This is a genomic window from Polyangium fumosum, assembly GCF_005144585.1.
GTDB lineage: Bacteria > Myxococcota_A > Polyangia > Polyangiales > Polyangiaceae > Polyangium > Polyangium fumosum.
On the sequence record NZ_SSMQ01000029.1, the window covers coordinates 1 to 57671 of the forward strand.

Here is a 57671-nt window from a genome sequence, read left to right on the forward strand (position 1 = left end):
CCATCGATCACGCCACCCACACGGCAAGCGCCCAGCGCGGCGGCGAACTCATGACCTCGCAGGCCAGCGCGAACTCGTGATCGCTGTCGAGATCGAGGATTTCTGCGGATCGGGATGGTTGTCTACACCTGCAGGACGAAGCCGAGGAGGCCCAGCGGTCTCCGGGCCGTCGCGGGCCCCCGAGACGCGAGCGGGGCAGGAGGTAGGGGAAATCCCCCCTGTCGTCGACGACATGCTTCGTTCCGACGGCGGCCAGCCTCTCGACGCAGCGACACGCTCCTTTTTCGAGCCAAGGTTCAAGAGCAATTTTGAAGGTGTGCGTATCCATGCCGATGCGCGGGCAGCCCAGTCCGCCCGTCGTATCGGCGCCGTCGCATACACCCACGGCGAGCACGTCGTGCTTGATACGGGCGCCTGCGGGCCGCACGGCCCGGGGCGCTGGTCGGTTCTCGCCCACGAGCTCACGCATGTCATCCAGCAGCGCGGCCCCAAGAGGGACGAGCCGGCCTCAGGAGCTCACGAACGCGAAGCTGAACATATCTCGAGGAGCCTCCTGTCCGGCAGGCCCATCGAGCGTCCGAACGTGCGGACGGGTCCAACGATCGCGCGGCAGGCAGCCCCTCCTGCCAATCTGCCCATCGAAGAATGGCCAGCTTGGTTCAAGGAGCAGGCGAAGGAGAAGAAAGAGGTGGAGGAGATCGAGCAGTTGAAGCGCGACTATCCATGGCTCACATGGCCCGTCCCGAGCACCGCCGAGGCGATCAAGGAGCCCGAGCTCGACCTCTATCCAAACGGCGTGATATTCGATGGATTGCGTCTCTTCCTGCGTCGTGAAGGGAAGACCCTGGTCTCGACGGCGGCATACTCCGGCCATGCAAACATCAGTGACGAAACAGTCAAGAATGAAGGTCCGATTCCCGATGGAGCGTATACGCTGAGCCCCAACATCGTGATGCCGACGGTCCGCGCCTTCCAAAATGGCGGCGTGCAGGGTGCATTGGGCATCGACAAGGGCTTCCAGCGCATCGAGGAACCCAAAGTGCAGGTGGTATGGGGAAGCAAGCGGATTGCCATCGAGGGCGTCAAGTATTTCAAGGGCAAAGCCCCCCGGTCGGGCTTCTTCATCCATGGTGGCACGACCGGCAACACCACGAGTGGATGTATCAAGATCCAGAGCGAGCCGTTCTGGACCGAGCTTCTCAAGTTCGGAGGCCCGGTCTCGCTGATCGTCAAGAAGGTGAATAGACCCGCCGCGCCTTGACCTGCCCTCTTTGGCCAGGCAACCTCACGCCCACCCTGCGATCTCCGCGACGAGCGCCGGCTTCTCCAGCTTGAGGCATTCGGCGCTCGCCGCGCGGCGCAGGTGCTCCATCCGCACGGGATCGCCAGCATCCGCCGCCAGGAAGGCCGCGTTCACCGCGATGTTCCGGATGTTTCCCCCGGTCACGCTGAGGCGCGCGAGCTTTTGCCAGTCCAGCCCCTCGGTGGGCGTCTTCCGCGGGAAGACCCGTCGCCATATCTCCGCGCGTTGCTGCGCGTCGGGAAATGGAAACGTCACGACGAACCGGAGCCGCCGCAGAAACGCGGTGTCCAGCGCGTTCTTCATGTTCGTGGTGAGGATGGCGAGCCCCTGATACGCTTCCATGCGCTGGAGCAAGTAGCTCACCTCGATGTTGGCATACCGATCGTGGCTGTCCTTGACCTCGCTCCGCTTGCCGAAGAGCGCGTCGGCCTCATCGAAGAGGAGGAGCGCGCCGCCCTCGCCAGCCGCGTCGAAGATGCGGCTCAAGTTCTTCTCCGTCTCGCCGATGTATTTGCTCACCACCTGGCTCAGATCGACCCGGACGAGGTCGAGCCCGAGCTCGCGTGAGAGGATCTCCGCGGCCATGGTTTTCCCGGTACCGCTCACGCCGGCGAACAGCACGCCGATGCCGAGGCCGCGGGCGCTCTTTTCACCGAACCCCCAGCTCTCGTAGACCCGATAACGCTGACGGGCCTGCGCCGCGAGGGTGCGGAGTGTATCGAGCTCGTCGTGCGCGAGCACGAGGTCGTCCCATCCTGCGGTGGACGGGATGCGTTGCGCGAGATCATCGAGGCGCGGACGTGCGCGCGCCCGACACGATTCCCATAGCCGCACCGCCAGGCCTTCGGCGCCCTCGCTCTCGAAATGCGCCGATACCTGGTGCCCGAGCGTCTGGATGCTGCCCGCGCCGAGGTTGAAGCTCGCGACCAAGGTGTCGAGATGACCCTCGAGCACCTTCGCGGCAGGACCAAGCGCCTCGCGCCAGACGAGCCGTTGCTCCGTCGCGCGGAGCTTGCTCACTTCGAACGAGGTGACCGCGCGGCGCTCCAGCCGAGCAGGAAATCGGCTCGCGAGAAAAACGGCCCCCCAGCATCGATCCGCGAAGGAGTGCGCAACCCGAAGGGCGCCCGGCGCCTCCATCTCCTCACAATCGAGGAAAAGCGCGCTGGGCGAGAGGCGTGCCTCGCGCTCCCACAGACGCAGGAGCTCGTCCCGCTCGGCATGCGACGACGGCAAATCCGCCGCGTGGAGGACATGGAGGGTGAGTCCCTGCGCGGCGGCAGCGCTGGTCGCGACGCCGAGCTTTTCATACCTCTCGTCCCCGGAAAGCGCTACCACAGGCCATGACGAAGGCGCGGCTCTCGACCAGAGCTGCACGATATCGGCTGCGAGCGCGTGATGGGTCGGCGCAAGCGCTCGGGGACCGAGCTCCGGCGCGAGCAGCAGCCCGAGGCGCTCGTCGAGCTGATCGATGCCCACGAGCGAATGCAGGATTCGCTCGCTGACGCAAAGGGGACTCGCCGTCAGGGTCGGGCCGGCCATGATCTCGATGAGCCGATACCTGCGGAGGGGCCGCTCCGGGGTGAGCGCACTCCAGTGCGAATCGGGGAGCGCGGACAACGCGACCTCGAAGGTGGGGCGGACGCGGCTGCGATCGCCCTGGAGCAGCGCACAATACCCCGCGAGCCCGGGATCGAGTTCGACACCGACGCAAAGCAAGAGGATGTCGCGCTCGAACGAGGAGAGCTCGAACGCTGCCGCGATTCGCTCGATCGCCGCCGGCGCCGAGAGCTCGTTCCGGGCCTGTTCACGCGCACGTTCGAGCAAATCGAGCGATCCGCCGTCCGCCGCAGGCGTGCTCGGCGCGCCCGCGCGCTCGGCGAAGAGCCTGAGCCGCTCGCGAACGACCGCCACCGATGCCATGAGATGACGCCGGTTGGCTTCGGACCAATCGGCATCCGCCGCCCCCGTCATAGGATCGTCACCTCGAGGGACGGATCGAAGGAGGGCGGGGGGCCGCCGAGCACGATCGGGCTGTCGACGCCATCGACGCGGAGCCGGAGGTAAAATGTGCCCGGCGACGTGGCGGCGAACGTGATGGAGTCCGTTTGCGCGGTGATTGCAGGCGGCGTGATCCCTTGGGTCCCGAGGAGCAAAAGGACGGACTGCCCGGGCCGGACGTCGGGGCTCACGGTCAGCGGCAGCAATGCGATCCCCTCGGAATCGCGGCTGACGGGGCTCGACGGGACCGACGAAATCCTGGGGGCCAACGCGAGAGGAAGCCCATTCGTGATCCGCGTCGGCTGGCTCGGATGGGTGACCACGATGGAGACCGTGTACAAGCCCGCAGGCCACGCAGCGGGGGCATCGGGAAGCGTGACCGTGGCTTCGGTCGCACTGACGGCATCGACGGGCAGATCGACGGGTGTCGTCCAAAGTCGATGCGAAAAGCGCACCAAAACCGTGCTGGCCGGGTCGTCGGCGAGGTGATGGCCCGTGAGCGTGAGGATGTCGCCGAGAAGGGCATATCCGCGCGGCGTCGCCGGTGCGATCGTCGCGAGGGTGGGGTAGGGGGGCAGGAGATCGGCCTGCACGCCACCGCCCGATCCGATCGAGAGGACCGGGAGGGGAGCCTTGATGGGCTTTTCGCTGTCGAGCAGCACGACGGATACCTCGTACGCGGCGGAGACGCGGTAGCTCGTCTGAAATGCGCTCCAGAGCTTGTACATCTCCTCCGTCGTGAGGGGCTGCGCGGTGATACGAACCCGCTCCACCTGGAGATCGAGGTCGCTCTTGGGTTCCGCCGTCTTGAGCTCGGCCGGGCTGAGAAGCGGCTGATCATGGAGCGCGGCCATGCCCACGGCGAGCATACGGTGGGCGAGGACGTCGTCGCCCTCGGGGCCGAAGGCGCTGACGACGTAATGCAGGGTCAGCCCCAGGGGTGGGTATCCGGTCTCCCCGGGCTTGACCTGCTGCGGCGTGGTCTGGTTACGCCACGACGCGGCAGGAACCACGTGGTAGAGGAATAAATTGAGCCGGCTTGCCTCATCGTCGACGTTGGCCCTGTCCGGCGGGAGCGTCGAGACGGCTGTGCCGGCGAGGTCGGTGTGCTTCTGGAGCGCGTTGAAGAGCCTGTTCCGAAGCGCAGCGGTGACGTTGGCGATCGCGAAGGTATTGCTCATCGGGCACCGGGAACGTGTAAGATTTCAGTACCGCGGACCTGCGGCGCAAGCCGAGACAAGATCGCACGCCGCGTCTCCAAATGCAATCCTCATGTTGCCTATGCGCACCGGATCGGATTCCCCACGAAGCGCCCCTGCACCGCGGCTCATCCTGTGGCTCGCGCGGCTCCTGCTCCCACCACGCAATCCGCGAGTCCCCCAAGCTGGAGCGGGTCTGGGTCGACGGTGCGTACCACGGGAAAGTAAACGAGGGTATCCGAGCGAATACGACGCTTGCGCTCGAAGTCGTCAAGCGCCCAGATGATCTGCGGGGCTTCGTTACATTGATAAAAGCAGCCTCTGAGAATCGAGAAACGCCTGGATGCGCTGACCGCAGGCAGACGCACTCGACCCGTTTGGCCACACCTCTCCGAAGGTGTATCGTGGCTCGCATGACGTCCGCCATCACGACCCTCTACCGTCCGGTTGGCCAAGCCGAGCTCGACCTCATCGCGGCGAGCGGCTCCCGCCGCTTTCCACCCCGCCTGCCGGATCAGCCGATCTTCTACCCCGTCTGCAACGAGGCGTATGCCGTCCAGATCGCGAGCCGATGGAACACGGCGCAAGGCGCAGTCGGATACGTGACGAGGTTCGAGGTCCGGTCGGACTTCCTCGCGAAGTACGACGTCCACGTGGTCGGCTCGAAGATCCACGCTGAATACTGGATCCCCGCGGAGGAACTCGAAGCCTTCAACGACGCCATCGTCGGGACGATCGAAGTCGTCAGCGAGCATCGTGCCGAGGGGCAGGGGAAGAGCGAGACATGAGCATCGAAACGCTCGCGGACACGGGCCTGCCGTTCAATCGAAAAGAGCGGTATTTCACGGGGACCGTCCTCCCGATGCTCGTCTGCGCGCACGACTTCGCGCACTTCGGACGGCTCACCGAGCTCGCGGGGCTCGGGCGCGTGGAGGTCGACGGGAGCCCCCGCGGGGCGAACATCCAGTTTTTTACGGAATATGGCTTCGTGGAATCGCTGCTCGGTGAAGAGGCCGAACGTCGATTCCCCGATGCACCGACGACCCGCGACACTCCTGACGTCCTCGTCTACGTGGACGGCCCGCGCCGCGTACTGCTCGCCATCGAGGCGAAGATGTACGATCAGCCTTCAGCCGCGGACCTCGAAGAGCAGCTCCGCGCGCAAGCGGGGATTGTGGCGTATCTCCGGGACAAGCTCGGCGTCGCGCAGGAGAACGTCGCCCATGTCGCGTTGCTCCCCGAGGGGCTCGCGCGGCGGGTGGGGGGATTGTCGGTCCGAACGATCACGTGGGAAACATTGCTCGATGTCTACGCGGACGTGGGCGCACCGTACTTCGTCGAGGTGCTGCGGGTGGCGCTGGCGCGCTACCCAGCCCTCCTGGCCAAACGCGACATGGTGTTCGGCGCGAATGCGGAAGCCAGGTGGACAGGCGAAGAGATCGTGCGGCAATACCAGGCAGGGACGCTCACGCACCCGTGGATGGGACGACGCAATGGCCTCGCGGGTGCAGAGCTCCGGGAGGACATCACGTCGGGCGCATGGCGGACGGTCCGGTACGAATGCAGCTCGAAGGGGGTCGACAACCGGAACTGGTTCGCCGTGGCCGAGTTCGTCGCCAGGGTGCAGCCGGCGGTCGCGCCCGGGAGCGGCTGATACCTCTTCACGCGGAGCAGGAAACGAGCGTGGTATCCGAGCACGCGTCGGGTAGGCCGGGGAAGGGGTTGCCTCCGCCGGTCTACCCGACGAACCTCCCCACGCGCCTCCTCGAACGGCGCCTCGCTTCACGTCCCCGTGCGTCCCCGCACTCCGTCTCGGGCCCGCACGAGCAGCGCGCATCCGCATTCTGGCCGACCCCCGAGACGTGTGCCGCGGTACCCGCATCATCTTCCATCTTCCCTTGGTCTGCCCCGTTCGACTAGGATGCGACCGTGAGCTCAGATCTGCCTGCATCGCGCGAGGGGCGCCGAGCGGCGTTCGTTGGGTTCTCTGCTGCGACGCTCGTCGTGCTGGGCATCTACGTCGGCAGCCGCAGGTTCAAGGACTTCGACACCGCGCTCGTGCCCTACGCGGCCGCGGCCGCGTTTGCCGCTTGCGCGCTCGGGTACCGATACGCCATGTGGCTCGGGCGTCCTCCGACGTACCGCTACTTCCGACAGACCCTCTCGCTCCTCTTCACGCCGGGAAAGATCCTTTCTCGGTGGACCGCCCTCCTTCGGGGCGCTTTCCGGACGGCCGGCTCGCAGCGCTTCGTCTACCGCCGTTCCCCGCTCCGCTGGGCCTCGCACCTCTGCCTCATGTGGGGGTGCCTCCTCTCGTTCGCGATCACGTTCCCGCTCTCTTTTGGCTGGATTCGGTTCGAGACGGCACGGAACTCCCAGGATGTGTACGAGGCGTTCGTCTTCGGCGTGCGCGTCTTCCGGACGAGCCTCGACAGCCCTCTCGCGTCGCTCTTGTTCAACGCGCTCGTCGGCTCGGCAGGGCTCGTGATCGTCGGAGTCATGCTCGCGCTCTATCGGCGCGGGCGCGACCGTGGTGTGCTCGCCCTCCAGGACGGCGCGGCGGATCTCGTGCCGCTCGTCCTGCTCTTCGCGGTCTCCGCGACGGGGCTGCTCCTCACCGTTTCGACGCAGTTCATGAACGGCTACAAGTACGATTCGCTCTCGCAGGTGCACGCCGTGACCGTCGTGCTTCTGCTCCTGTACGTGCCCTTCGGCAAGCTGTTTCATCTCGTGCAGCGGCCGACGCAGCTCGGCATTCACGTGTATCGCGAGGTCGCGGCGGCGGGGGAGCAGGCCACGTGCGTGCGTTGCGGGGAGCCGTTCGCCTCCGCGATGCAGATCGCGGATCTGAAGCGAGTGCAGGCGGAGGTGGGGATTCGGTACGCGCTCCGCGCGGGCAAGCATTACCAGGACGTCTGTCCGCCGTGTCGCAGGAAAAACCTCGCCTTGCTCCAGGACGGGCTCTGGCGAGACGCGCGGCGCCCGAACGCCCGCGAGGAGGCTTGATGGCGAAGCTGCCGATCGTAAGGGAGCGGCTCATCGACGAGTTCGGCCCGCACCCGTACAGCCTGCCGCCCGGCGGTTTCTCCGCGGTGGGCGAGCCGGATCGTGTCGTCGAGACACACTGCTGCTTCTGCGGGCAGCAATGCGGGATCAAGCTCAAGGTCAAGGACGAGAAGATCGTCGGCTTCGAGCCCTGGGAAGAGTTTCCATTCAATCAAGGAAAACTCTGCCCCAAGGGCGTCAAGCGATACATGCAGGACGAGCACCCGGATCGGCTGAAGACACCCCTCGTGCGCGCGGAGGGCCGGGGCTTCTCGCCGATCGGGTGGAGCGAGGCGTTCGACCGCGTCGCCCAGGCCCTCCGGCGCGTGCAAGAGGCGCATGGCCCGGATTCGGTTGCCGTGCTCGGAGGCGCGTCGCTGACGAACGAAAAGGCGTACCTCGTCGGCAAGTTCGCGCGTGTGGTGCTGGGCACGGCAAATGTCGATTACAACGGCCGGCTCTGCATGGTCTCCGCGGCGGCGGCGTCGAAAAAGGTCCTCGGCATCGATCGCGCGGCGAACCCCTGGAGCGACATTCCCAAGGCCGAGGTCATCCTCATCGCCGGGGCGAACGTCGCCGAGTGCGCGCCCATCACGACGGATTACCTCTGGCGGGCGCGGGAGAACGGCGCGAAGATCATCGTGCTCGACCCGCGGATGACGCCCATCGCGCGCACGGCCGATCTTTACATCCCCGTCCGGTCGGGCGGCGACATCGGCGTCTTCAACGGGATGCTCCACGTGATGCTCGAGCGCGGGTGGATCGACCGATCGTTCATCGCCGAGCACACGACCGGGTTTTCCGAACTCGAACGGGTCCTCGCGAAGTACACGCCCGAGTACGCCGGGAAGATCGCGGGGATCCCTCCCAAGCTCATCATCCGCGCGGCGGAGCTCTGGGGACCGGCGAAGTCGAGTTTTTTGCTCCACGCGCGCGGCATCGAGCACCACTCCAAGGGCGTCGACAATTGCATCGCGGCGATCCACCTCTGCGTGGCCACGGGCAGGATCGGCAAGGAGGGCTCGGGGTACGCGATGATCACGGGCCAAGGCAATGGCCAGGGCGGGCGGGAGCAAGGGCAGAAATGTGATCAGCTCCCGGGTGCGCGCGACATCGAGAACCCCGAGCACCGCAAGCACATCGCATCCGTATGGGGCATCGACGAAAAGACCTTGCCGGGCAAGGGCATCTCCGCGATGGAGATCTTCGAGGCCATCCACGCCGGCAAGATCAAGGGCCTCTTCTCGCTCTGCTTCAACCCCATGGTCTCCCTGCCGAACCAGGGGTTCATCCGCGAAGCATTGGAAAAGCTCGAGTTCTTCGGCGCGGTCGATTTCTTCATGTCCGAGACCACGCGCCACGCCGACATCCTCTTGCCGGGCTCGCTCATGGAGGAGGACACGGGCACGACGACGAACGTCGAGGGGCGCGTCATCCTGCACAAGAAGGTCGTTGATCCGCCGGGCGAGGCGCGGCAGGACTGGCGGATCCTCTGCGGCCTGGCCGAGCGCCTCGGGCAAGGCGAGAAGTTCCGATATGGTTCGCCGCAGGAGATCTTCGAGGAGCTCCGCGTCGCTTCGAAGGGCGGCATTGCCGATTACGCTGGCATCACGTACGAAAAAATCGAGAAGAACCACGGCGTGTTCTGGCCGTGCCCGTCGGAGGACCACCCCGGCACACCGAGGCTCTACGAGGGCGGCATCTTCGGGCACGCGGACAAGAAGGCGCATTTCCAGCCCGTCGAATGGAGGCCCGCGGCCGAGGAGCCGGACGAGGAGTACCCGATCGTGCTCACGACGGGCCGGGTCGTCGCCCATTACCTTTCCGGCAACCAGACGCGGCGGATCGGCGGCCTCGTTCGGCAGACCCCCGACCCGTATTGCGAGATGCACCCGCGGCTCGCGCAGAAGCTCGGCGTCTCGGACGGCGAGCCAGTCGAGGTCGAGAGCCGGCGCGGATCGCTCGTCGTGCGCGCCATGATCGTGAACACCATCCGACCCGATACGGTGTTCGTTCCTTATCACTGGCCGGACGAGCGCGCGGCGAACAGGTGCACGATCCCTGCGCTCGATCCCGTCTCGAAGATCCCGGAATACAAGATCTGCGCGGTCCGCGTCCGACGCGCTTCGGACCAGACGGACGCTCGGGGCCTGCGCCCCAAATCCCGAGAGGGGGCGCGTTGAGCGAGCGGGTGCTCTTCATCGATTACGCACGTTGCATTGGCTGCCAGGCTTGCGTGCAGGCCTGCGAGGAGTGCGATACACACAAGGGGCAGGCGATGATCCACCTCGAGACCATCCGCCGCCGCGACAGCGTTCAGACGGCGCCGCAGGTGTGCATGCACTGCGAGGACCCGATCTGCGCGCGCGTCTGCCCCGCCGACGCCATCAAGCAGACCCCGGACGGCGTCGTGCAAAGCGCACTCGCGCCTCGTTGCATCGGCTGCTCGAATTGCGTACTCGCCTGTCCTTTCGGCGTGCCGAAGTATTTCGCCGAGATCGATCAGATGATGAAATGCGATCTCTGCTACGACCGCACCAGCATCGGCAAGAAGCCGATGTGCGCGACGGTTTGTCCCTCGCAGGCGCTGTCGTTCATGACGAACGACGAATTCGAGCGGACGCGGCGCGGCGTCGCCTTGAACCAATGGGTCTTCGGCGAGGGCGAGGAGGTCCGGACCAAGGTCTCCGTCGTCGTGCCGCGCGGGCGAGACCGCGTGCACGTGGATCTCATCGAGCTCGGCGGCCGGCCGAAGGTGGCCGAGCCTGACGATGTGGCGGCGCTGCTCTCGGAGGACGGCTGATGGCGGAACACGACGACACGAGCGAAGGCAGGCGAGAGCGCTGGCGTGAGGATTTTCCCATCGGCACGCAGGACGATCGATATGTCGCGCGACGCGAGTTTGCGAAATCGCTGACCATCGGCTCGGCGCTGCTCGTCCTCGTCAACGGTGCCATCGCCGCCGTCGCCCGCTGGGTGCGAAAGCCGGCGCAGATGGGCGAGGAGTCGCGGATCGGCAAGGCCTCCGATCTCCCGACGGGCGGCTCCATGCTCTTCCGCTATCCGACGGACGAGGACCCTTGTATCCTCGTGCGCACGCGGAGTGGGTCGTTGCGCGCGTATTCGCAGGTCTGCACGCACCTCTCCTGCGCCGTCGTGCACCAGCCGCAACAGGACGAGCTTCTTTGCCCTTGCCACCGAGGGCGCTTCGACGTGAACGACGGCCGTCCCGTCGCAGGCCCGCCTTTGCGGCGCCTGCCTCGGGTATGGGTCGAGCAGCGCGGCGACGATGTCTTTGCCGTCGGGAGGGACAGCTAGTGCTCTCCGGCCAGGGCTCGACGCTTTTCTCGGGCATCAACGCGATGATCGGCATCCTCGCCGCCATCCAGTTATGGCTCGTCGCGGCCTCGCTCGAGGCCCTTTACAGCAACGACCTCGTGACGCCCCAGGCCGCGTTCGTCGCTTCGTTCATCCTCGCGCTCGTCAATGCGCTGCTCTGCCGGCACGCGCTCTCCTTCGATCGCAGGCGGCGGGAGGAGCGCCGCGCCTCGTCTCTGCGGAGGGATCGGAGGGTAGGCGCGTCGTGAAGCGGATCCAAAAGAGCATCTGCCTCGGGCTGGGTCTGTCCGTGTTCGCCTCTTCGGGGTGCGGCGGCGGGCGTGGCGACGGCAAGCTCTCGCCGCAGGAGATGACCGACACGCTCTTCGCGGTGATCTCCGCCAATCGCGAGGCATACGCGACTGCGGTCGTCGACCGGCTTCAGTATCAAGAGCAGATCATGGAGGCCAAGGAACATTTCCGCGAGGAGAAGGCGCTGCCCTTGCCCGCGCAGATGCTCCGCATGAGCGCCGAAACGATCAACCAGAACAAGGACGCGCTCTTCAGCTATGCGCTCCTCTCACCCTGGCCGCTCAACAAGCAGAACGGCCCGCGCACGGAGAGCGAAAAGGTCGGCCTCCGGAAGGTCGCCGAGACGGGGAAAAGCCATTACACGGAAGAGACGATCGGCGGCAGGACGTATTTTTCTGCGTATTATCCCGACAAGGGTGTCGTCGAGGCTTGCGTCAAGTGTCACAACGATCACCCGGACAGCCCGCGGAAGGATTTTCGGGTCGGCGACATCCTCGGCGGCATCGTGATCCGCGTCCGGATCGACGAGTGATCGCAGAGCCCATTTCACCAACAGGAAGGACTCCTGCGCCGGCTCTTCGCGCATTTCTGATCGTGCAGGCGTACCTGCGTGGACATCGTCATGATCGAAACGGAGCTCCCCTCGTCGTCGGGCCGATCACGCGGTACGCCGAGGTGTGGTGTGTGAGCGACCGGAGTCCGCGCCGCGGCGTTGCCTCAGCAGGCCCGCCGAAGTAGCTCGACGACCCGGTCGACGAGGATCCCTTCATTGCGGAAGAACCGGTCCTTCGAGCCCGGCTCGGGGATCCAGCCGCCGCTATGGTGTACGGCGACCAGCCTCCACTCCTTGTCGAAGACGGGCGAGCCCGAGGAGCCGGGGAGGGTGTCCGTCAGGTACTGCACGCGGCCCTCGCCCACGTACGCCACCAGGTTGTGGAAAAACGAGAGCTGTTTCTGGTCGCCGCCGGGGTGCTGAATGATGTTGACCCGATCGTCGATCCGGAGGGGGGCTGGCTGCAGCTCGATCGCTCCCCAGCGCGTCGAGGGATCGCCCTTCACCTTGACGATCGTGCAATCGTCCTCGCGGGACGTGGCGAAGAAGGCGTCGGGGTCGAGGGGCAGCTCCTCCACCTCGGCGTCCCGGCTATCGGCGGTCTTCTGGTAGTTGAAATGCACCTGGGCCCCGGCCGCGATGTCACGGCCGGGAAGCACGTGGTGGTTGGTGACGAGGAGGTTGTCCGGTATCAAAAAACCCGTGCCGAGCGAGCCGTCGGCGCACTGGATGCGCGCCACGGCATCCGCCCGGCGGATGCCCACGTCCAGGAAACTTACGGGGACGAGCGCGCTCTGCTTGCCGAAGATCTTCTCGGGGGTCTGGCCGCCGCGGCCACGCCAGTGGAGCGCGGAGATGTCCGGTCCCTCGGCATAACGCACGTCACTCCCGTTCAGCAGGCGCCGCAATCCCTCGTCGCCGGGGTGCTGCTCAATCGCGTGCAAGAGCACCGCGCGTACCTGTGCCTCGCCCTGCTTGTTGGCCTCGTCCAGGATGCTGAACCAGGTGAGATCGGCGCGACCTTTGAATTCGATCCGGATGATGTCCAGGCCGACGTCGGTCACGAACTGGCGCGCCTCGTCCACGGTCGGATACTTCCTCGCCAATGCCTCTCGCAGGGTTCGCTTGTCGGGGTTCATGATCTCCTCCTCGCCTCTCTCCTTCGATTCACCGGCGCCTTCGTAGCGAAAGCTGCCTCTCCAGCTCGATGAGTTCCGGGTCGCTTGGATATTCTTTCAACGCACGCAGCAACAGGTCTTCGATGCGGCGCTGCTTTTCGGCCTCCGAGCAGATCGAGTTCCAGATCTCCCAACCTCGCCCCGCCCAATGGATTCGCGTCGCATCAAGGCCGACGTCATGGGCGAAGCGCTGTGCGGCCTCGGGGGTCACGTAGAGCCTCGCCAATGCGTCGCGCAGCCGCGTCACCTCCGCCCTCGTCAGCAGATCCGTCCGCACCGGGCTCCCCGTGTCGTCGGTGAGCATCCACAGGTTCCCCTGCTCGTCGCCGACGCAGATTCGACCCGTGGCGACTGCAATGCAGCGGAAGCTGCATGCCACGGGGAGCGTCGCGAGGCAGCTCCCCGTTTCCAGGCTGAAGACCCGCACCGTGCCGTCCTCGGAGGCCGTGATCACGCGCGCCCCGTCCGCGGAGATCGCGCATCCGAAAACGCACTTGGTATGCCCCTGGATCACGCGCACGAGCTTGCGGCTCTGGATCTCGATGAACTCGAGCCTGCCGTCCTGACGTGCCAGCACCACGTGTCGCCCGTCGGGCGTGAGGGCACCACAACGAGGACTCGCGGTGCCGAACAAGGCCCGGATCGAGCAGCGAGACGCGACGTCCCATACATAGGTTATCCCGGCCCGCGAGACCGACAGGACGCGGGTGCCGTCCGTCGTCGTGGCGAGGCTATCCACGCTGGTACCGTGCACAGCGAGCTCCGTGGTGCGTGTGATATCGCTCGAATCTCTCAGCAAAAGCACCCCATCGGCGGCGCGCGAGCTCGTGATCATCCTGCCGTCGGGCAGCACCACGCAGCCGCTCACCTGGTCCCGGTGCCCCGCAGCATCTTGGAGGAGGTCGCTGTCGACGTCCCACACCCGCACGCTCCCGGTTTGCCCGCCCAGCAGCACCGTCCGCCCATCCGCAGAAATGGCACATGCCGTCACGACGTCGGCGTACGAGGAAAACGTCTTATGGCACGCGCCCGTCTCCACGTCCCATATCTTCAGCGTTCCGTCCTCGGACGCGGAGACGGAAAAACGCCCGTCCGGCGTCATGGCACACGCGGTCACCGCTGCGTCGTGCCCGTCCTGCAATCCCAGGCTTTCCGGCCCGCCGAGCTCCCAGAGCCGGAGCGTGCGATCATGGGAGCCCGACAGAATGCGCTGACCGTCCGCCGTCGCTGCGAAGGCAGCTACGGCGCCTTCGTGTGCACGGAAGCCGAGAACCCGCTGCTCCCTCGCGAGATCCCATACCGCGGCAGTCCCATCGGCCAGTCCACAAAGGACGTGGCGGCCGTCGTGAAGGATCATGCATGCATCGACGCGCCCCTGTCCCGCGCCGAGGCGCTGGACACACGCGCCGGACACAAGGTCCCATCGATAGAGGGAGCCGTCTCCTGCCGCCGCGAGGACGTGCCCCCCCTCCGGCAGCAGCGCGAGCGCGTTGATCCACCCTTGATCCTCCGTCCGCCGCGCGGCACGTGAAAGGGCCGCCTCGATGAACCGCAGCGTGTGGATACATTCGCCCGTTTCGAGGTCCCACACGCGCACCGATTGATCACGCGAAGCGGAGACGAGCCTTCCAGAAGGGGTGACGAGGCACGCTGTCACGTAATGGTCATGGCCCGACCAGGTGGCGATGCGCTGGCGCGAGGGGAGATCCCATACCGTGAGGGTACCATCGTCGGAGCCGATCACCAAGTGCCGTCCCTCCGGCGCGAGCGCGCAGGTGGTCGCCCAGCGATTGCCGTTGTCCAGCGTATCGATGCAATGCTCCGCGGCGAGATCCCATATCCTCGTCGTTGTATCGTTGGAGGTGCTGACCGCGATCTTGCCGTCGGGGGTCAGGGCGCATGAAGTGAGGTCGTCGTCGTGCCCCTTCAGGACCTTCACGCAATCCCCGGAGCGCAGCGACCAGAGGCGAAGGCCGCGGTCAGCGGACGCCGAGAGGACATGGCCGCCGTCCGGGGTCACGACGCAGGCGGAGACGAGCTTGTCGTGGCCCAGAAACGCCCGCAGCCGCGTCGGTCCGAGGCGAACGCCATGCAAGAGCCGCAGCGGCGGGGGCTCCGCGTCGAAGTGCAGGAGCCGCGCGATCCGCACATGGGACCACCCAGCGCAGCGCAGGCGGTTGTAGAGCAGCGCAGGAAGCGACCCGGGATACGCGCAGAGCTGGCTCGACTCTGCGCTGACGGCAGCGAGAATGGCAGAGAGGTCGAGGGACGCGTCTCCGCCGCGGGCGCGGATGACGGCCTCGAAGTCTCGCTCGATCGCAGCCACGCTGAGTTCGCGGCACTTCGCTTCGAGGTAGCCGACGTCCACGCAAAGGCGATACGCCTCGTCGATGTCCCCGGCTTCGAGCCGATGTGCCACCGCGTGACGGAGGGCATACGCTCGTCGGAAAGGATCGCCGTCCTCGACCGGCCACGCCGCGAGCGTGTCGGCGAGCAGGCGATTGAACCCGCGCAACAACCGGGGCCCAATTCTCCCCACGATGAACGCGCGGAAATACTCGTGGTACGGCCGATACGCGGGCCGACCCTGGAGCCATGGCGCGTGCTCCTCCCGTAGAAACGGGCGGGTCGCCTGCAAGAACGCTTCGCTGACGCTCGTCGAGCCCCCGAGCAGTTCGCCGAAATGGTGGCCTGCGAGCGCCTCGCGGGCGGCGCAAGCGATACCGAGGCCTCGTACGACGAGTTCGTGGTCCGTCTCGCTGAGCGCGTGGAGCCTGGCCCAGATTTGCATCAGGAAACCGTCGAGCCCCCGGGGAATGTTCGTGGCGGCACGTCGCTCGACCGGCTGTTCCTCGAGCCAGTCGCGCAGCAGGATGGCGTGAAGCTGGTTACCCCCTGCGCGGCGAACGGCCTCCTCAATGAACGCCTCCTCGAGAGGCGGCATGAACAAGCCCGCGTGGTGCTCCCATAAGGCGCGAACAGCGGCCTCGTTGGAGCCTTGCCATTCGCTGTGGTCGAGGTCGATGCAGCGCGCACCGCGCTGCATGAGCCATTCGAGGTGCGGATGCATGGGCCTGGAGGCGCAGAAGATCACGACCCCACGGGGCAATTCGCTGGGCAGGAAGCTCGGCAGCGGGTTTTGAATCGCCTCGGCGCCGACGACCTCGTCGAGGCCGTCGATCACCAGGATGAGCCGTTGATCGCCAGGCACGAGGTGGTGCTTCGAGACACGCCGAAGCAAATCGCCGAGGCGCGCCTCCACGGGTAGCTCGGGGTTAACCCGCAGCGGGAACAGGTTCTCGATGTGGGCGCAGAGGTTTTGCACGATCACAACAGGGCGGTCCGAACTCCTGTTGCCGCTCCTAATGAAGTGGTACGGCGTCCCCTCCGGAAGCATGTCGAGGAACTGGTGGACGATGGCCGTCTTGCCAATCCCGGGGCTCCCTTTCAGGAGCACCCATCCACGGCCGGGGGTCCGGTCCCCGGTCAGCAGGAGCCGGAGCTTTTCGAGCACGTCCGTGCGCCCGAAGAACGGGGCGTCTCGGAACTGCTCGTCCTCGTAATCAATGATCTCGCTGCCCATTTCTTCCTCGCCTCTGTGGCCGCGTGGAGGTCAGGCGCGAGAGGCCGGGCGGGAGCCGCGCGCCTTCTCGAACCGTTCGAGGTTTTCGAGGTCGAGGATGTGGCTGATGGGCAGGATCTTGGAGAGGTGCTTCCCTTCCCGAAGCCATTCTTGAAAATGAGCGCGCTGGCCCTGCTCGCTGCGGAACTTGCGGAATGCGTCCAGCATGCGCTGGTGGCTCTGCTCGAGGACAGCCTTGCGACCTCCCTTCTTGGTGATGTCATCGAGCGTTTTCCATGTGGCCGTCTTCCGATCCGTCGGGAACTCGGTGCTGCGCAGGATCGCGAACACGCGCTGCTTTGCCTCTTTTCGTGCCGCCGCGATCTGCCTGTTGAGCCCGCCGCTCTGAGTCCCACGGTTGCAGAGCGCCACGAAGAGCACCTCGCCGAGGCTAGAATCACCATTCCCACAGGGAACCATGATGCGGATGTCGAGCGACTCTCCCTTGGGGGTGACGTCGAAGCGGTAGCCTCCCTCCAGCCCCTCTGCGCAGTTCTCGACCGCCCAGCCGAAGAGCTTGACGATCTCGACCTCCGACTCGGTCTGCTCCTCGTGATACTGGGCCAGGAAATCGTTCCAATCCCGCTCGATCTTCTCCTTGGCGGCCTTTGTATCCAGGGCGGCCCCGGTGCTGATGCTCGGGGCGGCTTCAGGCCGGAAGAGCCCTTTCATCTCCACAATCCCGCCGGCCTCGATGCATGCCTCGCGGAACCGATGGCAGGCGTTGAGCACATCTCGGACGCGCATCCCGTCGCGTCCAAGCACGAACTCACGGGGGAAGGGGTAGAGCGGATCCACGACGCCGTGCGCCGGCTTCACGCCCGAGGTCTCGTAAAGATACCCGAGGCGCTGCGCGATGATATGTTCCACTTCATTTGCGCTGCGCTCGGCCACGAGCCGGACGGGCGCGGGATCATGTTCGAGTCGGTCCAGCGTCGAACGGGAGAGCTTGGACCGCAGCTTCGTATAGTAATCCTCGAGGCACGCGATAACGATGATCGACGAGGGCACCTGATCGGCCACGCCGCAAAGCGAGGACGTCACGCGCCGGAACTCCGGCGCGGCGTCGTCGGAGTGCCAGGTGTCCTCGAATTGATCCACGCAAAGGATGAGCGAGCGGTTGTCGAAGGCAGCGATCAGCCGCCCCAGTTCCTCGACGAGCCGCTGTGCGTCGTCGTCGCCGGCCTTGGGCGAGATGCTGCCCAGGAAGCGCCGGTCCCCCTCCACGAGCGCCTCGCAGCGCAGGTACTTCACGACCCGTTTTTTCAGGGCGGGCTCATGGCGCTGCAAGAAAAGCAGTGCGCGGACGAGGTCCAGATCGAGGTCAGCGTAGCGGGGATGCGCGATGAGCCGGTCCGCGGCGCGCTCTACCAGCTCGATGATATCGCCCGCGCTGAGGCTCGCCTTTTCATTGAGGGCACGGATCGCATCAGGATCGCCGCATCGTGACGCGATCGCGTTGGAGAGCCGGAGTAACCCCGACCCCGTGCCCGCGGACTCGTAATAGGCCTGATCGAGCGAGTCGATCAGGTTGCTCATGAGGTAGCGGGGGTAGCTCGTGATCGACGTCGACATCTGCATGTAGCCGACGAACCCGAGCCCATGGACGTGGACGTGATTGCGGAAGGCGCGGAGCAGGTGCGTCTTTCCGCTTCCGGATTCCCCGAGGAGCATGAGGATCCGGCCCGAGTCGAGCCCCGGTGGGGTCGTCGCATGCGCGAGCAGCCGCTGGAACTGCGTCCGTGCATCGGCGTGCACGGGCTCGACATCGAACGGATCCTCCCGCCAGATCTGGCTACGGTGCTCCACGGAGTGGAACAGGTCTTTCTTGGCTCCCGACAAAAACACCCTGAGCAGGGCATCGTGCTCCGTCATCGTATTACCCATCCTTTCTTTCTCGTGGCGTCGATGTGCGTCGCCCGGGGCCCTGCCCAGCGTCCGCCTCAGATGCGTACGAAGTGGAACGTCCCGTTCAGGTGGCCGATCTCCGAGTCCTCGACGTCCGCCGGTGCCATGGCCTGCACCAGGTCGGCGCGGCTCAACGCCAAGAGCTTGCCGCGATGGGCCGCGACGAGGCGCTCCTTGAATGCATTCACATCGCCGATGGCAAAACCCTCGCCTTCGAGTTGCCGGATGACATGCGAGACGAAGACTTTGTTCTCGCCGAACCGCCCGGACTTCGACCCCCGCGCGGCCGAAAGCACGCGCTGCGCGAAGGTGCTGTCGTCCTTGGGCAGGGGCAGCAGCTTCTTTTCCGGTGGCGGCGGCGCAGCCTGCACCCCGTTCAACAGGGCAGTCATCAACATGACGATGAAGACGAGGAAGATCCGGATCTTGAGGGTCCTCCAGTCGGCGCTTTTGGGGAGCGATGAGAGCTGGAGCGCTTTGAGGATCTCGACCTTGCCATTCGGCGTGAGCTGGTAAGAGGCTCTCCGTACCGACTTGAGCAACCCTGCCTTCACGAGGAGCGAAATCTCCGCGGTGATAACTTGGAGCCGCTCGGCTTTGGTGCTCCGCCAGAGTTGGAGGAGCGGGCCGATGCCGGTTTCGATCTTGCTCGCCGTCCCCCCTTCGGCGTGCCCGAGCAGCCAGCCGAGGATGAGGACGCCGAGCGGGGACAAGAAATGCGTTTCCGTGGTCTTCATGGGTCAAACCTCCTTGGTCGTCGTTGTCGTCGCCGCCGCCGTGAGGGCACCGCTCTCCGCGCGCGTGCGGATGCACTCCCAGGCGTCGGTGGGATTGAAGTGGTAACGGACCTGCTTCGGCGCGGCCTCGCCGGCGAAGCGCTCCCCCATCACCCGCAAGAGGGCGATTGCATCGAGGCGCTTCCGATCGACGCGCCCTTTCGGCAAGAACGCCTTCAATGCCTCCAGGTGCTCAACCGGCAATCCGTCGTTCGCCGCTTGCCAGAGCAGAAGCGGATAACAACGGTCCGGATAAAACGTCGCGTGCGCGATGGCCTCCAATCGAGCACGTGTCTCGGTCGGGATCACACCCGCCCTCTCGGCCGCGCGGAGCGTCGCGCGGATGTTCACCATCGCTTCGTTCAGGGGGCGATACCCGTCCTCGGCCAGCGCGTGGGCCACGGCTACCTCGTCATCGGCGTCGAGTTCGCTGCGCGCGTAGGCCTCGTAAATCGCGCCCACGCCCGCCATGCCGAAGAACGACAGCTCGGCTGCGCGCAGGGCGCCCATGCTGGCCGCGCCGAGGACATGCACCCCTTGCGCCATGGCCCACAGGATCTCCTTGTGCGACACCGACGGGACGCGCTCGAAATAGCCGTCGATGATGCCGATCGCGACCGGCTTTTCACGCGCGGCCAGGTACACGTCGCCCTGGGCCGCGGGCGGCAGGAAGGTCGCGTCGAGCCATTGTTTGCCCTCCGCCGCGGAGAGGGTCGGCCCGGTGAAGATATAGAGCTTCATGACGTTCGCTCCGCGAGGCGCCGCTGCGCGCGGGTGCCGGGGATGTATCCGGGGATGTCGTAAAGAGGCTCGAGGCCGGGGATCACCACACGGACCACGGGGATCCGCAGCTCGGGCCGGGTGAGATCAACGGCGACGATCTCATGCAGGCCCGCCGCGCGCAGGCGGTCCACTTCCCAGGCCACGTCGTCGTCGAGGGTAACGCCTGCGTGATCCGGGGCGTCCGAGAATGCTCGCTCGGCCGGCTCCGCGCCGTGCTCGCTGACAAAGCGCTGGGCCGCGCAGAGGTCCTCCTCGGGTCCGTTGCCACGGGCGCGGACGTCGTCGCGCGCGCCTGTGATCACGGTGAGCCGGCATTGGGCCGCCTCGGTGATCGCACGCAGCAGCGCGATCCCGCGGGCGGGGTGGCAGCCAAAGCCGATCATGGGCGCGATGGGGCGCGCAGGGTTCGGCTCGCGGTCGACGAGGGTGCAGCAATAGGTCGGGATTCCGATGTCCGAGGTCAAATCCCAGACACCCGCGAGGACGTCGGCGCGCTCGATACGACCGAGGACCTCCCTGCAGCCCAGATCGTCCACCGTGGAGAGGTCGAGCCGGGTACGCCGCTTCATCTCCTTTCCCGAGAGGTGCCAAAGCGTGGCGGCGTCACGCTCGACGAGCTCGCAAATGGCGTGGCTCAGCGCCTCCAGCGGGTGATTGCCGGAAGCGAGGCCGTTCGAGCTCATCACGAATGCGCCGCTGGCCGCGATTAGGGGCAACGAATAATTGGTGTGAACGACCTCGAACGGGACCCAGGTGGGCGCACTGCCGACCAGGTTTTCTCCGAGCACCCAGTGCAAGCACAGGTTGTCGTGGAACCTCTGGACGGAGAGGCGCGGCAAGCCCCCTACGTCGAGCAGGCAGTGGCCGAAGCGCATCTCGTTGACGCTGCCCAGCTTGAGCGGCTGCAGGATACGCTCGGCGTGCCAGTGCTCGATCGACTCCATCACGCCCGAGGCGCGCGCGGCGTCAAGGGTGAGGCCCTTGCCAGGCGAAACGGAGATCGAGCGCGAATTCGGGCGTATGACCATCACCACCGGCACGCCGATGTTATCGAGGCCGGTGACGTCGGCGATGCGGGTGATGCCCAGGATGGGCAGGAAGGGCCGCACCCGCGCGACGGTCTCCTCGGGGGAGATGGTGCGATGGGTGCCGGCCATGAATTGCTTGGGGACCGCCGGCGCGGGGCTCGAAGGCCGATCCGCGCCGGGGGAATCGTGGTGGGACGACATGGTGGGGCTCGCGATCAGCGCTTGAAGTGAGCGAGGTTGAGGACGTAGCAGGTGATCGGAATGATGGCGGGGATCGGCTCCTCCATCTCGGGCATATAGATCTCGATGGGCTTGTCCGGGCTCATCGCGAGGAAGTTTTGCCCATGCAAGCTATCGAGCAGCAGCAGGAACTCCTTGGTCGTCTCGACGTGGCCGGGCCGGAGGTGCTGTTCGAGGATGAAGCGGCCCCAGCTCTGGCAGGGGATGACGTAATACGAGCCCTCCGTGGTCTCGATCCTCTCGCCGTTCTCCAATGGAATCGTGCCCCCTTTGGCGTGGATCACGATGTCGTAGGGCGAGAGCGTGGGCCCTTCGCCCTCGTTGGGCAGATCGGCCTGGATCTCGTCGTCGGCGCGCTCGGGCAGGGTGCGGATGTTCTTCTCGCAGAGCACGTACACCCCGGTCTCGCCCTGCATGAACCGCACGAAGGCGCCCGGCTTGCCGGTCTGCTCGAGCTGGGCCACCTTGTCGCGGATCGATTGCGGGATATTCTCCGCGTCCCATCGGTTCTCCGGCCGGGCCCAGGCCTGGGACTCGAGCTGGTAGACCGGGCTCGACTCCTGGTTGATGGTGAAGAGCAATCCCCTGCGGTCATCGTTGTACGTCGTTTGCTGAATCATGATGGTTCTCTTTCTTTCTGCATGCAATGGACGCACGTCCGGCGTCCGTGGCCGCAACCTCCGGGCAGACGGGTGCCGTGCGGCCGTTCGCGGCGCCCGCCAAAGTCCTTGTCGTCAGGCCTGACTTGCTGTCAGGTCACACGTAGCCGCGCTGCATGGCGAGGCGAAGCGCTTTGCGCAGCTCGCGCCGTGCCTGGGCTGTCTGGCCCGTGGCGAAAGAATCGACCGCCTGCGCGAGCGCGAGCGCGAGGCGCTGCGGCAGTCGTTGTTGCGTATTCGGTGCGAGCACGGCGTTGACCTGCTCGATGGCTCCCACCAAATCACCCCGCTCGAACAGCACAGCGCACAGCGGCATTCTGGCCACCCACTGGAAGGGGAACGCGCTGGGCGATCCCCATCGTGCGAGCGCCTCCTGCGCCAGCCGTTCGGCCTCCGCGCCATTGTCGCGCTGGAGGGCGACCCATGCCAGGTTTCCCTGCGCGAACCCGACGTACGTCTGTGCGCTCTCTTCTTGGGACAGCAGGAGGCTCTCCTGCGCGCGCTTCTCCGTTTGTTCGACACGGCCCTGGGCCCTCGTCACCGTCGCGAGGTAGATCGAGCAGCGCGTCAGGAGGTCACGAACGTAATTGTTTTTGGCCTCGGAGAGTGTATCGATCAGCTCGCGCTCGGCCTTCGCATGCCTGCCGCCCATCCAGTGGATGAGGGCGAGGTTGAACCGCGCATCGAGCAACTCGTTCGCGTTGCCAGCCCTTCGTGCGACCGCCACGCATTTTCGTGCATAATGTGACGTCTCGGCGGAGCACGCGTACCGCTCCAGCCGAAGGTTGTGCTGCGTCAGCGCAGCGAAGTAATGCACGCGCACCTTGGCTGTTTCCCAGACTTCCATCACTGGCTCGATCTCGGCGAGGAGCCGGGCCGTCTCCTGCACGTTGGCCAGTCGGTAATGGGTCGAAATCTGCTCCAGTCGGATCCTCAGCCATTCGTTCCACCACGCCTTCGACCGCGGCCCCTCCCCAAGCGCAGCCTCTGCCTCGTCGTACTGCACGAGCGCTTTGGCAAATGCATTGCTTCGTTGCCAGGCCGTACCGCGCTTTCGCAGCCGCCTGGTTCGGTCGACAGGCCGCGCCTCCTGGTTCGCCTCCAGCGCGGCGGTGTACGCCGCCCTCGCGTCTTCGTACTCCCCAAGAAGCGTCAGCGCATCACCTCGCCGCTCGTGGAGACGGGCCATTTCGGCCCGCCTGGCCTCCGTGCTCGCCGTCTCCCGCAGCGTGGCAAGAGCCGCCTCGTAGAGGGGAAGGGCGCTGTTGACATCCGGGGCGCACACCGCGGCCCTGGCAAAGTACTTGGTGGCCTTCTCGTACATCCCCGCGCGATCGAAGTGGTGCCCGAGTGTCGCCGCCTTCTCCTTTGCTCTCCCGAACCGCGCCGCGAGCGCCTCCCCCGCGCGCAGGTGCCACGCGGCCCGCGCCTGCAAATCGATCCGCGCATAAGCGATCTCGCGAAGCTTGTCGTGGGAGAAGCGCAGCCGGCTGGTCTCGGTTACCTCCAGGATCCTCCGCGCCAGCAGCATATCGAACGCCGCGGTGGCAGCGGCCTTGTCCTTGGCGCCATCGAGAAGGAGCGCCTCGTCGAGATCCTCCCCCAGCACCGCCGCCCATTGCGCGAGCGCCTGCCCCTCGGCGTTCAGCCTGTCGAGGCGGGCCGTGATCAGCTCCTCCACCGTCTCCGGCAGCGGCAGCGAGGCGATGGCCGCGCCGGCGCGATGGGCGTCGAAGCAAAATCGGCCGTCGAGATCCCGCCGCAAAATGCCCCTCTCCAGGGCGGCGTGGAGATACTGCGAAACGAAAAACGGATTGCCGTTCGCCTGGTGCACGAGCGCGTCGAGCACGGCGCGGGGCGGCTCGCGTTGCGCGAGCATCCCGGCCACGATCTGGACCACGCTCCCGGTGTCGAGCCGCTCGAGCGCGAGGGTCGAAACATGCGTCAGGTTTGCCAGCGCGCGGATCGCGGGGCTCTCTTCCTCGCTGCGGTAAGTGGCCACGAGGAGGATCCCGTGCTGGCCGAGATCGGCGTTTGCGAAGGCTTTGAGCACGTCGAGCGTCAGGTCGTCGGCCCATTGCAGATCGTCGAGCACGAAGAGGACCGGCCCTTGCGCGGCGAGCGCCCGGAGCACCTCGAGCATGGAGTGGACCACCCGTGCACGCGCCTCCTTCGGCGCCAGGGCAGGGGGCTCCGGTTGTTCGTCCTGGCCCGGCATATCGAGCAGCGCCGGCTCGTAACGCGCAAGGATACGGCCGCGGGGTCCAAAGACGTGATCCGCCCCCTCCCGGGAGTGCCTCACGAGATCGGCCGCGGCGCGCAGCCAGGGACGAAGGGGCGAGAGCGGGGCCGCGTCCGCGCCGGGGGAGGGGCACGTGGCCGTGAGCACGTTCATCGTGAGGGCGGGGTCATTGCGCAACCGGTTGACCATGGGACCGAGCTCCATGACCAGCCGGGTCTTTCCCATGCCGCTCTCGCCACGAACGAGCCAAAAACCGCCGCGCCTCTCGTGCGCCACGCCGTACACCGCCTTCTCCAGCGCGGCCTTGGCCTCTTTGTGGCCTTCAAACGGCGGCCGATACAGGTAGGGCTGCGACGGCGGCTCGGGCTCTGCCTTGGCGCCCAGGGCGACCAGCGCCGCGCCGACATCGACGGCGTAGCCCAGCCGGTCCTCGGGGGCCTTTGCGAGGAGCCGGAGGATGAGCGTGTCGAGTTCCTGGGGAAGGTCCGAATTTTGGTGCGAGGGCGGGCTCGGCGGGAGGTAGAGGTGCTGAGCGCAGACGACGCTCGTAGGCCCTACGAAAGGAGGTTTGCCCGTCACGCACTCGTGCAGGATGCAGCCAAGCGCATAGAGGTCCGCGCGCGCGTCGACGAGCTCGCCTCGGAGCTGCTCAGGCGCCATGTACGCGAAGGTGCCTGCCCACGTCCCGATATCGAGCTCCTCCCGGCCGGCGGCGCCGCCGAAACGCGTGGCAATCCCGAGGTCGACGAGCACCGGGCGATCGTCGTCTTGGAGGAAGACGTTCCCGGGCTTCAGATCGCGATGCACCAGGCCCTCGCCGTGCAGGTAAGCGAGCGGCGCGCAGAGGCGACGGACCAGCGTGAGCAGGTGGACCAGCGCGGGCGAGACCCCGGTGGTTGTCCAGAGTGCGTGAAGATGGTCATGCAGGGTGCGCCCGCGGAGGCGTTGCATGGCCATCCACGGCACCCCGTCCTGGTCCCCATGGTCGACGACGGGCACGATCCCCGGGTGGCGCAGCCGCCGCAGCGCGCGAATCTCGTGGCGGATGGCGTCGAGGTCCTGGGAGGACGCCGCCTGCCCGTGCAACGTCTTGATGGCCACGAGCTCGCCGGTATGGACGTGCGCGGCCTCGTACACCACGCCCATACCGCCCTTGCCGAGCGTCGTGCCGGTCGTCTGATAGGGGCCAAAGAAGGGAGGGGGAGGGGGCGCTTTCAAAGACGGTTCGCTCATGGTAGGAGGCCAGGTGCGCGTGGAGTCAGGCCCTGTCGTGTCCCCAAGCTCCAGCGGCAGGGTCGTCGATACGTCGCTCGCGCTCATGCCCAGGGCGATATGCACCGCGCGTGCCGCCTCCCCCGCTGCGGATTTCCCGGAAAAACGCGGGGGAGGTCCTGAAGGGGGTGGGTCGAGTTGATCAGGATTGATCAAGGGGTTTGTCAAACCTGATCAACTGTCCTCCAGCTTGGGGGGCTTGATGCCGTACTCCCTCATACGACGCAGCAGCGTCGGGTAGGGGATCCCAAGCTTCTCTGCCGCCTTGCGCCGGTTCCAGTTCGTCTCCTGCAACACCGCCAGGATGCGCTGCGTCCCGAACTGCTGCGTCAGTTGCTCCGTCTCCGCCTTCAACCCGCCGACCGATGGCGTCGCCGGCTCGGGCTGCGCCAAGCGTACGGCCTTCGGCAGGTCCTCGGGCTGGATCAGGTCTGCCTCGGCTATGATGACCGCCCAATCCACGGCGCTCTTCAATTCCCGCACGTTGCCCAACCAGTTGTAGGCGAAGAGCCGTGCCTTCGCCTCGGGGGAAAAACCCTGGATGCTCCGGCCATTCTCCCGGTTGGCCTTCGTTAGGAAGCGCTGGGCGAGCGGCTCGATCTCGTCCTGCCGCTCGCGCAGCGGCGGGATTTCCACCACCGCCGTGTTCAGCCGGTGGTAGAGGTCCCGGCGGAAGCTACCGTCCTCGATCATAGCCTGGAGGTTCTTGTGCGTAGCCGCGACGATTCGCACGTCGACGTGGTGTGAGTTCGTCGAGCCCACGGGGGTGACGACTCCCTCTTGGAGCACCCGGAGCAGCGCCTTCTGCGCGTCCGGCGCCAGATCGCCGATCTCGTCGAGGAACAGCGTCCCTCCATCGACGTCCCTGAAAGCGCCCTTCGTGTCCTTGTCGGCGCCTGTGAAGGCTCCCTTCACGTGGCCAAACAGCTCGCTCGTGATGAGTGTGCCCGGGAGCGCGCCGCAATTGATGGCGATAAACGGCTTCTTTGACCGCGGCCCGCTGTCATGAAGGCGTTTGGCCAGCACCTCCTTGCCCGTGCCGGTCTCGCCGAGGAGCAGCACGGGGACACGCGCCCTGCTCGCCTGCTTGATGATATGTAGCGCCTCCCCCATCTTCTCGCCGAAGATCGGGGGCTCATCGCCTTCGCCGCCGTCACTCCCTGCCTGCGTCCCCAGCGCGGGCTCCCCTGGGCGCGCCCGTCTCAGGTTCTGGCGCGCCACCTCGATGAGCTTGTCGGCCTTGCTCGCGTCGCCTGGATGAAGTGCCATCCCCACGCAGCGGGGACCGATGGCCGGCGGGGCCCCGGCGGCGATGCTTCGCGCGACCCTCTGCGCCTCGGCCGCGTCGATCTCCGGGAGCAGGATCAGCGCGATGTTCGGCACGTAAAGATAGATTCGATGAATCCTCTCCCGAAGATGCTGTTCGAGACGTGTCACCCACGTCCCCCTCGACCCCTCGGCCGCCTCCTTCTCTCCCGGGCTCACCGCGAGGACCCCAAGGGACCGGCCCGAGAACCGAGTTCGCCTCAGTTCCTCCTCGAGCTGGCGTCGGAAGGTCGGCTCTTCGACCAGGTTCGGCTCGGCGATCATGCCGAGGGCGAAGACCCGCACGATGACCGTGGCCAGGTAAATCTCGTCGCCCGGCACGAGCTTCGCGCTCGGGACCTGCTGCCCCGCATGCCAGACGCCGTTTCTGGATTCGAGGTCCTCGACCAGCACGCCATCCTCGTGGAGCGTGAACTTCGCATGCGTGTACGAGAGCTGGGCCTCGTAGATGGGCAAGTTCGCCTCCTGGCCTCGGCCCACCACCAGGGGCTTGCCTGGGGCGAGCTGCGCGCGTTCGACCCCGTCGCGGGTGAAGAAGACGAGCTGGACCCCAAACGAGAGGGGAGGCGCTGCAGGCGCGCCCGGAGGCATCGGCTCCGTGCTCGTCTGATCAGGTACGTCGTTGTTCTTTTTCGTGGTCATGGCAGCGTGGCGGATCCTACAAAATCCCGCCATACAAGTCAGCTTCTCGTGACGAACCTCAGCATCTCCCCGTGCTGGGTGAGCGTGCGCTCCTCGCCTGCGACGCGCGAAGGTCCCCGAAGAGCACGCAAGGTGTTCGTCACGCACGAGCGTCACGACCGGCACGAGCGCCATGGATACGAAAGCGTGGCCCGTCCCATACCCCCGACGAGCCCCTCTCGCGGACGCCTGGTCCCTGTCACGATCCCCAACGACGTCGAGCTAGGTCGGACACGGGAGCGTGGGGGGGCGCAGGCGAGGACAGGTGAACGGGGACACGAGGGAGCGCGCCGAAGGGACGAGGCCGTGTCTCTGGAGACTCGAGATCGTGCCCTTCGGGCTTCGAGGCGAGCTTTCTGGAACACGGTCCCGAGGGGGGTGGGGCACGACGCCGACGCCGCGGGGCCACGGGATCGTGTCTCCGGAGGCGCGAGGCAGTGCCGTCGCTCCTTCGACCTCGACCGACCGACGAGCGACGACGCCCGCAGCGAAGGACGAGGTCGACCCGCACGGGCACGGGGTCCTGGCAAGAGCCTGTCTCGCGCAACGCTCGCGCCCGTCGGAGGATGGACGCAGGTGTGGAGGAGGCTTGGGAAGAAGGGCGCGGCGACAACCCCCTGCGGGCGCTCTTGCGCAGGCTCACATGCCTCCGGTACGGTTCTACCGTGTCTGGGACGACAGAACTCGACTCGTTGATGGCACGTGCGCGGAGCCGCGTCTGGTCGCTTTATGGCATCGTCGCTGGCATCGTCGCTTTCATCTCGATGTACGTGATGCTCACCTACACGCCCGCGCTCCGATGGTTTCTCATGGCGTTCATCTGGTGTTGTGGGTGCGTGGCCGTTCTCGGGTTGGGCTATCTATGGGTTCGAGCGCGCGTCGCCGCGACACGACGATTGATGCAGCTCGTGTCCGAGGGAGCACTCAGGATCGCGAATATCGATCTCACGAAGATCGAACTCGAATTCTTGCCGTTCGGAGCCGAGGTCGACATCGAAATCACGTCAGGCGAGCACCTCGCCTTCGGGTTTTGGCTGCGCGACGATGCCGATGCGCTGGTTGCGTTGCTTCGGCAGGCTGCCGTGATCTGAGTGGCGTGTCGTCGTGAGGGCGCGTCGCAGCGAGGGGCGGGCGGGCGGCGAAGGAGGATGACCGCGTCTGCGCTGGCGACGTGCGCAAGGTGGGATGCGCTCGGCTGGCCGACATGCGAGGAGGGATACGAGGTGCCCGGGGGAGGGCTGGGGGTCATGGGGGAGCTGTGGTTCACGACACAGAATAGTGAACAACGGGGAGCGGAATGCTCTTGCGTTCGGGCTCGGCGGGGGCTAGGGTTCGCGCCCGCTTCACCGGAAGCACCCGTCCCCATCGTCTAGCCCGGCCCAGGACCCAGCCCTTTCAAGGCTGTTACGCGGGTTCGAATCCCGCTGGGGACGCCATCGGTAGTGCACCTGGCCGCACTGCCCTCACCACCCTCCACGGCGAGCATCGCCTCGAGCCCAACCTGGCCCTCGATCTGGTAGCGCTTCCCCTCCGGCAGCTCGACGGGGGTGAACCGCAGCGGGGTCTTGAGCAGCGTTCCCAGGGCCTTGCGGGCGTCGTCGGGGTGACGCGCGAGGAGCGCGCGCAGGTCCTCGAGCCGACGGTAGGCCTCCTTCTCGATTCGCCTGACTTCGAGGTCAAGCACGGACGGTGCGGTCCTGATGGTCGCCAGGCGGGCTTCGAGGTCGGTGAGGCGCTTCTCCCGCTCGGCGATCATCTTCATCACGATCGTCGGCTTCTCGTCGGTAGCAAGCAGAGCCGCGCCCAGCCGCTCGACCTCGGCCTTCACGACGCGTACCTGGGCCTCGAGCTCGGGCACCTCGCTGTCGGTGGTCTTGGCGCGCTCGGCGAGGCGGCGCCGCAGCTCGCGTAGGGCCTCGGCGATGACCTCCTCGCGGAGGACGTTCTCCCGCAGCCAATCGGTCACGGCGCGGTCGACGGCCTCGACAGGCCGGCGCAGGCCGTTCGAGCAGACGGCCTCGCCCCGATCACGATGCCAGGCGCAGGCGTATACCTTCACGGTCTCGTAGCTGACGCGGCCGTTGTTCGCCTTCATCGGCCCTCCGCACTCGGCGCAGCGCGCGATGCCAGACAGGAAGTACCGCGGGCGTGGCCCGTAGGCCGTCGAGCCCGTCGTGCGTTTCCGGCCTTCGTGCCGCGCCTGCACAGCGGTCCAGATTTCGTCGTCGATGATGCGCAGCTCGGGCACTTCAATCGTCACCCAGTCTTCTTTGGAGCGCGGGACGCGGACTTTGGTGCCGCCCTTGTACGTCTTCTCCGACTTCCCCCAGACGAGCAGGCCCCGGTAGCGCTCCCGCCGGAGCATCTCGCGGATGGACGTGAATGCCCACGAGCCGGTGCCACGTCTCCCAGCCTTCGGCGGCTCGACGCCTCGCGCGTTGAGGTCCTTCGCGAGGGTCCGGAGGCCCTCTCCAGCGGCGTAACGACGGAAGATCTCGCGGACAATCTCCGCTTCCTTCTCGTTGATCCGGTACTCGACCCGCGCGCGTCGATCGCCGTCCTTCACCTCGACGTTGTCGTACCCGAAGACGCGGCCGCCGACGTTGAGACCTTTTCGCGCCTTCGTCATCAGGTGCTCGTGGGTCCGCTGGCTGATCTTTTCCCGCTCGAGCTCGGAGGCGAAGTTCCGGACATTGATCATGAACTTGTCGACGGCACCGTCGATCGTCACCTCCTCGTCCGTGAAGTAATAGAAGAGCCGGACGCCAGCATCGAGCAGGTCCTGGATGAACAGCGAGGTGCGGTTCGTGTCGCCGCCGAGGCGGGATTCGTCGCGCACCACAACTACATCGAACGCGCGGCGTTCGGCGGCGTTGAGCATGGCGATGAGTCCGGGCCGCTTCTTGAACTCAGCGCGGCCGTGATCGGCGTCGACGAAGATGTGCTCCGGGGCGAGCTCGCCGCCCTCGTCGGCGATGTAGCGTGAGCCCTCCCCGGTCTGCACGTCGATCGATGCGGCCTGGTGTTCTTCTTTGCTGCGGCGGGCGTACAGGGCGCAGCGCAGACCAAACAGTTTCACGGTTCCTCCGGCAGTGAGGAGTGCGAGTTACTGACGTTGTAGAACATGTTCTCAGGCGCGAGGGCCCGGCCCTGCGCGAGGTTGTAGCGCGCCATCTCGTGGCGCTGGACCTCGACGGAGGCCGTATGAGGCTCTTCCCTCGAGCTGCGGGCGTAAAAGTCGATGCGGCAGCCGTAGAGCTTCATGACTTCTCCGGAGGGTACTTCAACAGATCGGCCAGCAAAAGGTCCGCGAGCGCGTGGGCAAACGGGCGCAGGTGTGGGGCGAGCGGTTTGTCGGAGACCGCACGTGCCGATCGTGTGGGCCTGGAGGCGTGGGGGGTGGCCGTCGCAGGGGCCGAGGTGATTGCGGCGACGGCGGGGGCTGGGTCTGGTTCTGGTGGTGATGGCTGCGGCGAAGCGGTCGACGCGTTCACGCGCGTCGAGGGGCGGCGCGCCTTGGGCGTACGAGGGCGAGCGCTCGTGGTGGTCTCAGGGCGTGCGTTGCGGGCAGCGTCGTTTCGCGCCTTCATCCGCTCCGCGCGAGCCATTTCGGCGCGCCGCGCCGCCGTTCGGCGCCGGATCGCCGCGAACTGCTCGGGCGTCACACCCACGGTCTGTCGGCTGAGCTTCGCAATGCTGTACTGCCAGAGGAGCGCCGACTTGACCGGGTCGACGTCTTCGGGGTCCTCATCGGGCTCAGCTTCAGCTACGCGGTAGTAGTCGTCGTCGACGAGCCGCCAGACATCCCCCTCGTCGGGCCCGTCGACGAACTCCTCGTGCTCGCCATGCGCGCCGGGCTGGGCTTCCTGCGGCAGAATCTGTTCTTCCATCACCGTCACCTCGGTAAGCGGCAAGGATACTACAAGCTTGTCATCTTGGCCAGGTCACCAGGCGCCCTTCTCCGGGAGTTTGGAATTCCGGGAGCCGAGAGCACGACATCTGTCGTTGATAGTTTGTCCGGGAACGTAATTATTTCAGAAGAACAAGTAGTCGCTTGCGTCACAGAGCACTTGTCGCGCGCGTTCTTCTTTCGGCTTGAAACGAAGGCTTTTGCGTGATCGGTACAAGTCCTTGTTGTGCCATGAAGACCTGCAGAAGGGGGTGGGGTTCCCTTTCTGCGATGCCCCGTGATGGAATACCCACAGCATGGATATTACCTATACGGCAGGCGACGCGGTCCGGGTCTCCGGGTTGCGTTATAAGAAGCTGGACGAGATTCTCCGCAGCGGGCTCCTCAAGCCCAGCGCCGGAGGAGGTCAGGGGCGCGGCTCGCCGCGTCGGTTCACAGCCCGAGATCTGCTCGCGCTGCGGCTCGCGCGGGAGATCTTGAAGGCGGGCATCCGAGTGCGGACGATGGTCGGGGCCTTGCGCTACGTGCAGCGGGGCCACGGGTTCCCCGAGCTTCACGAACTCGTGAATGTGGCCATCTGGACCGATGGGCAAGAAGTCGTCTTGTGCGACAAGACGAAGAAGAAGTCGGCCCCGGGCTCGAGCGAGCGTTGCGTGAGCCATTTCGTGGACCTCGGGCCGGCCGCGGAGCACGTGCGGCGTGGGATCGAGCGGCTTCCCTCGAAGCAGCGGTAGGGCGGCGCGCGAGCCGAAAGGATATTGCGCGCCTGAGCAACAATCTAGGAAAGACAACGGCCCCCACCGCCGGCAAGAGGAGGGAGCCGTCATGAGGTACGAACATGAATTATGTAGCAGAAAAGACGCTGGAGACCAAGGGTCAGCCGGCCCTGCCTGATGCCAGTGCGTCGTCGTGCGAGCAGACTGAGGCCGTGAACGCGACGCCGGGTGAATCAACCGCCGGCAACGAGAACACCTCCGCGCCCACCGCGGAGATGCTGCCGGTCATTGGTAGCAAAGCGCATGGGCATGCCGCCGGGCTCTCTCGGGCCGAGCGGGCTCTCATCCTCAAGCAGTGCGCCGAGCCGTGGGATGGCATCACGAATGCGACGCTCTGGGGCGATGGCAAGTTTGACACCACCGACGGCAAAGCAGCATGGGGCACCTGGCAGAACTTCGCCGGGATGATGTCCGACAATGCCGAGCGGGTGGTCGACAAGGGCGAGGGGCTCTGGTTTACGCCGGCCCTCTCGTCCAACGGTGGCTGCCGTGACGCCGACATTGTGGCGATCACCCAGCTCACGCACGACTGCGATGGGGCCGGAGACTGGCTTGTGCTGCGCGAGGTCCTGGATGCCGCCGGCCTCTCCTACATCGTGCAGCGCTCGTCCAGCCACAAGCCCGAGAAGCCGAAGTGGCACCTGCACATCCCGCTGTCCGAGCCGTGGCAGGGAACCAAGACCGAATGGAGGGCGATCTACCGACACTGCGTGGGCTGGTTCTCCGCGGCGGCCGAGCTCGTCCATGATCTACAAGCCCAACCCATCGGGTACGGCTTCGATCACGCGACCGATCGGCTGGGGCAGCCCTGGTTCCCCGCCGCGCGCAGGACCGAGACCGACCCGGCGCCGGAGACCATTTGCGTGCCCGGCGAGGCCCTCGACCTGAACGCGTTCTTGGAGGCGACTGGCTTCGACCCGGCGCTTGCCGAACAAGAAGCCCTCGCTGCCATGCCTGCCAGGAAGCAGCGGTCCCCGAAAACGGGCGTGTATACCCCTGCGGTCGGCGACGTCGGGCCCGCGGGTGGGCTGCTCAAGCGCGCGTTCCGTCACGCGGGCTGGCTCGGTCCGGAGATGGAAGAAGGCAAGGCGAAGGTGCAGTGCCCGTGGGAGGATCAGCACACGACGGGCAGCCGGTTCGACTCGTCGACCATCTTGTTCTCTGCGAGGCCGGGCGACGAAGTAGGCTGGTTCCACTGCAAGCACTCGCACTGCTGCGACCGTCAACAGCAAGAAGTGCTGGACGCCCTACCTCTCGAGGCTTTGGAGCAGGCGCGGGCCGAGCTTCGGGCGGCGAAGATCTGGCAGCACATGATCCGGACGCCGGAGTTCAATGCCTCGCTGGGTAGCAACAATAACAACCCCGCCCGAGATGTGTCCGCGAATGTCGAGGCTCAAAAGTTTCCGTTGACGGACATGGGCAACGCCGAGCGCTTGTACGCGCTGCGCGGCACGGACATCGGGTACTGCTTCGCGAGCGGCACATGGATGTCGTGGGATGACAAGCGGTGGGCGACGGGCAACTCCGGGGAGGTCGTCGAGTACGCGAAGATGGCGGTGCGCAGCATCTACAAGGAAGCCGGCGACTGCGAGAACTTCGAGGAGCGACATGCGCTCGTTGCGCATGCCAAGCGGAGCGAGAAGGTCGAGCGGGTGATGGCGATCGAGAAGCTGGCCCGGTCCATGGTGCCCGTCTTGCCGGAGATGCTCGACACGGATCCGTGGCTGCTCAATGTCGACAATGGGACGCTCGATCTGCGGACGGGACAACTACGACCGCACCGGCGCGAGGATAGGATCACCAAGCTCACGCCGATCACGTACGACTCCGCGGCAACATGCCCGCTGTGGGAGGCATTCCTCGACTGCATCTTCGACAAGAACAAGAACTTGATCGACTTCGTGCAGCGCCTCTTCGGCTACTCGCTCACCGGCGAGGTCTCCGAGCAGGTGCTCGTTTTCCTCTACGGCACGGGTGCGAACGGGAAGTCGACGTTCTTGCTCATCTTGCAGTCGCTGCTCGGTGAGTACGCCACGCAGGCCGCGCCGGAGCTCTTGTTGACGAAGAAGGGAGAAGCTCATCCGACCGAGGTTGCAGACCTCTTCGGGCGCCGCGTCGCGGTGAGCACCGAGGTCGAGGCGGGGCGCAGTTGGTCGGAGGTGCAGATCAAGCAGCTCACGGGCGGCGATCGAATCAAGGCGCGATTCATGCGCAAAGACTTCTTCGAGTTCCAGCCGACCCACAAGCTCTTCGTCGCCGCGAACCACAAGCCCAAGGTACGAGGGACGGATCATGGGATCTGGAGGCGCATCCGCCTCGTCCCTTTCTGCGTGACCATCCCCGAGCACGCGCGGGACAAGAACCTCGTCAAGAAGCTCCAGGCCGAGCTGCCCGGCATTCTGGCCTGGGCCGTGCGCGGATGCCTCGCGTGGCAGAAGGACGGCCTCGGGGAGCCAGAAGAGGTCAAGGCCGCGACCGAAGCGTACCGCGAGGAGATGGATACCCTGGGCGAGTTCTTCGCCGACTGCTGCATCGTCGGTCCCAAGGTCGAGGCGAAGGCGCAGGACCTTTACGGCGCGTACACGAAGTGGTGCGAGACCAACGGCGAGCGGCCGATGGGACATCGGTTGTTCGGGATGGCGCTGCGAGAGCGGGGGTTCAAGGACCGGAAGTCGGGCGTGAAGTTGTGGGTCGGTGTGGGCCTGGCAGGGGCCCCTGTGTCGCCGATGGTGATGCAGGGTACGGAGTTTGGGTCCAGGGAGGATAGGGATGATGAGGGACGAAGAAACGGTAACGACGCTTTTACAACCTCTCATAAAGCGTTGACCCCCGATCCAGGTCCCAATCCTCCCTTTCGTCCCATCCGGCCTCCCGACCCAGCAGCGCCCCTCCCTGCGAACGACCCCGTGAACCATCCGACCACGGGCTCACCGCCACCTCACCCGCACCCGGTCCAGACTGCCCTAGGCCCCGTCTACGCCCGCCGCCACGCGCACGACGAGCGGCATGCCCAGCAGCGCCAAGCCGAAGAGCGCACAGACGAGGCGCTGGAGTGGCACTTCAGGCAGATGCGCGCGGAGGGCGCCTTCGCACGGTGAGCCCGCTCAAGCCCCTGGGTGAGTAGCCATGCGACACGTGGCCGAGGCTGCGCTCGGCGACGCCGTCGCTTGCCGCCGGCACCGGGACCCCACCGCCGCGATGGAGAAAGCTGGGGGTGGCGTTCAACCCCCCTCCCACTTGCAACCCGCGCCAAAGTGCACTTAACCTCGCGAATCGTAAGACCTTTCAGGTGTAGAAGCCGCCGTGGGACGCTCCCATCTTTGGACTTGTTCTGCCCTCGTCACTATGACTCCATCGGTAACAGGCACACGGACGTTCCGATCCGGCCCGAAGCTCAGGGCCCATCCTGATCGCGAAATGGCTGGATAACCAGGGTTTCGCTCTCCGGGGGCTTGGGATCGACACGGGCCGCGTATGGAGATGGTTCCTCGGAGCGGTTGGCTCTGGAGCCCCGACAGCACCCGCCGTCGTCCTCCTGGCACTCGAAGTGGTTGGGGGCCGCCTGGACCGGGCCGAGGGCCTTGTGGTGCGACGGGCCAAAGGCCCGTCGCAGAGCCAGCGACAGATCGGCGAAAGTCTCAGGTAGATCCACCGCCTAGAAAGTCGCGACGTCGCGACTTTGTCGACGAGCGGCCGAGCAACGCCCGGACCTCGCTGATGAGCCTTGAGAGCGGCGTAGCCTGGGGTCCGTGGTCATCGCCGACGGGCCCTTCTTCGGTAGAACAACCGACATTCGCAATACGAAGCGCCGCCAGTGACCATCTCGACCGACGCATCCTGGTCAGGCCATCGAGGGGAGCGGTTGATCCGGCTTGGCGCCTGGTTCCTGATCTTGCTCGAGGACTTGCAACCGGAGCAGTCGACGAGGGGGGCTGGTTCTTGTGGCCGAACGCGCTGTGGTAGCGCGATGGCGTCGCCGCGGGTGAGCCGGCCAGGCTATGCAGCCGCCTGCCCTCGCAAGAACTCGACGGCATGCTCGTAGGCTTTCTTGAAGGCGATAAAGCTCTCACTCGACCCGCCCTGATCGGGGTGATGAATCTTTGCCCCTCGGCGCCAGGCCGCTTTCACCTCCGCCTCGGTACACGGCCATGTCAGCCCGAGCTCCCGGATGAACCACGGGGTCGGATCGGCTGCTTTCTGCGGGCCCGGAGTTGGGCCACCACCTTCCGGGCGCTCCCGGGGCGGTTCACGTCGTGCCGCTTCAGCCTTTTCTTGCCAGTATCGACGTTCACGCTCCCACGCGGGCCGGAGTCTGTCCTCCACACTCCGTCGGGCCTCATCGACAAGCCGGGCGTGTCGCTGCTGGAGGCTTTCTCCCGGGCGCAAATCTTTGGGAAGGCTCTGCACGCACCACCACAAGGCTTCCTCGGCGAGGGACGGCTGCCGGATCACCTTGGCCACCTCGGCTCGGATCCATTCATACTCGTTGAGGAGGCGCTGCCCGGCAGCGTTGTCGAGGAGCCCAACAACCTCCAAGAAGTCCGGCTCGAAAGCCTGCCACCAAGCGACGCGCGCGATCGGGTCGTGAACGTCCGCGATGCAGCAGGTGCGGATGCCTCGCGAAGGGCGCCACAGGGTGCGGTTCCTGGGCTTGCCGGCATCCCGGTAGGACTGCTTCAGCATCGGCGTCAGGGTCGACCGGCCAGGGCCGGCATGAATGCAATACGGATCGGCATATGACCGAGCCGAAATGGGGGTCGTCTTCCAATGAATAAACATGGGCACCTCGCCTCCGAGGCGGAGCGTTAGCCGTAGTTCCGCGGATGCTCACCGCCGCACGGTCGCTGCACGGTAGTTTCGACCAATTTACAACGAGCCAGTGCAATACACTAGATAAAAAACGCGGGATTGAAGCATAAACGCTGGGGCGTGCGCACCCCGTAGTTCCGGTCCACCCCGCGACCACAGCGGTCCACCGCCCGGTAGTTCCTCGAATCGTCGCGTCGGACTCGCGCGTGGCCCGCGTGCTCATACGTCCGTAGCTATCTCGCGACCGAGCCTCATGCACGGGCTGTACCAAACGCGGAAGTAAAAAAGAGAACGGGCCGAACCCGTTCTCTGCGGCATCACGCCGCGCGCCGCACCCGCCGGGACGGCTTGTGCCACGCCGGGGAGGCCACCGACTTCTTGGGCCTGCCCCTCGTCACCTTCGCCCGGATGCCGCTCTCCGGTGCCGGCTCCTCACTCGCCTTCGCGCGCTTGAGCTGCCTGCGATGGACAGCGTCCGGCATGCCGGCGTGCTCGGCCAGGAACTCGCCGATCTCCTTGACCCTGCGGCAGACGGCGACCCTGCCCATGCCGAGCGCGGTCCCGATCTCGTCGAGGTCGTGCCCGGCGGCGCGCAGCTCGATTAGCTGGCGGTCCCGCGGAGCCAGCGTCTCCAGCCATTCGTTCAAGCTGATGGCGCTGATGATCCGGCCCGTCGGGTTCAGGCTGCGGGGCCGCGCCCTGCCGACATCCGCGTTCGACTCCTGGTTGTCGATCTGCGGGTTGTCCTCGAACTCCGCGACGTACTCGTCGAGGCCCAGGACCTCGACGCGGCGGCGGTTGTAGTTGCGCTGGTCGAAGACGTCCTTGAGCCGCTGGGTCCGATCGCCGGAGGCGAGATGACGGCTCAGGTCGATGGCGCGTAGACGGCAGGCGTGAACGAGCAGGGCGTCGTCGAGGATGGCGCCCACCTCGGCGTGCCGCTTGTAGAGCGCCCAGGTGAAGCCGAGGGCTTCCTGCATCCGCTCCTCGCGGATGTTCTGGTGCAGGAAGCGCGCGACGGGGTTGAAGATGCCGCGCCGGATCTTCTTCTCGAACTCCTGGCGAATGTTCTTCGGAATCGTGGTCGTCACGGGGTCCTCCATGGAGCGCGCACACGGAGGCCCTTGCCCCGTGGCGCGCAGAACGCGCGCCACGCAGGCGCGGAGACGTTTCAACGATGATGAGGAGTTCTCCTCATTGTTCTTATCCCGCGGCGTGACGAATGTTTGCGGAGGACGAACTTATCGGTGGAGCGTCATCACGTTGTGACGAAATCCGCTCGCAATAGAACGGCCCGCGGAGCTAAAAGAACGCAAGTAGCCCGTTTCCGCGTGGGTTCACGCGGCGTGCCGAAACGCGTCGCGGAGACGCGGTCGCACCACGCGGCGTACTCCGCGTACCAGACCTTCCACTCCTGCACGAACTCGATGAACGCGACCTCACCCCGCACGACGCGGGAGAAGAGCGCGTGCTGCTCGAGGATACCCTGCCCCTGAGCGGGCGGCGCTGACGCTCGCGGTACGCTTCCACCTGCCGCCCTTGACAGGCGGACAGGCAGTGCTCATTTGTTCCCTCTCAACCGCGACGACGGGAGGGATCGTGCAGAACAGGGCCTTCATGTATCGCGCCGTCGTGTGCGGCGTAAATAACTCGATTGGGCAGACGCCCCTTTCGTTCGCCGAGTCCGATGCGCAGGCGATTTTTCGTACCTTCACAGGGGCGCTAGGACCAGCCGACGAGGAGAACTCGAAGCTCTTGCTCGGGGCGCGAGCAACGCGCGGGAACGTGCTCCGTGTCCTCCAAGCCTACGCCCAACGCGGCACCGACTACTTGCTCTTCTACTTTTCTGGCCACGGGAGCGAGGACGGCCTGGCGCTTGCTGACGGCATGTTGGAGTATTGGGAACTCCATGCCGCGCTCGCGAACCTGCCGGCGCGCGCGAGGCTCGTCATCCTGGATGCATGCCACTCCGGAGCGTATGGCGGGTTGGTCGAAGTAGGGGGGGTAGGAGACCTTCAGGAATCATGGGCTGAGGTCCTGGCGGCAGCATTGCCTGGCACCCGCGTGCTCTGTGCAGCGAGGTCCGACGAACTCTCGGCAGAAGGCGGGAGCATTCGCATGGGCCACTTCACCTGGGCACTGCTCGAGGCCCTTCATCGAGGCAAGGGTTCGCTTCGCAGCAAAAATCATCGATGGGTTTCTGATTCCGAAGCCTTCTACCTTGCGAGAGCGCATCTCCTTTCACGGTGGCCAAACGATGCTCACCCTGACTGTAGGAACCTGAGCGGCGATTTCCCAATGCTGCTCAGCCACGCGCACGCGCCGATCGGCCGGGGCGCGCTATCTATTCGTCCCCATGCACGTGGCTATGCAGCAGACGTTGAGGTGGTTGCGGCCCGGCGAACGGGGGTCCCAATGCTCCTAAAGTGTCGATTGATCGACGAATCCCGGGTAGAAATCGGCACAGAAACGCGGATAGTTGTTCCAACCACGAACGACGACAGCGGTGTGTTACGATTCCAGTTCCCGCGATCTGCGCTCCCTTATGAGCATAGACAGGCGCTTGACTGGGGGTACCAAGTCCCATTGCACTGGGCTGTCAGCCTTGTGGACCCTTACCATGGTTATGTCCTCGGCAAGGCAACCCGACGCGTGGTGTACCGGAGACAAGACCACGCCCCGCTATTTTAAGCCTGCGGCCGACACCATGGTCACACACCCCTACACGACGCGTTCATCGACGACGCTGAAACGCAAGCACAACTTTCCAGAGTCCAAGCAGACAACCTCTCGGGGAGCTAGCCGTTCCCTCGCACGACAAGTCGTTCGGGAGCGACGTTAGCCAAGCATGGTGGCGCGCCCAGCCCCGTCGGGGTCGCCCCTCGACCCTCGCGGTGTGCGAACGCGATTCCCCACCGTTCGCGGGACGGGCCCGCAGCAGGTGTAGAAGGCGTCGACCCGGCCGCCGAGGCTGAAGACGACCAGCTCGAACCCGGGCAGCAAGGACCAGCGGAACATCAACGGCTCACCCTCAGCTTTTGCCCCCATGTGCCCACCCGCGTGGATCACGCGGCCCTCCGTACACGTAGATGTCGTGAGAACCGGGGTCGTCCACTCGCCAGGCTGGCGTCAGGACGCGCGATCAACTGTGCAATCGCTCGACGTGCTCCCGTAGCGATGCGATCCCCCCGCGCTCGGCCGCGGCGCGGGCGGCCTCGAGCGCCTTGTCCGCCACCTCCTGCAGGCCGACGGCCGCCGCGAGCGACCCAACAGCCATCCACGCCGCCGCCGCCTGGGCGGGGAGCCCAGCACGCTCTGCATGGACCGCGGCCTCCGTGAACCGCCGCCGAGCATCCTCTTGGGCCCCTCTGGCGAGCGCGGCGGCCCCGAGCGCCATCAACACCCCTCCAAGCTCCCGCGCGAGCCCACGCCCGCGGCAAAGCTCGACCGCGTCCTCGTACGCTCCCGTCGCCGCCTGGGGCTCCCCGGTTGCCGATGCCTGCGCCGCGGCGAGGAGCGCGGCGCGGAGAGGCTGCATCGCTGCTTCTGCCGGCAGCGCGTTCATGAATCCGAACAACGAACCCTCGGGGACAATAAACCGCGCCTCGGCGTCGAGGTTCTTCACGGACCGAGACTCATCGAGCACGGCACACCGCACGCCGGGCGGGAAAGGCAGCCGCAGCCATGCCTGTACGGCTGCGAGAAACCCTGGCCCATCAGACACATGTCGGGGCAGGAAACCCACGAGCACGCCGTCGAGATGGGGCGCTAAGAATTCCGCCACACGGGTCACTGCAACGGCAGCACGGTGGGACGCATCTCCGGGCGGCAAGGGCCCGAGGCGGGGCAGCTCGATGCCCTCGGTACCTATGCCCCCGCGGAGCTGCTCGTATTGCGTGGTGATCGTCTGCGTGAGCGCGGTGAAGTAGCGATGTGCGTCCTCGAAGGGCTCGTCGAAGAGAAAGAACGGGCGCCGGTTGTCGGGCGCGTGCTCGAGCAGCCGGAGCGCCTTGATGACCTCCCGGTATCGGTCTGGCTCCGCCACGATCCGAAGGCTCCACACCCGTTCGGCGCATAAGAATTCAGCTATCTCCGAGACGAAACGATGCGCCGCAGCGGATACCGGATCCATGGGTCCTCCCTTCAGTTGAGCTTGACCAGTCCCCCAGCCACATTGACCGTGCCTCCGGCAACCGACACGGAGGGGCCCATGATCTCGACACCACCGGCGCCGATCTTGATCGCGCTGCCGCCCGCGCTGAGCACGATCTCCCCGTCGGCCGTCAGGTTGATGAGGGGCGCCTGGATGGCCGCCTCTCCCTGCGCGACGACAACCACGCTCCCTCCGGCTTGGACGTTGACCCCGCCGCCAGTTGCCAGCGAGGCATCCGCGCCCACCGCACCCTCTGCGCTGGCTGCGATGCTGCGCAGGAACGCGGCCCCGATGGCCTCGAGCACGCTGCCTCCGATGGCAACCGTCCGGCTACCTGCAATGCTCTGCTCGTCGCTACCTGCGACGGCAATGGAACGGCTGCCCGCGACAACGAGATTCGCACTGCCTGCGACGGTCTCCGCGCGGCTCCCGCCGACATCTACTGTCTGATCGGCGCCTACCTGAATGCGCTGGGCCGCCGCGACGTTGAGAGCATCGCTCGCACCGACCATGGCGGTTCTGTTGGCGGCGACGCTGAGGCTGTCGTCCGCACCGACCCTCGCGGAACGATTCGACCCGATGGTTGTGTTTTGGTTCCCGTCGACCGCGATGCTCTCGTTCCCCGCGACATGCTCCGCGTTGTCCCCACCGACATCTGTGCTCCGGTTCGAGCCCGTACGCTCGCTCCGGTTCACACCAACCCGCGAATTGCTGTCGTTCGTGACCTTCTCGGCCCTGTCATGGCCGACGGTCGCGCAGAAGTCGCGGCCGGCATTCAGCACGACCCGCTCGCGTCCCTTCGCATCGTCGAAGGCAAACTCGTTGACCACACCAGCACCCGGTGTGGAGAAGGACTTCATTGTACTCACGGTCGGTGACCCGCTGGCTGGCGCCGGGGGGAGGTTCTGGCCGTTGTAGACGCAGCCGGTCACGATGGGTCGATCGGGGTCGCCATCAAGAAACTCGACGACCACTTCGTCATCGACGCGCGGATGGAACAACGCGCCCCGACCTGCGCCTGCAAAGGCGTGGCTGACGCGGACCCAGCATGACGTCGGCTCTGCATCGTGACGCTCCGGATCATGGTCCCAATGGAAGCGCAGGCGTACGCAGCCGATCTCGGCGCCCGGTGGTCCCCCGACGTGTATCTCCGCACCTTTGGTCGATGGCTCAGCCGTCACGAAGGCCGTCTGTGAACCCACGATGCGGGGCTTCTGCACGGTACGGGCGGGCCGGAAGCGCGAGGGAGAAGACCGAGAACCCCGCCCACGGCGCACGCACTCGAACCGCGACTTGAAGGGTTCTGGCTTGTCGCCGGAAGGGAGCGACACCACGCCGGCCTGCTCGGCCTCGAGCTCAAGGCGCGTGACAAGGTACTCGCCATCATGATGGGTGCCGTCATGGTCGAGATGAAAAACCGTGCCGGCGGACAGGACGCGGACTCCCCCCGAGCCAGTTGCGTATGACGCCTCGACGGCGTGGCGATCGAGGCGTGCACGGGCAAGAGGCGCGCCGAGCGCGGGCTTGTCCTGGAAGGCGCCTGGGAACTGATCCTCGAAGAGGTCAGCACGTGTGCCGGCCTCGGCATGGAGGGCAATGTTGGGCTTCCGCCAGTCGTAATCGAGGAGTCGCACAGCTTTCTCGCGCAGGCGTGCACCGAGCGTGATTGCGGTGATGTCGCGACCGTGGACACCGGGGCCGAGGGAGCGGAAGGGGGCGAGCCAGGTCTTGCCCTCGTCCGCGTCCGAGAGGACGAGGAGGCACATATCCGAGCCGTGCTCGAAGTGGTAGGCGATGCCCTCGTCTTCGAGGATACGTGAGAGGAACGCGTGGTCGCTTTCGTTGTACTGGACGCAGTATGGTCGGGCGGCCGGGTTATCGAGGCGGCTGACATCTGTGATGCGGTAGCAAAAGCGCGCAGCCGCAGGGGTGAATCCGAGGGGATGATGCTCGTCGCCGTGGGCGGCTGCCCCGTCGGCGCGGGTGAAGATCGGCGCCAGGACGGCATCGATGATCTGGCGGAGGGTCTTGTCGAGGAAGATGCGCGAGCGCGTGCGGCGCTGCGCGAGGGCGAGCGGAGGCTCGAGGGTGACGCGATAGAGCATGCCCTCGGGGGCAAGGGCCAGCTCCTGAGCCTCGGTGATGATGCCGTGAACGATGCGGAAGCCGGGATCGGTGAGGGAGGCAATCCGGAGGCAGGCGCGGGCCCCGAGCAGCTCCTCTGGGTCGCCGAGCCCCGGGCCGCGGAGCAGGACGGTGATGTCGTAGCGGTAAAGGGTCGAGATGGCCTCGCGGGCCGCGAAGCGTACGACCGGGAGATGGTCCCACGGGTTCGGGCCAGGAGCGCCTTCCCAGGCGAAGGTGAAGTCGAGCCGGGCTCCGGCAGCGAGATCGCGCAGGCGGTCCACGATGCTCATCGCGGTGGTCCCCAGCGTTCCGAGCGAGACCTTTGCCATGGGCATCTCCTTTCAGGGCGTGAACACGTCTCCGTCAGCCGGCAAGAAGCCCTGCTTCCGGGCCTTCTCGATCACGGCCTCGAGCAGGGGATCGGGTGGCATCCGGGGCCGAGTGTTGTTCGGTGGGAGCTTGGCCAGTGGGGTCTGCATGAGGGGATGGTCGAGCTCGGGCATCGGGAGGCCCTGCTTCGCGCGGACGGCGGCGATGGCGAGGATGTCGACGGGGAAGAGATCGTAGGGCGACGTCAGGAACTCTTTGTTCGCATCGGAGTACACGGCCTCGTCGAGGTGGTAGTCACAGGCGTTCAGCAAGGCGGTGACAAAGCCCTGCCCATCATTCCAGGTGTCAAGCACGGAACGGTAGACCCCGATGCGTGCAATCCCCTGGCGATCTAGCTCCGGTCGAGGCGTGCCGGCGTAGCGGTGCCATAGCTCCAGCATGAAGACCGCGAACGGACTGAGATCCCAAGAACCGAAGGCTTTGTCATCGATGCTTCGGATCATCCGTGCGGCAAGCCACGCGGCCATCCGCTCCTCGCCGAAAACAAGAGCATGCGCGAGGGTGTGGGCAGCATCCAAGACATGGGTTCCACCAGGATCAATACGAGTATCCCACCAGTTATATTGGAGAACCCGGTCAAGATGTGCCCAACTCTCGACTCTACCGTTCAGTACATCGAACATGCCATGCTGAGCGTACCAATTCCCAAGCTGGCGCAGGATGCCGGCTGCAACAGCAGCTGCACGTGGCTTTCCACTTCGGATCCATTTTTCGATGTCGGCGAGGAGCTTCTTTCGCTGGTCGAGGCGGGGATTCTTGCACCATGCATTCAGATCACGGGCAAAGCTTCGGACGTGTTTTTCTCTCTGTGCAGCCGTCTTCACGCTATTCACCAAGGGCTTCGCGTTATGGTTCCGTTGCCCAGCACCACCCTCAACACCTCGCCCTTGATAGAGCCCGATCCGCCACTGTTCCGAATCTCCTGCATCAGACTCAAAGCCTTGCTCTGGGTCTGTGGATCGCTGGTCGCCTGCCAGAAGCGGCGACCTTGCGCGGCTCGAACAAGGCGGCTCCATACGAACTGCGTGGCGCCATTCTTCTGTGCACCGGCGAGCCCGGCCGCATAGAGTCCTTCGGTCGTCTTAACCTCGAAGAACCGCAACATCCCCGCTGCATCACGCGCAACGATGTCGATGCCGTGGCCCGACTTGTTCCTGATGCTCCCGAGGATGTTGAAGCCCAGCTTTTGGAGGTAGTTCCTCGCGATCCGCTCGCCCCTCTTCCCGGTCTGGTGGTTCTTGCACGCGAGCCCCAGCGGGTCGATCCCCGCCCACGGCTCCGGCACATAGTTGTACAGCCCGAGCCCGCCTTCAGGCCCGATCGGGTCCTGGCTGATGTACCGCCCGAGGCCGGGATCGAAGTAGCGGAATCGGTTGTAGTAGAGCCCCGTCTCCTCGTCGGCATACTGCCCCGCGAACCGCCACGGGCACGCGGTTTCCGCCACCTGGATCCACGCCTCGCCCAGGGGGCTGATACCGCCGAGCCAGGCCGTCTTCCCTTCCTCATCCACCAGGATCAGCGGGACACCCCGGTGGTCCGCGATTACAGCGAACCGCTCGTCATCCACGGCCTTCGCCACCGGCGAAAGGCTGCCCGGCTCCCACAGCCACGTCTCGAGCGGCGCGTCCTCGGTGATCTCGTGAATTAGGTCGTCCCCATCCCAGACATACCGTGTTGTTTTCCCCGGGCTGTCTTTCCGAACACGCCGTCCGAGGGCGTCGTATGCGAATGAAATCTTCACCCCGTCCGGCCGCACGACATCGACGAGCTGTCCCAGCGCATCCCACGCGTACCGCCACCTCGCCCCGTCCGGCAGAACCTTCTCCACGAGCTGCCCGTCGACGTCGTGCACGTACCGAACACCGTTGGCCTCCTCGACGCGCCCGCCCGCTGCATACTTTCGATCCGATCGGCCCTCGCTTCGATACACGTTCCCGACCGCGTCGACCGGCTGATGTTCAGTCCGCCCCCCGGGCATCACCGACCAGATGAGATGCCCCCGTCGATCGTGCCCGAAGACGACCTCACGCCCCTTGCCCATCACGAGCGCCTCGAGCTCCTCGTCGGACTTCCAGCGATAGCCGAGCTCCAGGGCGACTTCCGGCGCCTCCATCGTGCGAACCGCCGGCCTGCCAACATGATCCCAGTCCCAGTGACTCGTCACCTCGCCGGGTAGCTGCCGCGCGACCTCATCGCCCACACGGTCCCGCGTGATGGCCGACTTCCACGGCGCACGCACCCGCGGACCGCCCTCACGCAGTGACTCCGGCGTGAAATCGCCGAACCGCTGGCTGTGACCGAACGATACTTGTTCAAGTGTACCCCACTGATCGAAGCCGAAGTGCGCTTCGTGCCCGAGGCTCGTCCGCAGGAGCACCCGCTCTCCCGCGGCGTTGTAGCGGCTCTCGACGATGACATCTCCCGCGCGCTCCTCCACCACACGCCCGAGGGCATCGCGCACGAAGGTCACGTCGGATGCGGCATTCCTCGCACGCACGAGCTCGCCCCTCGCGTCGTAGGCGAACTCGACCTCCTGGACCGAGGGCAGCACCGCGCCCGGCAAGATCGGCCCCGGCATCCGCAGCTTGATCAGGCGGCCCAGCGCGTCGCGCTCGAGCGAGATGTGCTTGCCACCGCCGGTGGTCACGCGCTTCGTGTGCCCCACCCGATCGTACAGGCAGGCCAGGGTACGGCCGTCGAAGCCGACCTCCTTGATCACGCGCCCCGCGCGGTCACGCTCGTAGCTGTAAACCTCTCCCCGCTCGTTCGTCAGGGCGACAAGGGCCTCGTCGCTGTCATAGGAGAGCTGCACGATCCCGCCTTCGGGGTCGACCTGCTTTTCGAGCTTGTTGAGGCCACGGTACGCATAGCGCCACACTCGCCGCGCTTCATCCTCGCGCTCGATCACGTTTCCCTCGGCGTCCCGCTTCATGCGAATGAAGGCTCCGTCCGAGCGCTCCACGCGTACCACGCGGCCGCACACATCATGTTCCAGCCGCACCTGCACACCGCGGGCGTCGACCGCCTTGATCACCCGCCCCAGGTCGTCGAACTCGTACCGGCTGACGGCACCTCCAGGCGTCATCACCGCGATGCAATTGCCCTGGCCGTCGTGCTCGAGCTGCACATTGCGTCCCAGGGGGTCCTCGACGGACAAGAGGAGCCCCCGCCGGTCGTACTTGAATCGGCTCTCGCCCCCGATCGGATCCACCTCCCGCACGAGCTTGCCCCGATGGTCGTACGCCCAGCGCCACACCGCCCCAGCCGCGTCGACCATCTCCACGGGCAGATTCAACGCGTTGTAAGTCCACCACGTCTCGTGCCCCAGCGCATCGCGCTCGAGGGTCCGGTTTCCACGTGCGTCATACGCCCATTCCGTCCGGCGGCCGAGCCCATCAATCTCGGCGACCTTGCGAAAACCGTCGCCCCATTCGTAGCGTCGCTCGACTCCCATCGGGTCGATCTCACGCTCCACGAGACCGTCGCCGTTACCGAAGTACGCTGTGCGTCCACCGCGCCCGTCTTCCACGACCGTGGCGAACTGCTCCTTGTGGTACGTGAGCTTCCGCTCGTAGATCTTGCCGTCCCCCCACGTGTGCACGCAGTAGCCGCCAGGCGCGTACCAGTCGTACTCGAAGTAGAAAGAGAGGCCGTTGCGGTTCGTCTCCTGAATGAGCACGCCGCCCTTGTATGCATATCGGAACGAGTGCCCAGCGGCGTCCTCGGCCGCCACGAGGTAGCCTTCTTCGTTGTACGAATACCGAACGAGCGTGTGCCACGTGTCGCCACCGCCCTCGGGACGCAGCACGCGAACTGCGACAAGGCGGCTGCCCTTCATGACGAAGCGAAGATGGCGCCCCGCGCTATCTGTCCCGTCGTGCAGCCGCCCATCCCGATAGCGCAGCGTGATTGCATTGCCGCACCGATCGCTGATCTTCGCGAGCGGGTGCGTCACGATCGCCCCCTCGACCGGCTCGAACCGGTAGCTCGTGCCGTCCCAGAAGGTGAGCGTGTACCCGGCCTCGTCACGCGCCAGCGTGTATCGGTCTTGGTCCCGCCACTCGGAAGCGCCCACGTCAAGGTCCAGATGCCGCGCCACGCGCCCATCGGGCAGCCGTACATCGAGGCTCAGCCGGTGGCCGCGTAGTGGGCTCTCGTCGACGCTCGCCTCGAGCGGGTGATGCCAGGCCGGGCCAAGCGCGCCCGCGGTCTCGTCGCCGCTGTAGTAGTTGCGCTCGAAGACAAAAGGGAGTGGCCCCGGGAGCTCGAAGTCCACCGCGTCCGTGAGGACCTCGCCGGTCATGACATCCACCGGATGTCCCGTCAGAAAACAGACTAGCTTGCTCATCCGCGAGCGCGGCTTGATCCGGAACGCGCTATGGATCTTGTTGGAGAACCACTTCGTGCGCATTCCCCGCATGATCAATGCCGTGGCGTCGAAGGCGTCCGGGCCGCCGACGTCTACGGGCGGTCCCGAGGGGGGCGCGATGCACGACGAGGTGGGCACGTTGATCGGGAAGTTGCAGCTCGAGACGAGCGAGCCCGCGCGCGCCGCGGACAGGCCGCCGAAGTACACGGTCTTGCTGCCGGTCACGAACGTGCCCGCGTTGTCGGGGACATCGTTCGGCGCGAACGTCGTGCCAGGGGGCATCGGGGCGTGGGAGAGGCCGAGGACGTCGGTAGCCACGGTCGCGGCGGGCATGCCGTTGACGAGCACGGGGCCGCCGCCGAGCACGGCCGAAAGCGCCGCGCCCAGGGGGTCGAAGACGATGCCGATGAAGGGGTGCGGGAGCGGCCAGGGGTTCGGCGAGCCCGGCACGACCACCATGTGGATGTCGATCCCGAGAACCAGATCCCCCCATTTGGCCGCCGCCGGCATGCGCCCCCTTCCGCGTGGTCTAGCGGGCCTGCCACAGGCGCACCCAACGGGCCAAGTTCTTGGCGCGGCACCCCTGGTCGGCGCGCGGGATGCGCGAGGTGGTCTACGCCGTCGCGAACTGCGCGTGCTGCGCCCCTCTCGACATGACGGAGCCTTGGGGGCATGACGGAACCGAGGAGGCTGTCTCCATGATCCTGCGCCGCGTCTTCGCCCTCACGTTCGCGCTTCTTGTCCCGGCCTTCGTCACCCTGTCGTCGTGCAACGACCCCGCGTGCAAGGACGGGGGCGAGGGCTGCCCATGTACGACGGGCGTCGAGTGCGGCAGGCCGCCCATGTGCACGGGGTGGATCTGCGACGGCACCTGTCGCAGCTTCAACGAGCGCGTGGGCTTCCGCTGCCGGATCGAACCCTGCGTCGACGGCGAGAAGTGTCCCGGCGTGTGCGACGGCGCGGGCACGTGCATCGGGTGCCTGCAGGACGCGGACTGCAAGCCGGGGCATACCTGCGAGGCTGGGAACGTGTGCTCGCGGTGCGATGACGGCGTGAAGAACGGGGATGAGGCCGACGTCGACTGCGGCGGTTCATGCCCGCTGTGCCCGGGGACGTGCAACGTCGATGCTGACTGCCCTGGGGGTTACTGCTGGGAGGGCCTTTGCGCTCGGTGTGACGACGGGATCCAGAACGGAGACGAGACCGGCGTCGACTGCGGAATGTCCGGTGGACACTGTCCCATCTGCTTCGGGGCGTTCTGCGAGTCGGGTGCGGCGTGCGCGAGCGGGTCGTGCGAAAAAGGGCTCTGCTGCTCGAAACCCTGCCCTCTTTGCTACGATTGCGACCTTGCCGGTGAATGCTTTCCGGTAAGTATCAGCCTTTACGATACATACGGCGCGGATCCTAGCATCACTTGCAGCGGCAACTACGTCTGTGATGGCAAAGGCCGCTGCGCCCTGGATGGCGGCCAGCCCTGCACCGAGAACAATGACTGCGCCTCAGAGAAGTGCATCAGTGGAATCTGTAAGTGGTAAAGGGAAAACGGTAATACAATCAGGGCGGGGGCTCGAATTCTGGAACGCAGCAGTATGTCACGGGCACGCCGAGGAGCACCTCGCCGACGAGCTCGCCGCCACTGGGCGGACAGACACCGGTTTGGGAGGAGAGAAGCTCCGCCGTCTTGCTGCCCAGCGCGGTCCCCGTAACGAGATCCACGCACTTCTCGCCGTCGCTCACGGTGAGTACGAGGCTGCCGCGCTCGTTTGTACATGCAGCATCAGAGTACGCTTTTACTAGCACTTCGCATGAACCACCTTGAGGTGCGCCACAGCTACAGGCCGAGCAAGCTCTCTGCTCCTCGACTTGTCTCCAGCCGGTATGCCGATCCGACCAATCACTCGGACACGGCACGGCAGCCGCGGAGCCATAGGCGACGCGACACAGCCGGTAGCCTGGCGGGGGCGGAGCGATGCACACGCGCGCCAAATCGCAAGTGCCAAGGCTCGCCGAAACGTAGTCGATCACCTTGGTACGGACCGGCGGGGGTAACGGTTCCCCCTCGGGCGGCATGGCGGGCTCCGCCACGCACGGGGCGGCGGTCGGTGGCTGGACGACCAACGACCGCACACAAGGAGCTTCATTGCACAGGATGCCTGCCGGGATCTGACTCGACGAGGTGCAACTCCCGTCCCAGGCGGCCGGAGGATCGAAAGGCGTGACGTTAGGCAGAGAAACGTCTTGACAGGCCGTGGAGTTTACTTCCCACGAGTCCGGAAGGATGCACCCCGCTGCCGGAGCCGCGCACGAGCACGTTGGGCAGTCAGGCTCGGCAAAGGTGACGTCGACCCAGTTCTCGTACGGGGTTCCAAGAAGCGGCGGAGGAGGCGGTTCCGTCTCCTTCCCCATCCACACGTACGAGGGGTAGTAGTCGAACCCGCCGCCACCGGGCGCCATGCACTCCGCGTCAGGGGGGCACCCAGACGACGAGCCCGCTTCTGGGCCTCCATCTTCGTCGCCCGCATCGGCCTCGCCGTCGTCGCCCGCATCCGCATCGGGTTCGGCATCATCCCCGGCATCCGGCGGGCACGCGTACTTATCTCCCGGCGGGCCGCAGCACGGGACCTCCTCGCCGTCATCGTCGAAGCAGATGGTGGTCCCCACGATGAGGCCGTTGCAACTGTCCGCGTCACAGGCAGCGAGCCCGAAGGCGATCAACGTGCCGAGGTACGAGGCGAAGGTCCTGAACGCACGCACGCTGTAAAGGCTAGCCTCCGGATCCAGGCAAGGTCAACGTTCGGACCCGACGGACAAACCAAGCCTGACCGCTGTCGCGCTCCACCAACGCTTGCGCCTCTCGCGCCCCCCGGGCATGCTCTGCGCTGGGGACAAACCTGGTCTCTCAGGTCATGCGCGACGCCTCTTCACGCTCATGCAAGGCGCGCCTTCTGCTCGTCGCGGCCTTGGCCTGCGGCAGCTCGGAGGCCACGGCGCAGCCATCCCAGGTGCTGCCGTGGCGCCTCGACTACGCCCCCGGTCCCAACGCCCCGAAGAACTGCCCGGACAAGAGCTACATCAAGACCGCCCTCGCCACGAAGCTCAAGGGCCACGACCCCTTCACCGACGACGCGCCGCGCTCCATCTCCGTCAAGTTGGTGCTCACGGCGCAACGGATCGAGGCGCATATCGAGGCGCGCGACGAGAACGGGGAGGTCGTCGGCAACCACGTTACCCACGCGGAATCTTGGCGGTGCGATCAGCTCGCAGATCGCACCGTGTTCTACCTGCGCGACATCGTCGATCCCGTCGTACTTCCCCCTTCGGAGGCAGATGCAGTGCCGAACTCGTCCGCGCCCCCGGCATCATCTCCGCCGCCGCTACGTCGACCACCTGCTCCTCCGCCAAGTCGGCCAGCCGCAAAGCCCCCGATGCGCTCGCCTTGGCTCCCGCAGCTCGCCGTGTCGGCCAGCGCAGGTGCAGCCTGGTGGAGCGCCCCGAAGACGGCGCTGAGCCTTGCGGTGGGCCTCGAGGCGCGGTGGCCCCGTTTCTCCGTCGGGGTCGAAGGGTACTACGACCATGCCTGGGAATTGGCGACGCAGCAGGACGTAGCGGCTGAACGCGCGGCGCTGGCTGCGCTGGCGTGCTTTCGCCAGGATCTGTTCTCGGCTCGGGCCTTCGCTCGCGCGTGCCTCTTCGGTGACGTGGCACTTCTGTTGGTTGACGCCCAGAAGATCAAGCTCTCCGATGACGATGAGCTCGTGTTCGACCTCGGTGCGCGGGTCGGCGTCGGGTTCTGGCTCGCTCGTTTCTTGGGCCTCGAGCTCCACGGGGACGTTGCCTGCGTGCCCCGCCAGCCCGCGTTCGTGGTCGACGGCGAGAAGCTCTGGCGCTCTCCCGGTCTCAACGGCGCGGTCCGACTCGGCCTGGTTGTTCCCTTCGACATCCGGTGAAGTAGCTGTCGAGCAGGAAGCCGTACGATTTATTGGACGGGTCGCCCATCTCGGCGCGTGTTTGTAGTCGTGCGCCTCCTGCTCCCGTTCCTGCATCACGCCAGCGACGCCTTTCTCCGCTTCTACGCGACGCACCTCCTGACCGTTCTCGGGATCCTGGCGCGAATGGGCGTGCGCCAGGCGGATGTCGACGACCTCGCACAGCTCGTCTTCGTGAAGGTCTACAAGAACTTCGACAAGGTACCGTCCGCGGGGGTCGAGGACTGGCTCAAGATGATCTGCGATCAGCAGGCGGCGGAGCACTATCGCCTCTACCGTCACCGCTTCGAGACCCCCGAGGCAGATGTCGGCGTGGACGTGCCCAGCGACGAGAACCCGCACGAGCGCTTCGAGCATCATGAGCTCGATCAGGTTGTCAAACGCGTGCTCAAGACCATGGACGCGGAGCTCGTCGATGTACTCGTCAGAGCCGAGTTCAAAGGGGAGTCGCTGCCGAAGATCGCCGCGGCGCTGGGGGTCTCGCGCAACACGGCGCAGGCCAGGCTCGTCGAGGCCAAGGACGTCTTCCGGCGCAGGGTGAAGAAGCTGTTCGGCCGGGATTTCACGCCGTTCATGCTGCTGCCCTTCGGCGTCGATGCCGTCTTCCGGCCCGAGGACCTCACGCCCGACTTCATCGAGAATGCACGGCGCGAGGTCTGGCGTGGCGTCGCCGGCGAGCTCGGTTTCCACGAGGTACTTCCTCCCGCCTTGGCGCCGAACCCGTCGCCGCCCTCCGAACCGCCGGCTTCGGGCAAGCGGCTCATCCAAGCGGTCGCGCCCACGGGCTCCGGGCCTGCTGCTCGCGCCACGGTGAAGGCGGTGCTCGAGCTCATCAAGCACCCGCTCTTCCTGGTCGGCGTCGGCGCCTTGGGCGGGGGTGGCGCGGTCGCGCTCTGGCCCCGCGACGAGTCACCTGCCGCGCGGCATGTGGTGCCGATGGTGCTCTCCGTCTTGATCGACGAGAGCGGGCGTGGAGAGAGCGCCTCTGCCGTCGCGCCCCCGCCCACCCCAGGCCCGAGTGCGACCGTGGTTGTCGTCGCGCCCCCGCGCCCCTCGCCCGCCGCCGTGCCCCTCAACGACCTGGAGACAACAAACCTCGAACAAGCTCGGGAGATGCTCTCGCGCGGACAGTTCGCCGAGGCGCTCTCCACGCTGCGACAGCATGCACGGGACTACCGGGACAGTCAGCACGCGGCGGTCCGGAACAAGTACATCGCCACGGCGCTCGAGGGCCTGCGGCAGAACGAGCAGAAGAGCGGCAGCACGCCCTGACCAGCCTCTTGCACGCAGGCGTGCACTTTTCTTGGACGGGTCGACAGCGTCGGCTCGTGTTTAGAGAGTAAGGGACATGCGGCTTCTGCGCCCGGCCATGGTCGCCGGCACGCGGGCGCGTTTGTCCTCGCGAATCATCATCATCCGCAGACGGCCGCGGTGCTGAGCGCGCGTTGGAGGGCGTTCGTCGAGGCATACCACCGCGGTCGCCTGGGGATGGTGATATTCGCTCGAAGGAGGTCGCGGGACACTGCTCGCATTCGCCAGCCCAGGTTCCGCGCCCGCCTCCGGGCGATCATCGCTCTGATCGTCATTCCTGTCGTCCGCGGCGTTCCCAAGTCGACGTCGCACGGCTGACGACAAGCAGCTTCGCGGCTTCTTCAGCCGCAGACGGCATTCGTGCGCCCGGAGGAGTACATGGCCGACGAGGAAGAAGACGAAGCCGCCACGCGCGTGTTGACGCGCCCGGCTGCGAGCCATGAAGAGGACGACAACGCCCCCACGGCGTTCTTCGTGCGGCCGGCTCCGCCCGCGCCTCCCGCTCCCGCCATGTCGATCCCGGTGAGGTCCTTGTGGTGGCGCGTGCTCATCGGCGTCTTGTCCTTCTGGCGGCGCCGCCCTGTAGCAGCGGTTGTCGCTGCTCCGGCGCCGGCCCCTGCACCTGCGCGTCCGGCGGCCTCTGCGTCGACATCGCACGTGCACGTGTCCGCGCACAGGGCGGCGCGCAGGCCCATCCCCACGCTCGTCTCGCCTCTCTCCCCAGGACGGCGCGCCATTGTCGACGAGGTGCACACGTTACTCTGGAGCTTCGAGCCTCACGAGCTTGAGGCGACGGCGAAGCTCATCGAGCACATCGCCGCAGCTAGGCTCGCGGGGCCGGAGGGGCGCGTCGAGGCGCAGATCATCTACGCGCTCATGTACATGCGCCCTGACGAAGACGGAACGGTCGGCCTCGCTGTTCTGCGGGGCAAGCTCCTCGGGCTCGCTCGATCCGCAGTGGACCAAGCGCTCTTTCATCTCGAAGAGCAAGGCCAAGTTGTACTTCGTCCTGCGGATCCGCTCTCCGGGACACGACAAGTTGCTGCCGGGATCGAGCATGCAACGCGAGGGCTACTCGAGCGCGTCGCTCTCGTTGCACAAGCGAGGAGAGCGTCTTGAGCGGCGAGCGCGCCACAACACGTACGCTGGGCGGCGCCAATGCGCAGGCCGCGCCGATCTCGACAAACCCGCCGTCGACGATCCGACCTTCCCCGCCTGGGCCCCCACCCGTCGAGCCTCGAAGACGTCATCGCACGCCGATCGAGGAGGTGAACGATGTCCTCCGGCAGCTCCGCATCCCCGAGCTCGCCGACGTCCTGCTGTACGCGCAGCGCACCCTCGCCGCGCGTGACGCAGGTCCAGATCCGGCCGTCGTGAGCGAGATCCTCGCGGCGATGAGCCGGCTTCATCCGGCCTACAAGAACACGCAGGGCGTGCCGCTGCCGATCCTCCGCGGGGCTCTTGCTCGGGTTCCTCGAGCCGCATTCGAGGCGGCTCTTCTCCATGCAGAGCGAGAGGGCACGCTCAAGCTCATCCCTGTTCCTCTGCTCGTGCCGTTCATCGAGCGGCAGGCGGGCATCCAGGACCCGAAGCGGGGCCTACTTTACTTCTGTACCGCTCGGGAGGCACGCGGGCGGCGGGAGCCCTGACATGGGCCGCCGACACGAGCCGGATCCGTTTGCCCTCAAACTAGGTCATCGGATCAGGGATCTGCGCCTCGCACAGGGGATGTCGCTCGAGCACCTCAGAAGGAAGACCGGCATCGTCGCGAGCCACCTGTCGCTCATCGAGCGCGGTTACGTCGCGATCAACGTTGGCACCCTCGATCGCATCGCACGCGCTCTCGGCTTGACGCCGATGTTCCTGGTGCTGTTCCCGGAGGAAAGTGAACTCGAGGCAGTCGTCGAGCAGATCGGCAGCATGAGCGCGGAGGAGCTCGCGCAGCTCCGCGAACAGGTGTCCGCCTCGAGCCCACGGCCAGAGAAGCCGCGCCCTTCGCGTGGAACTCGTCGAACGTAGAGCACCAAGTGGTCGAACTCGACAGATAACCGGATGAGCCTCGACAGCAGATGGGGATGAACGAGTGCCACGGCATGCAAGCGAAGAACCCAAGGTCAGGCTCAACATGGAGCTTCCCGAGCGCCTCCGTGGCAGGCTCGATCAGCTGCGCGCGATGAGCGAGGCCGGCACGATCACCCAGGTGGTGAAGAGAGCCGTGACCCTGTACGACGTGCTGCTCTCGGCGATCCGAAACAGACGGGAGAGGATCATCCTGCGCAGCGCCGACGGCACGGAGCGCGAGCTGCTCATCCCGTGATCTTTCCTTCCCACGTGCTCCACTGGGACGACCAGGCAGGGTTTGTCCTCTCTTGCAGTTTGCCCCGGAACATGCGATCGAGGGGCTCGATGTCCTCCGCTCGTCCGCCTCCCGCGTCGTTCGAGCCCCCGCCTCCGCCCTCGCGAAGGCGGCTCAGAACGGGGCCCGGCGCGTTCGATGTCCTCTCGCGGGACGGCGCGGCCGCGGTTCTGCTCTTCGCCCGTGCCAAGCTCGAAGCTGAGCGTCGGCGTGCACCGGGGCTCGTGAACGGATCCCTGCGCGCCTTCGCCTCTCGCGTGGAGTCAGCGGCTCGCCGCGTGACCGAAGGGGTACATGACGATGGCGTGTTCATCGCACCGCTCTTCCGCCTGCTCCGTGGGCGTGACGAGGTCCCGTCCTTCCCGACGCTGTCGGCGTTCAAGGCGCGGCTGCTCCAAGCGTACAACCGCGGGCTCCTCGAACTCGCCACCTGCGAGCGCGCCGAGGACGTGAACCCCTTGATGGTCGCCGCATCTGCGGTTCGTTTGCGACGAACGACGTTTCATCTCGTGCGGCGATGGTCGCGTCGGAACATCTTCTCCGCGCTCGGCGACGTCGTCGCAGCGCTCTCTCCCAAGGCTTACGCCGCAGCCAAAGACTTCGCGCGCAAGGTCCACGATGATGAAAAGCGCCGCGAAGGGCGCCCGCGTTTGATCACGCTTCCGCTCGACGCATTTGCCGCCCGCGTGCAGACCGTGGTCAATGAAGGCTCGCACGACGCGCTCATCGTGGAGCTGTTCCGTGAGTTCGATGAACGCGGTGAAGCGACGGGACTCGGCCTTCGGGCGTTCAAGGCGCGCCTTCGCGCCGCGCATCGTGCGGGCTCGCTCGAGCTGCGAGCTTGCGAAGCGAGGGATGGTGGGGACAGCGAGATCGTGCAGGCGTCCGCGGTCGATCACGGGGGCATGACGTTGCACCTCGTATGCCGGACGGCGATGCCGTTGCCGATCCCGTGGGGTCGGCCGACGCTGCTCTTGCGGCGCGTGAGGGCTACCATGATGCAGGCTTGAAAGCCTAGGTTCAGCCTGCCGTTGTCACTCGGCTGGAAGGGCCCTTCCCTGCAGGGATCAGCGCGGAGCGGGCGCGGGGCGCGCCTCGAACTCCTCCGGCCTCTGCCGCCAGCGCTCGGCCACGAACCGCTCGATGCCCACGACGCTGCTGTCTTTCGACTCCGGCGGGTACCGGAGCTCGACCATCACCCCGTGCTCCTTGCCGTCCTTGAGCACATCCAACAACGCCGCTGCCGTGGGCGCGTCGCGGCGGATGTAGCCGGTGATCGCCGCGCCGTCTGGGTCGCGTAGCTCGATGGACTGGTGGGTCTGCTCCGCGTCGTCGTAGTCGAAGTTGTAGTAGTCCGTGAGCTTCGCCCAGACGCGGAAGAGGTAGGTCCCCTTCAGCCGTTGCGTCCGGAAGAACGGCAGCGAGACGGGGTTGTATCCAACCGAGGATCGCCAGTCGAGCTTGAGGCCCTCTGCCGTCTTCTTGAAGTGGTAATAGTCCCGCTTGTTCTTGCCGAAGACGACCTCGACGCTGCAGTAGTCGCCCTCGTTCATCTTCGCGCAGCCGTCGGCCTCGATCGACTCGAACGGCTTCTTGCAGTCCTTCTGGTCCTTGTAGTGCTCGGCGAGCGCGGCGCGGTTCGCCTCGGGGTCGAGGATGAACTTGGCGCGGTCGAGGCAACTGTCCTGGTTCAGGTAGTCGCGCACGATGCTCGATGCGTCGCGGGAACATCCAGCCAGGAGCACGCTGTTCGCCAGCATGAACGCGAGGGGCACGATCATCGACGCCGCAGAGGGCACGCTCGTGGGAGTGGGAAACCGATGCATCGCGACGCCACGATACACGATCGTGTTGGTTGTCAACACCATCGTGTGTTCACCTGAAGCGTCATCCCCGCGACGTTCGGCGCCGTGGACTTCGGCAAGGAAGTGCGGCGGCGACGAGAGGCGCTGGGCCTGACCCTGGAGCAGCTCGCGGAGCGTGCCCGGCTCACGCCGAACTACATCGGGGGCATCGAGGCCGGCCGGCGTGACCCCTC

Annotated in this window: 45 protein-coding genes, 1 tRNA gene and 1 pseudogene (1 of these 47 running past the window's edge); 23 read left to right on the forward strand and 24 right to left on the reverse strand. The window is 66.1% G+C overall.

Annotated elements, in window-relative coordinates; genetic code table 11:
- Positions 1–232: 232 nt before the first annotated feature.
- A complete protein-coding gene (locus tag E8A74_RS25635) occupies positions 233–1261 on the forward strand; it encodes an eCIS core domain-containing protein (RefSeq protein ID WP_136931705.1) in 1029 nt (342 codons plus the stop codon).
- 24 nt (positions 1262–1285) lie between these two features.
- Here E8A74_RS25635 and E8A74_RS25640 read toward each other — a convergent pair whose 3' ends face one another.
- Complete coding sequence (locus E8A74_RS25640; protein WP_232379741.1) at positions 1286–3226, reverse strand: ATP-binding protein; 1941 nt, start codon at positions 3224–3226, stop codon at positions 1286–1288.
- A 47-nt stretch (positions 3227–3273) separates the two neighbouring features.
- Positions 3274–4485 carry a Pvc16 family protein gene (locus tag E8A74_RS25645; protein ID WP_136931707.1) on the reverse strand — a complete coding sequence of 404 codons (1212 nt, stop codon included), beginning with the start codon at positions 4483–4485 and terminating at the stop codon, positions 3274–3276.
- A gap of 431 nt (positions 4486–4916) precedes the next feature.
- Here E8A74_RS25645 and E8A74_RS25650 point away from each other — a divergent pair, with 431 nt between their 5' ends.
- The 8 genes from E8A74_RS25650 (at position 4917) to E8A74_RS25685 (ending at position 11710) form a co-directional block, all read left to right on the forward strand.
- Positions 4917–5291, forward strand: coding sequence for a hypothetical protein (locus tag E8A74_RS25650; RefSeq protein WP_136931708.1), 375 nt, complete (start codon positions 4917–4919; stop codon positions 5289–5291).
- Positions 5288–6157 (forward strand): hypothetical protein, encoded by an 870-nt coding sequence (locus E8A74_RS25655; protein WP_136931709.1) that lies wholly within the window; start codon positions 5288–5290, stop codon positions 6155–6157. Before E8A74_RS25650 ends, E8A74_RS25655 begins: the two co-directional genes overlap by 4 nt.
- 275 nt (positions 6158–6432) lie before the next feature.
- On the forward strand, positions 6433–7509 hold the full coding sequence (locus tag E8A74_RS25660; RefSeq protein ID WP_136931710.1) for an MFS transporter: 1077 nt from the start codon (positions 6433–6435) through the stop codon (positions 7507–7509).
- Positions 7509–9731 carry a molybdopterin oxidoreductase family protein gene (locus tag E8A74_RS25665; RefSeq protein ID WP_136931711.1) on the forward strand — a complete coding sequence of 741 codons (2223 nt, stop codon included), beginning with the start codon at positions 7509–7511 and terminating at the stop codon, positions 9729–9731. Before E8A74_RS25660 ends, E8A74_RS25665 begins: the two co-directional genes overlap by 1 nt.
- Complete coding sequence (locus E8A74_RS52675) at positions 9728–10351, forward strand: 4Fe-4S dicluster domain-containing protein (RefSeq protein ID WP_170229361.1); 624 nt, start codon at positions 9728–9730, stop codon at positions 10349–10351. The genes E8A74_RS25665 and E8A74_RS52675 overlap by 4 nt, the downstream gene beginning before the upstream one ends.
- Positions 10351–10866 carry a QcrA and Rieske domain-containing protein gene (locus tag E8A74_RS25675; protein ID WP_136931712.1) on the forward strand — a complete coding sequence of 172 codons (516 nt, stop codon included), beginning with the start codon at positions 10351–10353 and terminating at the stop codon, positions 10864–10866. Before E8A74_RS52675 ends, E8A74_RS25675 begins: the two co-directional genes overlap by 1 nt.
- Positions 10866–11135: a DUF6755 family protein gene (locus tag E8A74_RS25680; RefSeq protein ID WP_136931713.1), complete on the forward strand. Its 270-nt coding sequence runs from the start codon at positions 10866–10868 to the stop codon at positions 11133–11135. Before E8A74_RS25675 ends, E8A74_RS25680 begins: the two co-directional genes overlap by 1 nt.
- Entirely contained in the window at positions 11132–11710 is a 579-nt protein-coding gene (locus tag E8A74_RS25685; protein WP_211365448.1) for a Tll0287-like domain-containing protein, read from the forward strand. The genes E8A74_RS25680 and E8A74_RS25685 overlap by 4 nt, the downstream gene beginning before the upstream one ends.
- A 185-nt stretch (positions 11711–11895) precedes the next feature.
- Here E8A74_RS25685 and E8A74_RS25690 read toward each other — a convergent pair whose 3' ends face one another.
- The 9 genes from E8A74_RS25690 to E8A74_RS25730 all read right to left on the reverse strand — a co-directional run bounded on the left by E8A74_RS25690 (position 11896) and on the right by E8A74_RS25730 (position 27407).
- Entirely contained in the window at positions 11896–12870 is a 975-nt protein-coding gene (locus tag E8A74_RS25690; RefSeq protein ID WP_136931714.1) for a trypsin-like peptidase domain-containing protein, read from the reverse strand.
- A 28-nt stretch (positions 12871–12898) separates the two neighbouring features.
- Positions 12899–16492, reverse strand: a complete 3594-nt coding sequence (locus E8A74_RS25695; protein WP_136931715.1) for an effector-associated domain EAD1-containing protein — start codon at positions 16490–16492, stop codon at positions 12899–12901.
- Between the two features lie 30 nt (positions 16493–16522).
- A complete protein-coding gene (locus E8A74_RS25700) occupies positions 16523–18406 on the reverse strand; it encodes an AAA family ATPase (RefSeq protein ID WP_170229362.1) in 1884 nt (627 codons plus the stop codon).
- A gap of 68 nt (positions 18407–18474) precedes the next feature.
- Positions 18475–19176 (reverse strand): hypothetical protein, encoded by a 702-nt coding sequence (locus E8A74_RS25705; protein ID WP_136931717.1) that lies wholly within the window; start codon positions 19174–19176, stop codon positions 18475–18477.
- Positions 19177–19179: 3 nt separating this feature from the next.
- On the reverse strand, positions 19180–19956 hold the full coding sequence (locus tag E8A74_RS25710; protein ID WP_136931718.1) for a TfuA-like protein: 777 nt from the start codon (positions 19954–19956) through the stop codon (positions 19180–19182).
- Positions 19953–21227 (reverse strand): YcaO-like family protein, encoded by a 1275-nt coding sequence (locus E8A74_RS25715; RefSeq protein ID WP_136931719.1) that lies wholly within the window; start codon positions 21225–21227, stop codon positions 19953–19955. Before E8A74_RS25715 ends, E8A74_RS25710 begins: the two co-directional genes overlap by 4 nt.
- Before the next feature lie 14 nt (positions 21228–21241).
- Complete coding sequence (locus tag E8A74_RS25720) at positions 21242–21886, reverse strand: hypothetical protein (RefSeq protein WP_136931720.1); 645 nt, start codon at positions 21884–21886, stop codon at positions 21242–21244.
- Positions 21887–22022: 136 nt separating this feature from the next.
- On the reverse strand, positions 22023–25400 hold the full coding sequence (locus tag E8A74_RS25725) for a serine/threonine-protein kinase (protein WP_170229363.1): 3378 nt from the start codon (positions 25398–25400) through the stop codon (positions 22023–22025).
- Positions 25401–25613: 213 nt separating this feature from the next.
- Positions 25614–27407: a sigma 54-interacting transcriptional regulator gene (locus E8A74_RS25730; protein ID WP_170229364.1), complete on the reverse strand. Its 1794-nt coding sequence runs from the start codon at positions 27405–27407 to the stop codon at positions 25614–25616.
- A 704-nt stretch (positions 27408–28111) separates the two neighbouring features.
- Between E8A74_RS25730 and E8A74_RS25735 the strand changes: the two genes are divergently transcribed.
- The 3 genes from E8A74_RS25735 to E8A74_RS25745 all read left to right on the forward strand — a co-directional run bounded on the left by E8A74_RS25735 (position 28112) and on the right by E8A74_RS25745 (position 29358).
- Positions 28112–28537: a hypothetical protein gene (locus tag E8A74_RS25735; protein WP_136931723.1), complete on the forward strand. Its 426-nt coding sequence runs from the start codon at positions 28112–28114 to the stop codon at positions 28535–28537.
- A gap of 267 nt (positions 28538–28804) precedes the next feature.
- Positions 28805–28882 (forward strand) — tRNA-Glu (locus E8A74_RS25740).
- Between the two features lie 167 nt (positions 28883–29049).
- Positions 29050–29358 carry a hypothetical protein gene (locus tag E8A74_RS25745; protein ID WP_136931724.1) on the forward strand — a complete coding sequence of 103 codons (309 nt, stop codon included), beginning with the start codon at positions 29050–29052 and terminating at the stop codon, positions 29356–29358.
- 48 nt (positions 29359–29406) lie between these two features.
- On the opposite strand, the pseudogene E8A74_RS56060 reads toward E8A74_RS25745, so the two are convergent.
- From E8A74_RS56060 to E8A74_RS25765, 3 genes and pseudogenes are all read right to left on the reverse strand, one after another.
- A pseudogene (locus E8A74_RS56060) lies at positions 29407–30525 on the reverse strand (recombinase family protein); the annotation flags it as partial.
- Positions 30522–30710, reverse strand: coding sequence for a hypothetical protein (locus tag E8A74_RS25760; protein ID WP_136931725.1), 189 nt, complete (start codon positions 30708–30710; stop codon positions 30522–30524). The gene E8A74_RS25760 and the pseudogene E8A74_RS56060, both read right to left, overlap by 4 nt.
- A complete protein-coding gene (locus tag E8A74_RS25765) occupies positions 30707–31339 on the reverse strand; it encodes a hypothetical protein (RefSeq protein ID WP_136931726.1) in 633 nt (210 codons plus the stop codon). Before E8A74_RS25765 ends, E8A74_RS25760 begins: the two co-directional genes overlap by 4 nt.
- 313 nt (positions 31340–31652) lie before the next feature.
- Here E8A74_RS25765 and E8A74_RS25770 point away from each other — a divergent pair, with 313 nt between their 5' ends.
- Positions 31653–32090, forward strand: a complete 438-nt coding sequence (locus tag E8A74_RS25770; protein ID WP_136931727.1) for a MerR family transcriptional regulator — start codon at positions 31653–31655, stop codon at positions 32088–32090.
- A gap of 104 nt (positions 32091–32194) precedes the next feature.
- Positions 32195–35230 carry a DNA primase family protein gene (locus E8A74_RS25775; protein WP_136931728.1) on the forward strand — a complete coding sequence of 1012 codons (3036 nt, stop codon included), beginning with the start codon at positions 32195–32197 and terminating at the stop codon, positions 35228–35230.
- An 898-nt stretch (positions 35231–36128) separates the two neighbouring features.
- On the opposite strand, the gene E8A74_RS25780 is transcribed toward E8A74_RS25775, so the two are convergent.
- The gene (locus E8A74_RS25780; protein WP_136931729.1) at positions 36129–36815 is read right to left on the reverse strand and encodes a hypothetical protein; all 687 of its coding nucleotides are present in this window, start codon (positions 36813–36815) and stop codon (positions 36129–36131) included.
- A gap of 443 nt (positions 36816–37258) precedes the next feature.
- A complete protein-coding gene (locus tag E8A74_RS25785) occupies positions 37259–38032 on the reverse strand; it encodes a hypothetical protein (protein ID WP_136931730.1) in 774 nt (257 codons plus the stop codon).
- A 526-nt stretch (positions 38033–38558) separates the two neighbouring features.
- Here E8A74_RS25785 and E8A74_RS56065 point away from each other — a divergent pair.
- A complete protein-coding gene (locus E8A74_RS56065) occupies positions 38559–39632 on the forward strand; it encodes a caspase family protein (protein ID WP_420814220.1) in 1074 nt (357 codons plus the stop codon).
- Between the two features lie 451 nt (positions 39633–40083).
- Here the strand turns inward: E8A74_RS56065 and E8A74_RS25795 are convergent, their stop codons facing one another.
- Genes E8A74_RS25795 through E8A74_RS25810 form a run of 4 tightly spaced genes read right to left on the reverse strand, consistent with a single transcriptional unit; the run spans position 40084 to position 48490 of the window.
- A complete protein-coding gene (locus tag E8A74_RS25795; protein WP_136931732.1) occupies positions 40084–41073 on the reverse strand; it encodes a hypothetical protein in 990 nt (329 codons plus the stop codon).
- A gap of 11 nt (positions 41074–41084) precedes the next feature.
- A complete protein-coding gene (locus E8A74_RS25800) occupies positions 41085–43550 on the reverse strand; it encodes a type VI secretion system Vgr family protein (RefSeq protein WP_232379743.1) in 2466 nt (821 codons plus the stop codon).
- 12 nt (positions 43551–43562) lie between these two features.
- Positions 43563–44435 (reverse strand): hypothetical protein, encoded by an 873-nt coding sequence (locus tag E8A74_RS25805; RefSeq protein WP_136931733.1) that lies wholly within the window; start codon positions 44433–44435, stop codon positions 43563–43565.
- Between the two features lie 5 nt (positions 44436–44440).
- The gene (locus tag E8A74_RS25810; RefSeq protein ID WP_136931734.1) at positions 44441–48490 is read right to left on the reverse strand and encodes an RHS repeat-associated core domain-containing protein; all 4050 of its coding nucleotides are present in this window, start codon (positions 48488–48490) and stop codon (positions 44441–44443) included.
- Between the two features lie 188 nt (positions 48491–48678).
- On the opposite strand from E8A74_RS25810, the gene E8A74_RS25815 reads away from it, so the two are divergent.
- Entirely contained in the window at positions 48679–49515 is an 837-nt protein-coding gene (locus E8A74_RS25815; protein WP_136931735.1) for a hypothetical protein, read from the forward strand.
- Between the two features lie 19 nt (positions 49516–49534).
- On the opposite strand, the gene E8A74_RS25820 is transcribed toward E8A74_RS25815, so the two are convergent.
- Positions 49535–49717: a hypothetical protein gene (locus E8A74_RS25820; RefSeq protein ID WP_136931736.1), complete on the reverse strand. Its 183-nt coding sequence runs from the start codon at positions 49715–49717 to the stop codon at positions 49535–49537.
- Positions 49718–50886: 1169 nt separating this feature from the next.
- Between E8A74_RS25820 and E8A74_RS25830 the strand changes: the two genes are divergently transcribed.
- Complete coding sequence (locus tag E8A74_RS25830) at positions 50887–51927, forward strand: hypothetical protein (RefSeq protein ID WP_136931737.1); 1041 nt, start codon at positions 50887–50889, stop codon at positions 51925–51927.
- Positions 51928–51996: 69 nt separating this feature from the next.
- Positions 51997–53238, forward strand: a complete 1242-nt coding sequence (locus E8A74_RS25835) for a sigma-70 family RNA polymerase sigma factor (protein ID WP_170229365.1) — start codon at positions 51997–51999, stop codon at positions 53236–53238.
- Between the two features lie 380 nt (positions 53239–53618).
- Here the strand turns inward: E8A74_RS25835 and E8A74_RS25840 are convergent, their stop codons facing one another.
- Together E8A74_RS25840 and E8A74_RS25845 are read right to left on the reverse strand one after the other, a co-directional pair.
- Complete coding sequence (locus tag E8A74_RS25840; RefSeq protein WP_136931739.1) at positions 53619–53828, reverse strand: hypothetical protein; 210 nt, start codon at positions 53826–53828, stop codon at positions 53619–53621.
- A gap of 205 nt (positions 53829–54033) precedes the next feature.
- A complete protein-coding gene (locus E8A74_RS25845; protein ID WP_136931740.1) occupies positions 54034–54336 on the reverse strand; it encodes a hypothetical protein in 303 nt (100 codons plus the stop codon).
- A gap of 209 nt (positions 54337–54545) precedes the next feature.
- Here E8A74_RS25845 and E8A74_RS52680 point away from each other — a divergent pair, with 209 nt between their 5' ends.
- The 4 genes from E8A74_RS52680 to E8A74_RS25860 all read left to right on the forward strand — a co-directional run bounded on the left by E8A74_RS52680 (position 54546) and on the right by E8A74_RS25860 (position 56643).
- Positions 54546–54926 (forward strand): hypothetical protein, encoded by a 381-nt coding sequence (locus E8A74_RS52680; RefSeq protein ID WP_170229366.1) that lies wholly within the window; start codon positions 54546–54548, stop codon positions 54924–54926.
- A 1-nt stretch (position 54927) separates the two neighbouring features.
- Positions 54928–55296, forward strand: coding sequence for a helix-turn-helix domain-containing protein (locus E8A74_RS25850; RefSeq protein WP_170229367.1), 369 nt, complete (start codon positions 54928–54930; stop codon positions 55294–55296).
- A gap of 106 nt (positions 55297–55402) precedes the next feature.
- Entirely contained in the window at positions 55403–55594 is a 192-nt protein-coding gene (locus tag E8A74_RS25855; RefSeq protein WP_136931742.1) for a hypothetical protein, read from the forward strand.
- A 344-nt stretch (positions 55595–55938) separates the two neighbouring features.
- The gene (locus E8A74_RS25860; RefSeq protein ID WP_136931743.1) at positions 55939–56643 is read left to right on the forward strand and encodes a hypothetical protein; all 705 of its coding nucleotides are present in this window, start codon (positions 55939–55941) and stop codon (positions 56641–56643) included.
- Positions 56644–56700: 57 nt separating this feature from the next.
- Here the strand turns inward: E8A74_RS25860 and E8A74_RS25865 are convergent, their stop codons facing one another.
- Positions 56701–57501 carry a hypothetical protein gene (locus tag E8A74_RS25865; protein WP_136931744.1) on the reverse strand — a complete coding sequence of 267 codons (801 nt, stop codon included), beginning with the start codon at positions 57499–57501 and terminating at the stop codon, positions 56701–56703.
- A gap of 42 nt (positions 57502–57543) precedes the next feature.
- Here E8A74_RS25865 and E8A74_RS25870 point away from each other — a divergent pair, with 42 nt between their 5' ends.
- A protein-coding gene (locus tag E8A74_RS25870; protein WP_211365449.1) for a helix-turn-helix domain-containing protein crosses the window boundary here: on the forward strand, positions 57544–57671 show its start. It continues 190 nt past the right edge of the window; 128 of the gene's 318 nt are visible here — the first part of the coding sequence; the start codon lies at positions 57544–57546; its stop codon lies beyond the right edge, outside the window.

Excerpts from the sequence above, each read along its gene's own strand:
- E8A74_RS25635 (WP_136931705.1), top strand. The coding sequence starts at position 233 with ATGCTTCGTTCCGACGGCGGCCAGCCTCTCGACGCAGCGACACGCTCC.
- E8A74_RS25640 (WP_232379741.1), bottom strand. The coding sequence starts at position 3,226 with ATGGCATCGGTGGCGGTCGTTCGCGAGCGGCTCAGGCTCTTCGCCGAG.
- E8A74_RS25645 (WP_136931707.1), bottom strand. The coding sequence starts at position 4,485 with ATGAGCAATACCTTCGCGATCGCCAACGTCACCGCTGCGCTTCGGAAC.
- E8A74_RS25650 (WP_136931708.1), top strand. The coding sequence starts at position 4,917 with ATGACGTCCGCCATCACGACCCTCTACCGTCCGGTTGGCCAAGCCGAG.
- E8A74_RS25655 (WP_136931709.1), top strand. The coding sequence starts at position 5,288 with ATGAGCATCGAAACGCTCGCGGACACGGGCCTGCCGTTCAATCGAAAA.
- E8A74_RS25665 (WP_136931711.1), top strand. The coding sequence starts at position 7,509 with ATGGCGAAGCTGCCGATCGTAAGGGAGCGGCTCATCGACGAGTTCGGC.
- E8A74_RS25675 (WP_136931712.1), top strand. The coding sequence starts at position 10,351 with ATGGCGGAACACGACGACACGAGCGAAGGCAGGCGAGAGCGCTGGCGT.
- E8A74_RS25690 (WP_136931714.1), bottom strand. The coding sequence starts at position 12,870 with ATGAACCCCGACAAGCGAACCCTGCGAGAGGCATTGGCGAGGAAGTAT.
- E8A74_RS25695 (WP_136931715.1), bottom strand. The coding sequence starts at position 16,492 with ATGGGCAGCGAGATCATTGATTACGAGGACGAGCAGTTCCGAGACGCC.
- E8A74_RS25700 (WP_170229362.1), bottom strand. The coding sequence starts at position 18,406 with ATGACGGAGCACGATGCCCTGCTCAGGGTGTTTTTGTCGGGAGCCAAG.
- E8A74_RS25705 (WP_136931717.1), bottom strand. The coding sequence starts at position 19,176 with ATGAAGACCACGGAAACGCATTTCTTGTCCCCGCTCGGCGTCCTCATC.
- E8A74_RS25710 (WP_136931718.1), bottom strand. The coding sequence starts at position 19,956 with ATGAAGCTCTATATCTTCACCGGGCCGACCCTCTCCGCGGCGGAGGGC.
- E8A74_RS25715 (WP_136931719.1), bottom strand. The coding sequence starts at position 21,227 with ATGTCGTCCCACCACGATTCCCCCGGCGCGGATCGGCCTTCGAGCCCC.
- E8A74_RS25720 (WP_136931720.1), bottom strand. The coding sequence starts at position 21,886 with ATGATTCAGCAAACGACGTACAACGATGACCGCAGGGGATTGCTCTTC.
- E8A74_RS25725 (WP_170229363.1), bottom strand. The coding sequence starts at position 25,400 with ATGAGCGAACCGTCTTTGAAAGCGCCCCCTCCCCCTCCCTTCTTTGGC.
- E8A74_RS25730 (WP_170229364.1), bottom strand. The coding sequence starts at position 27,407 with ATGACCACGAAAAAGAACAACGACGTACCTGATCAGACGAGCACGGAG.
- E8A74_RS25760 (WP_136931725.1), bottom strand. The coding sequence starts at position 30,710 with ATGAAGCTCTACGGCTGCCGCATCGACTTTTACGCCCGCAGCTCGAGG.
- E8A74_RS25770 (WP_136931727.1), top strand. The coding sequence starts at position 31,653 with ATGGATATTACCTATACGGCAGGCGACGCGGTCCGGGTCTCCGGGTTG.
- E8A74_RS25775 (WP_136931728.1), top strand. The coding sequence starts at position 32,195 with ATGAATTATGTAGCAGAAAAGACGCTGGAGACCAAGGGTCAGCCGGCC.
- E8A74_RS25780 (WP_136931729.1), bottom strand. The coding sequence starts at position 36,815 with ATGCTGAAGCAGTCCTACCGGGATGCCGGCAAGCCCAGGAACCGCACC.
- E8A74_RS56065 (WP_420814220.1), top strand. The coding sequence starts at position 38,559 with ATGTATCGCGCCGTCGTGTGCGGCGTAAATAACTCGATTGGGCAGACG.
- E8A74_RS25795 (WP_136931732.1), bottom strand. The coding sequence starts at position 41,073 with ATGGATCCGGTATCCGCTGCGGCGCATCGTTTCGTCTCGGAGATAGCT.
- E8A74_RS25800 (WP_232379743.1), bottom strand. The coding sequence starts at position 43,550 with ATGGCAAAGGTCTCGCTCGGAACGCTGGGGACCACCGCGATGAGCATC.
- E8A74_RS25810 (WP_136931734.1), bottom strand. The coding sequence starts at position 48,490 with ATGCCGGCGGCGGCCAAATGGGGGGATCTGGTTCTCGGGATCGACATC.
- E8A74_RS25815 (WP_136931735.1), top strand. The coding sequence starts at position 48,679 with ATGATCCTGCGCCGCGTCTTCGCCCTCACGTTCGCGCTTCTTGTCCCG.
- E8A74_RS25830 (WP_136931737.1), top strand. The coding sequence starts at position 50,887 with ATGCGCGACGCCTCTTCACGCTCATGCAAGGCGCGCCTTCTGCTCGTC.
- E8A74_RS25840 (WP_136931739.1), bottom strand. The coding sequence starts at position 53,828 with ATGAGCACGCGCCACCACAAGGACCTCACCGGGATCGACATGGCGGGA.
- E8A74_RS25845 (WP_136931740.1), bottom strand. The coding sequence starts at position 54,336 with ATGCTCGATCCCGGCAGCAACTTGTCGTGTCCCGGAGAGCGGATCCGC.
- E8A74_RS25850 (WP_170229367.1), top strand. The coding sequence starts at position 54,928 with ATGGGCCGCCGACACGAGCCGGATCCGTTTGCCCTCAAACTAGGTCAT.
- E8A74_RS25855 (WP_136931742.1), top strand. The coding sequence starts at position 55,403 with ATGGAGCTTCCCGAGCGCCTCCGTGGCAGGCTCGATCAGCTGCGCGCG.
- E8A74_RS25865 (WP_136931744.1), bottom strand. The coding sequence starts at position 57,501 with ATGGTGTTGACAACCAACACGATCGTGTATCGTGGCGTCGCGATGCAT.